Annotated in this window: 53 protein-coding genes, 1 tRNA gene and 3 pseudogenes; 25 read left to right on the top strand and 32 right to left on the bottom strand. The window is 59.4% G+C overall.

Translation table 11 applies throughout. The features are described from left to right. The first annotated feature begins 191 nt into the window (after positions 1-191). The 6 genes from gcvH (at position 192) to AC1DRN_RS14930 (ending at position 7,382) form a co-directional block, all read left to right on the top strand. Complete coding sequence (gene gcvH / locus AC1DRN_RS14955) at positions 192-575, top strand: glycine cleavage system protein GcvH (protein WP_223459469.1); 384 nt, start codon at positions 192-194, stop codon at positions 573-575. An 11-nt stretch (positions 576-586) separates the two neighbouring features. After that, a complete protein-coding gene (gcvP, locus tag AC1DRN_RS14950; protein ID WP_223459472.1) occupies positions 587-3,439 on the top strand; it encodes an aminomethyl-transferring glycine dehydrogenase in 2,853 nt (950 codons plus the stop codon). Between the two features lie 205 nt (positions 3,440-3,644). Next, positions 3,645-5,021 (top strand): L-serine ammonia-lyase, encoded by a 1,377-nt coding sequence (locus AC1DRN_RS14945; protein ID WP_223459474.1) that lies wholly within the window; start codon positions 3,645-3,647, stop codon positions 5,019-5,021. Positions 5,022-5,057: 36 nt separating this feature from the next. Beyond that, on the top strand, positions 5,058-6,182 hold the full coding sequence (gene gcvT, locus AC1DRN_RS14940; RefSeq protein WP_223459476.1) for a glycine cleavage system aminomethyltransferase GcvT: 1,125 nt from the start codon (positions 5,058-5,060) through the stop codon (positions 6,180-6,182). 404 nt (positions 6,183-6,586) lie between these two features. Then, complete coding sequence (locus AC1DRN_RS14935) at positions 6,587-6,799, top strand: cold-shock protein (protein ID WP_007931076.1); 213 nt, start codon at positions 6,587-6,589, stop codon at positions 6,797-6,799. 94 nt (positions 6,800-6,893) lie between these two features. Then, complete coding sequence (locus AC1DRN_RS14930) at positions 6,894-7,382, top strand: RDD family protein (protein ID WP_223459478.1); 489 nt, start codon at positions 6,894-6,896, stop codon at positions 7,380-7,382. Between the two features lie 136 nt (positions 7,383-7,518). On the opposite strand, the gene nadA is transcribed toward AC1DRN_RS14930, so the two are convergent. The 18 genes from nadA to AC1DRN_RS14840 all read right to left on the bottom strand — a co-directional run bounded on the left by nadA (position 7,519) and on the right by AC1DRN_RS14840 (position 21,957). Beyond that, positions 7,519-8,577 carry a quinolinate synthase NadA gene (gene nadA / locus AC1DRN_RS14925; protein WP_477786741.1) on the bottom strand — a complete coding sequence of 353 codons (1,059 nt, stop codon included), beginning with the start codon at positions 8,575-8,577 and terminating at the stop codon, positions 7,519-7,521. A 271-nt stretch (positions 8,578-8,848) separates the two neighbouring features. Further along, a tRNA-Lys gene (locus AC1DRN_RS14920) sits at positions 8,849-8,924 on the bottom strand. 63 nt (positions 8,925-8,987) lie between these two features. Continuing rightward, positions 8,988-9,680 carry a 7-cyano-7-deazaguanine synthase QueC gene (gene queC / locus AC1DRN_RS14915; protein ID WP_223459480.1) on the bottom strand — a complete coding sequence of 231 codons (693 nt, stop codon included), beginning with the start codon at positions 9,678-9,680 and terminating at the stop codon, positions 8,988-8,990. A gap of 1 nt (position 9,681) precedes the next feature. Then, a complete protein-coding gene (gene queE / locus AC1DRN_RS14910) occupies positions 9,682-10,329 on the bottom strand; it encodes a 7-carboxy-7-deazaguanine synthase QueE (RefSeq protein WP_008047363.1) in 648 nt (215 codons plus the stop codon). Positions 10,330-10,495: 166 nt separating this feature from the next. Then, positions 10,496-11,335, bottom strand: a complete 840-nt coding sequence (ybgF, locus tag AC1DRN_RS14905) for a tol-pal system protein YbgF (protein WP_223459482.1) — start codon at positions 11,333-11,335, stop codon at positions 10,496-10,498. 6 nt (positions 11,336-11,341) lie between these two features. Beyond that, entirely contained in the window at positions 11,342-11,839 is a 498-nt protein-coding gene (gene pal, locus AC1DRN_RS14900; RefSeq protein WP_003178634.1) for a peptidoglycan-associated lipoprotein Pal, read from the bottom strand. Positions 11,840-11,891: 52 nt separating this feature from the next. Continuing rightward, positions 11,892-13,172, bottom strand: coding sequence for a Tol-Pal system beta propeller repeat protein TolB (gene tolB, locus AC1DRN_RS14895; protein WP_223459528.1), 1,281 nt, complete (start codon positions 13,170-13,172; stop codon positions 11,892-11,894). A gap of 17 nt (positions 13,173-13,189) precedes the next feature. Further along, positions 13,190-14,269, bottom strand: a complete 1,080-nt coding sequence (tolA, locus tag AC1DRN_RS14890; protein WP_223459484.1) for a cell envelope integrity protein TolA — start codon at positions 14,267-14,269, stop codon at positions 13,190-13,192. Next, positions 14,269-14,721, bottom strand: coding sequence for a protein TolR (tolR, locus tag AC1DRN_RS14885; RefSeq protein ID WP_162135951.1), 453 nt, complete (start codon positions 14,719-14,721; stop codon positions 14,269-14,271). Before tolR ends, tolA begins: the two co-directional genes overlap by 1 nt. Positions 14,722-14,744: 23 nt before the next feature. Continuing rightward, positions 14,745-15,440, bottom strand: coding sequence for a protein TolQ (tolQ, locus tag AC1DRN_RS14880; RefSeq protein WP_007897030.1), 696 nt, complete (start codon positions 15,438-15,440; stop codon positions 14,745-14,747). Next, positions 15,430-15,897 carry a tol-pal system-associated acyl-CoA thioesterase gene (gene ybgC, locus AC1DRN_RS14875; protein ID WP_057713518.1) on the bottom strand — a complete coding sequence of 156 codons (468 nt, stop codon included), beginning with the start codon at positions 15,895-15,897 and terminating at the stop codon, positions 15,430-15,432. Before ybgC ends, tolQ begins: the two co-directional genes overlap by 11 nt. Positions 15,898-16,024: 127 nt before the next feature. After that, positions 16,025-17,086, bottom strand: coding sequence for a Holliday junction branch migration DNA helicase RuvB (ruvB, locus tag AC1DRN_RS14870; protein ID WP_223459487.1), 1,062 nt, complete (start codon positions 17,084-17,086; stop codon positions 16,025-16,027). Then, positions 17,087-17,695: a Holliday junction branch migration protein RuvA gene (gene ruvA / locus AC1DRN_RS14865; protein ID WP_056852661.1), complete on the bottom strand. Its 609-nt coding sequence runs from the start codon at positions 17,693-17,695 to the stop codon at positions 17,087-17,089. It lies immediately after the preceding gene. A 114-nt stretch (positions 17,696-17,809) separates the two neighbouring features. Beyond that, positions 17,810-18,334, bottom strand: coding sequence for a crossover junction endodeoxyribonuclease RuvC (ruvC, locus tag AC1DRN_RS14860; RefSeq protein ID WP_008015799.1), 525 nt, complete (start codon positions 18,332-18,334; stop codon positions 17,810-17,812). A gap of 158 nt (positions 18,335-18,492) precedes the next feature. Continuing rightward, the gene (locus AC1DRN_RS14855; protein WP_223459489.1) at positions 18,493-19,239 is read right to left on the bottom strand and encodes a YebC/PmpR family DNA-binding transcriptional regulator; all 747 of its coding nucleotides are present in this window, start codon (positions 19,237-19,239) and stop codon (positions 18,493-18,495) included. A 128-nt stretch (positions 19,240-19,367) separates the two neighbouring features. Then, on the bottom strand, positions 19,368-21,143 hold the full coding sequence (gene aspS, locus AC1DRN_RS14850) for an aspartate--tRNA ligase (protein WP_108215097.1): 1,776 nt from the start codon (positions 21,141-21,143) through the stop codon (positions 19,368-19,370). A 119-nt stretch (positions 21,144-21,262) separates the two neighbouring features. After that, positions 21,263-21,484 carry an FmdB family zinc ribbon protein gene (locus AC1DRN_RS14845; RefSeq protein ID WP_032829812.1) on the bottom strand — a complete coding sequence of 74 codons (222 nt, stop codon included), beginning with the start codon at positions 21,482-21,484 and terminating at the stop codon, positions 21,263-21,265. 137 nt (positions 21,485-21,621) lie between these two features. Then, positions 21,622-21,957 (bottom strand): ribbon-helix-helix domain-containing protein, encoded by a 336-nt coding sequence (locus tag AC1DRN_RS14840; RefSeq protein ID WP_223459491.1) that lies wholly within the window; start codon positions 21,955-21,957, stop codon positions 21,622-21,624. A gap of 594 nt (positions 21,958-22,551) precedes the next feature. Here AC1DRN_RS14840 and AC1DRN_RS14835 point away from each other — a divergent pair. Beyond that, positions 22,552-23,154 carry a cold-shock protein gene (locus tag AC1DRN_RS14835; protein WP_317851116.1) on the top strand — a complete coding sequence of 201 codons (603 nt, stop codon included), beginning with the start codon at positions 22,552-22,554 and terminating at the stop codon, positions 23,152-23,154. 64 nt (positions 23,155-23,218) lie between these two features. On the opposite strand, the gene AC1DRN_RS14830 is transcribed toward AC1DRN_RS14835, so the two are convergent. The 3 genes from AC1DRN_RS14830 to AC1DRN_RS14820 all read right to left on the bottom strand — a co-directional run bounded on the left by AC1DRN_RS14830 (position 23,219) and on the right by AC1DRN_RS14820 (position 24,688). Next, on the bottom strand, positions 23,219-23,425 hold the full coding sequence (locus AC1DRN_RS14830; protein WP_008052459.1) for a SlyX family protein: 207 nt from the start codon (positions 23,423-23,425) through the stop codon (positions 23,219-23,221). A 3-nt stretch (positions 23,426-23,428) separates the two neighbouring features. Beyond that, positions 23,429-23,854 carry an HIT domain-containing protein gene (locus AC1DRN_RS14825; RefSeq protein ID WP_223459530.1) on the bottom strand — a complete coding sequence of 142 codons (426 nt, stop codon included), beginning with the start codon at positions 23,852-23,854 and terminating at the stop codon, positions 23,429-23,431. A 492-nt stretch (positions 23,855-24,346) separates the two neighbouring features. Continuing rightward, complete coding sequence (locus AC1DRN_RS14820) at positions 24,347-24,688, bottom strand: hypothetical protein (RefSeq protein WP_223459493.1); 342 nt, start codon at positions 24,686-24,688, stop codon at positions 24,347-24,349. 75 nt (positions 24,689-24,763) lie between these two features. On the opposite strand from AC1DRN_RS14820, the gene AC1DRN_RS14815 reads away from it, so the two are divergent. After that, positions 24,764-26,092 carry an OprD family porin gene (locus AC1DRN_RS14815; protein WP_223459495.1) on the top strand — a complete coding sequence of 443 codons (1,329 nt, stop codon included), beginning with the start codon at positions 24,764-24,766 and terminating at the stop codon, positions 26,090-26,092. Positions 26,093-26,232: 140 nt separating this feature from the next. Here AC1DRN_RS14815 and AC1DRN_RS14810 read toward each other — a convergent pair whose 3' ends face one another. Then, positions 26,233-27,075, bottom strand: coding sequence for a mechanosensitive ion channel family protein (locus AC1DRN_RS14810; protein WP_223459497.1), 843 nt, complete (start codon positions 27,073-27,075; stop codon positions 26,233-26,235). Positions 27,076-27,211: 136 nt separating this feature from the next. Continuing rightward, positions 27,212-27,697 carry a YajQ family cyclic di-GMP-binding protein gene (locus AC1DRN_RS14805; protein ID WP_007977344.1) on the bottom strand — a complete coding sequence of 162 codons (486 nt, stop codon included), beginning with the start codon at positions 27,695-27,697 and terminating at the stop codon, positions 27,212-27,214. A 135-nt stretch (positions 27,698-27,832) separates the two neighbouring features. Between AC1DRN_RS14805 and AC1DRN_RS14800 the strand changes: the two genes are divergently transcribed. Genes AC1DRN_RS14800 through AC1DRN_RS14790 form a run of 3 tightly spaced genes read left to right on the top strand, consistent with a single transcriptional unit; the run spans position 27,833 to position 31,416 of the window. Next, positions 27,833-28,750, top strand: a complete 918-nt coding sequence (locus AC1DRN_RS14800) for a putative 2-dehydropantoate 2-reductase (protein WP_223459499.1) — start codon at positions 27,833-27,835, stop codon at positions 28,748-28,750. Between the two features lie 45 nt (positions 28,751-28,795). Next, positions 28,796-30,832: a sensor histidine kinase gene (locus AC1DRN_RS14795; RefSeq protein ID WP_477786740.1), complete on the top strand. Its 2,037-nt coding sequence runs from the start codon at positions 28,796-28,798 to the stop codon at positions 30,830-30,832. 2 nt (positions 30,833-30,834) lie between these two features. Then, positions 30,835-31,416: a cob(I)yrinic acid a,c-diamide adenosyltransferase gene (locus AC1DRN_RS14790; protein WP_223459503.1), complete on the top strand. Its 582-nt coding sequence runs from the start codon at positions 30,835-30,837 to the stop codon at positions 31,414-31,416. 117 nt (positions 31,417-31,533) lie between these two features. Here AC1DRN_RS14790 and AC1DRN_RS14785 read toward each other — a convergent pair whose 3' ends face one another. The 4 genes from AC1DRN_RS14785 to secA form a co-directional block, all read right to left on the bottom strand. Beyond that, entirely contained in the window at positions 31,534-32,478 is a 945-nt protein-coding gene (locus AC1DRN_RS14785; protein WP_223459505.1) for a Nudix family hydrolase, read from the bottom strand. Next, the gene (locus AC1DRN_RS14780; protein WP_223459507.1) at positions 32,475-33,107 is read right to left on the bottom strand and encodes a glutathione S-transferase family protein; all 633 of its coding nucleotides are present in this window, start codon (positions 33,105-33,107) and stop codon (positions 32,475-32,477) included. Before AC1DRN_RS14780 ends, AC1DRN_RS14785 begins: the two co-directional genes overlap by 4 nt. A gap of 173 nt (positions 33,108-33,280) precedes the next feature. After that, entirely contained in the window at positions 33,281-34,498 is a 1,218-nt protein-coding gene (gene argJ, locus AC1DRN_RS14775; protein ID WP_223459509.1) for a bifunctional glutamate N-acetyltransferase/amino-acid acetyltransferase ArgJ, read from the bottom strand. A gap of 120 nt (positions 34,499-34,618) precedes the next feature. After that, complete coding sequence (gene secA, locus AC1DRN_RS14770) at positions 34,619-37,354, bottom strand: preprotein translocase subunit SecA (RefSeq protein WP_223459511.1); 2,736 nt, start codon at positions 37,352-37,354, stop codon at positions 34,619-34,621. Between the two features lie 307 nt (positions 37,355-37,661). On the opposite strand from secA, the gene AC1DRN_RS14765 reads away from it, so the two are divergent. Then, positions 37,662-38,117 carry a DUF721 domain-containing protein gene (locus AC1DRN_RS14765; RefSeq protein ID WP_223459513.1) on the top strand — a complete coding sequence of 152 codons (456 nt, stop codon included), beginning with the start codon at positions 37,662-37,664 and terminating at the stop codon, positions 38,115-38,117. A gap of 121 nt (positions 38,118-38,238) precedes the next feature. Here the strand turns inward: AC1DRN_RS14765 and AC1DRN_RS14760 are convergent, their stop codons facing one another. Further along, the gene (locus AC1DRN_RS14760; RefSeq protein WP_223459515.1) at positions 38,239-39,726 is read right to left on the bottom strand and encodes a helicase HerA-like domain-containing protein; all 1,488 of its coding nucleotides are present in this window, start codon (positions 39,724-39,726) and stop codon (positions 38,239-38,241) included. Positions 39,727-39,914: 188 nt separating this feature from the next. Here AC1DRN_RS14760 and AC1DRN_RS14755 point away from each other — a divergent pair. The 4 genes and pseudogenes from AC1DRN_RS14755 to AC1DRN_RS14740 all read left to right on the top strand — a co-directional run. Further along, positions 39,915-40,946: pseudogene (locus AC1DRN_RS14755) on the top strand (HAMP domain-containing protein); the annotation flags it as partial. 93 nt (positions 40,947-41,039) lie between these two features. Continuing rightward, the gene (locus AC1DRN_RS14750) at positions 41,040-41,804 is read left to right on the top strand and encodes a methyl-accepting chemotaxis protein (RefSeq protein WP_457266095.1); all 765 of its coding nucleotides are present in this window, start codon (positions 41,040-41,042) and stop codon (positions 41,802-41,804) included. Between the two features lie 224 nt (positions 41,805-42,028). After that, entirely contained in the window at positions 42,029-43,141 is a 1,113-nt protein-coding gene (locus tag AC1DRN_RS14745) for a glycosyltransferase family 4 protein (protein WP_411740724.1), read from the top strand. Between the two features lie 4 nt (positions 43,142-43,145). Beyond that, positions 43,146-43,907 (top strand): annotated as a pseudogene (locus AC1DRN_RS14740) (DUF2334 domain-containing protein); the annotation flags it as partial. Between the two features lie 283 nt (positions 43,908-44,190). Here AC1DRN_RS14740 and purU read toward each other — a convergent pair. Continuing rightward, a complete protein-coding gene (gene purU / locus AC1DRN_RS14735) occupies positions 44,191-45,039 on the bottom strand; it encodes a formyltetrahydrofolate deformylase (RefSeq protein WP_223463876.1) in 849 nt (282 codons plus the stop codon). A 336-nt stretch (positions 45,040-45,375) separates the two neighbouring features. Between purU and mvaT the strand changes: the two genes are divergently transcribed. Next, on the top strand, positions 45,376-45,753 hold the full coding sequence (gene mvaT / locus AC1DRN_RS14730) for a histone-like nucleoid-structuring protein MvaT (protein ID WP_007933316.1): 378 nt from the start codon (positions 45,376-45,378) through the stop codon (positions 45,751-45,753). Between the two features lie 99 nt (positions 45,754-45,852). Here the strand turns inward: mvaT and sbcB are convergent, their stop codons facing one another. Continuing rightward, the gene (gene sbcB, locus AC1DRN_RS14725) at positions 45,853-47,283 is read right to left on the bottom strand and encodes an exodeoxyribonuclease I (protein ID WP_223463877.1); all 1,431 of its coding nucleotides are present in this window, start codon (positions 47,281-47,283) and stop codon (positions 45,853-45,855) included. Between the two features lie 187 nt (positions 47,284-47,470). Between sbcB and AC1DRN_RS14720 the strand changes: the two genes are divergently transcribed. The 6 genes from AC1DRN_RS14720 to AC1DRN_RS14695 are packed head-to-tail and all read left to right on the top strand — an operon-like array spanning position 47,471 to position 54,184. After that, positions 47,471-48,196, top strand: coding sequence for an RDD family protein (locus tag AC1DRN_RS14720; RefSeq protein WP_223463878.1), 726 nt, complete (start codon positions 47,471-47,473; stop codon positions 48,194-48,196). After that, positions 48,193-49,170, top strand: a complete 978-nt coding sequence (locus AC1DRN_RS14715) for a stage II sporulation protein M (protein WP_457266093.1) — start codon at positions 48,193-48,195, stop codon at positions 49,168-49,170. The genes AC1DRN_RS14720 and AC1DRN_RS14715 overlap by 4 nt, the downstream gene beginning before the upstream one ends. Then, on the top strand, positions 49,157-50,701 hold the full coding sequence (locus AC1DRN_RS14710; RefSeq protein ID WP_223463880.1) for a DUF4129 domain-containing protein: 1,545 nt from the start codon (positions 49,157-49,159) through the stop codon (positions 50,699-50,701). Before AC1DRN_RS14715 ends, AC1DRN_RS14710 begins: the two co-directional genes overlap by 14 nt. Continuing rightward, on the top strand, positions 50,698-51,861 hold the full coding sequence (locus AC1DRN_RS14705) for a DUF4350 domain-containing protein (RefSeq protein WP_223463881.1): 1,164 nt from the start codon (positions 50,698-50,700) through the stop codon (positions 51,859-51,861). Before AC1DRN_RS14710 ends, AC1DRN_RS14705 begins: the two co-directional genes overlap by 4 nt. Then, positions 51,858-52,859 (top strand): AAA family ATPase, encoded by a 1,002-nt coding sequence (locus AC1DRN_RS14700; protein WP_223463882.1) that lies wholly within the window; start codon positions 51,858-51,860, stop codon positions 52,857-52,859. Before AC1DRN_RS14705 ends, AC1DRN_RS14700 begins: the two co-directional genes overlap by 4 nt. Next, complete coding sequence (locus tag AC1DRN_RS14695; protein ID WP_223463883.1) at positions 52,856-54,184, top strand: DUF58 domain-containing protein; 1,329 nt, start codon at positions 52,856-52,858, stop codon at positions 54,182-54,184. Before AC1DRN_RS14700 ends, AC1DRN_RS14695 begins: the two co-directional genes overlap by 4 nt. Positions 54,185-54,221: 37 nt before the next feature. On the opposite strand, the gene AC1DRN_RS14690 is transcribed toward AC1DRN_RS14695, so the two are convergent. Then, positions 54,222-54,581, bottom strand: a complete 360-nt coding sequence (locus tag AC1DRN_RS14690; protein ID WP_223463884.1) for a PilZ domain-containing protein — start codon at positions 54,579-54,581, stop codon at positions 54,222-54,224. 236 nt (positions 54,582-54,817) lie between these two features. Then, positions 54,818-55,201, bottom strand: a complete 384-nt coding sequence (locus AC1DRN_RS14685; protein ID WP_223463885.1) for a tetratricopeptide repeat protein — start codon at positions 55,199-55,201, stop codon at positions 54,818-54,820. A 171-nt stretch (positions 55,202-55,372) separates the two neighbouring features. Here AC1DRN_RS14685 and pyk point away from each other — a divergent pair, with 171 nt between their 5' ends. Continuing rightward, positions 55,373-56,824, top strand: a complete 1,452-nt coding sequence (pyk, locus tag AC1DRN_RS14680; protein WP_223463886.1) for a pyruvate kinase — start codon at positions 55,373-55,375, stop codon at positions 56,822-56,824. 484 nt (positions 56,825-57,308) lie between these two features. Beyond that, a pseudogene (locus AC1DRN_RS14675) lies at positions 57,309-57,494 on the top strand (group II intron reverse transcriptase/maturase); the annotation flags it as partial.

Genomic DNA, 57,494 nt, shown 5'->3' with positions numbered 1-57,494 from the left:
CCTTGACATATGCCGTATCGATTTCGCTACAGCGATTGATTTTCAGCCTTTGTCTAAACCACCTAAATCATTGATCAATAACGATAAAAACAACGTTGGCCGCGTTCTTGCTATGTAGACCTCCACAACCAGGGCATCGCCCAAGCATTCAATCGCGTCCACCAGACGAGTCTGGCCCCTTAGGAGTTTCCATGAGCGAGTTGCGTTTTACTGAAGATCACGAATGGCTGCACACCGAAGCTGACGGCAGCGTCACGGTCGGCATCACCGCTTTCGCACAGAACGCCCTGGGCGACGTGGTTTTCGTTCAACTGCCTGAGCTGCAGTCCTACGACAAAGGCGCCGAAGCCGCCACCGTGGAATCGGTAAAGGCTGCCAGCGGCGTGTACATGCCGCTGGACGGCGAAGTGCTGGAAGTGAACCCGGCGCTGGACAGCAGCCCTGAGCTGGTCAACGAAGATCCGCTGGGCGAAGGCTGGTTCTTCCGCTTCCAGCCAAGCGACGCCTCGGCAGTCGCCCAACTGCTGGATCAAGACGCCTACGACCGCCTGATCAAAGCCCAAGCCGAAGCCTGAGGAGCGCTGACATGACTCAAATCAATTTGACCACCGCCAACGAATTCATCGCCCGTCATATCGGCCCGCGCGCCGGTGACGAGCAAGCCATGCTCAACAGCCTCGGCTTCGACTCCCTGGAAGCCCTGAGCGCCAGCGTGATTCCCGACAGCATCAAGGGCACCAGCGTCCTCGGCCTGGAAGACGGCCTGAGCGAAGCCGATGCCCTGGCCCTGATCAAGTCCATCGCGACTAAAAACCAGCTGTTCAAGACCTTCATCGGCCAGGGTTACTACGGCACCCACACGCCGTCGCCGATCCTGCGCAACCTGCTGGAAAACCCGGCCTGGTACACCGCCTACACCCCGTACCAGCCAGAAATTTCCCAGGGTCGTCTCGAAGCGCTGCTGAACTTCCAGACCCTGATCAGCGACCTTACCGGCCTGCCGATCGCCAACGCCTCCCTGCTGGACGAAGCCACCGCCGCTGCCGAAGCCATGACCTTCTGCAAACGCCTGAGCAAGAACAAGGGCAGCCACGCCTTCTTCGCTTCCGTGCATTGCCACCCGCAAACCCTCGACGTGCTGCGCACCCGTGCCGAGCCTTTGGGCATCGACGTGGTGGTTGGCGACGAGCGCGAGCTGACTGACGTGACGCCGTTCTTCGGCGCGCTGCTGCAATACCCGGCGAGCAACGGTGACGTGTTCGATTACCGCGAACTGACCGAACGCTTCCACGCCGCCAACGCCCTGGTAGCCGTGGCTGCCGACCTGTTGGCTCTGACCGTGCTGACCGCACCGGGCGAATTCGGTGCCGACGTGGCCATCGGCAGTGCACAACGCTTCGGCGTGCCGCTGGGCTTCGGTGGCCCGCACGCTGCGTACTTCTCCACCAAGGATGCGTTCAAGCGCGACATGCCGGGCCGTCTGGTCGGTGTCTCCGTAGACCGTTTCGGCAACCCGGCCCTGCGCCTGGCCATGCAGACCCGCGAACAACACATCCGTCGCGAGAAAGCCACCAGCAACATCTGCACCGCGCAAGTACTGCTGGCCAACATCGCCAGCATGTATGCCGTGTACCACGGTCCGAAAGGCCTGACGCAGATCGCCAATCGTGTGCATCACCTGACTGCAATCCTGGCCAAAGGCTTGAGCACATTGGGCCTGAACGTCGAGCAAGCGAGCTTCTTCGACACCCTGACCGTGAAGACCGGTGCTCAAACCGCCGCCCTGCACGACAAGGCGTACGCCCAGCGCATCAACCTGCGCGTGGTCGATGGCGAGCGCCTGGGCCTGTCCCTGGACGAAACCACCACTCAGGCCGACGTTGAAATCCTGTGGAGCCTGCTGTCCGACGGCAAGGCCCTGCCGGACTTCGCCGCTCTCGCCGCTTCGGTCACCAGCACCATCCCGGCCGCGCTGGTACGTCAGTCGCCGATCCTCAGCCACCCGGTATTCAACCGCTATCACTCGGAAACCGAGCTGATGCGTTACCTGCGCAAACTGGCGGACAAGGACCTGGCGCTGGACCGCACCATGATCCCGCTGGGTTCGTGCACCATGAAACTCAACGCCGCCAGCGAAATGATCCCGGTGACCTGGGCCGAGTTCGGCGCCCTGCACCCGTTCGCCCCGGCCGAGCAAAGCGCCGGTTATCAGCAATTGACCGACGAGCTGGAAGCCATGCTTTGCGCTGCGACTGGCTACGACTCGGTTTCGCTGCAACCGAACGCCGGCTCCCAGGGTGAATACGCAGGTCTGCTGGCGATCCGTGCCTACCACCAGAGCCGTGGCGAAGACCGTCGCGACATCTGCCTGATCCCGTCGTCGGCCCACGGCACCAATCCCGCCACCGCACAGATGGCCGGCATGCGTGTCGTCGTCACCGCCTGCGATGCCCGCGGCAACGTCGACATCGAAGACCTGCGCGCCAAGGCCATCGAGCACCGCGAACACCTCGCCGCGCTTATGATCACCTACCCGTCGACCCACGGCGTGTTCGAAGAAGGCATCCGCGAAATCTGTGGCATCGTTCATGACAACGGCGGCCAGGTGTACATCGACGGCGCCAACATGAACGCCATGGTCGGCCTCTGCGCCCCGGGCAAGTTCGGCGGCGACGTTTCGCACCTGAACCTGCACAAGACCTTCTGCATCCCCCACGGCGGTGGCGGCCCGGGCGTCGGCCCGATCGGTGTGAAATCGCACCTGGCGCCATTCCTGCCGGGCCACGCACAGATGGAGCGCAAGGAAGGCGCCGTTTGCGCGGCACCGTTCGGCAGCGCGAGCATTCTGCCGATCACCTGGATGTACATTCGCATGATGGGTGGCGCGGGTCTCAAGCGTGCATCGCAGCTGGCGATCCTCAACGCCAACTACATTTCCCGTCGCCTCGAAGAGCACTATCCAGTGTTGTACACCGGCAGCAATGGCCTGGTGGCGCACGAGTGCATCCTCGACCTGCGTCCGCTGAAAGACAGCAGCGGCATCAGTGTCGACGACGTGGCCAAGCGCCTGATCGACTTCGGTTTCCACGCGCCGACCATGTCGTTCCCGGTAGCCGGCACGTTGATGATCGAGCCGACCGAAAGCGAATCCAAGGAAGAGCTGGACCGCTTCTGCGACGCCATGATCCGCATCCGCGAAGAAATCCGCGCAGTGGAAAACGGCACCCTGGACAAGGACGACAACCCGCTGAAAAACGCGCCGCACACCGCCAAGGAACTGGTGGGCGAGTGGGCTCACCCGTACAGCCGCGAGCAAGCGGTTTACCCGGTTGCGTCGCTGATCGAAGGCAAGTACTGGCCACCGGTCGGTCGCGTCGACAACGTGTTTGGCGACCGCAACCTGGTCTGCGCCTGCCCGTCGATCGAAAGCTACGCTTAAACCAATGAGGGGGCGGTTGATCCCGCCCCCTTTTTGCAAAAACACCACAGTCCTCTGTGGGAGCGAGCTTGCTCGCGATAGCGGTCTTTCAGTCGACATCTATGGTGAATGTCAGACCATCATCGCGAGCAAGCTCGCTCCCACAGTGAATTGCGCCAACCTCCCGATTCCGTGAATTCCCATAACAAGAAACCGGAGAACCACCATGTCGTTAAGCGTGTTCGACCTGTTCAAGATTGGCATCGGCCCCTCCAGCTCTCACACCGTCGGCCCGATGCGCGCCGCTGCGCGTTTCGTCGAAGGCCTGCGCCGTGAAGGGCTGCTGCCGGCCACCACCTGCGTCAAAGTCGAGCTGTACGGCTCGCTCGGCGCCACCGGCAAAGGCCACGGCAGTGACAAGGCCGTGCTGCTGGGCCTGGAAGGCGAGCACCCGGACACCGTGGATACGGAAACCGTCGCCGCGCGCCTGCAAGAAATCCGCGGCAACGGACGYTTGAACCTGCTCGGTGAACACAGCATTGCGTTCAACGAGAAAGAACACCTGGCGATGATTCGCAAACCGTTGGCGTATCACCCCAACGGCATGATTTTTCGCGCCTTCGACACGGCGGGCCTGCAGATCCGCAGTCGCGAATACTACTCGGTCGGCGGCGGTTTTGTGGTCGATGAGGACGCCGCCGGCGCCGACCGCATCGTCGAAGACGCCACACCCCTGACCTTCCCGTTCAAAAGCGCCAAGGATCTTCTCGGTCATTGCGTCAAATATGGGCTGTCGATCAGCCAGGTGATGCTGACCAACGAAAGCGCCTGGCGTCCGGAAGCGGAAACCCGCGCCGGCCTGTTGAAAATCTGGCAAGTGATGCAGGACTGCGTCGCCGCCGGATGCCGCAATGAAGGCATCCTGCCTGGCGGGCTGAAGGTCAAACGCCGGGCCGCCGCGCTGCATCGGCAATTGTGCAAGAACCCGGAATCGTCTTTGCGCGACCCGTTGTCGGTGCTCGACTGGGTCAATCTCTACGCGCTGGCGGTCAACGAGGAGAACGCCAACGGCGGGCGCGTCGTAACCGCGCCCACCAACGGTGCAGCGGGGATCATTCCAGCGGTGTTGCACTACTACATGCGCTTTATCCAAGGCTCCAATGACGACGGCGTGGTGCGTTTTCTGCTCACTGCCGCAGCCATCGGCATTCTGTACAAGGAAAACGCCTCGATCTCCGGCGCCGAAGTCGGCTGCCAGGGCGAAGTCGGCGTCGCCTGCTCGATGGCCGCCGGTGCCTTGTGCGAAGTGCTTGGCGGCACCGTGCAACAAGTGGAGAACGCCGCGGAAATCGGCATGGAACACAACCTCGGGCTGACCTGCGACCCGATTGGCGGGCTGGTGCAAGTGCCTTGCATCGAGCGCAACGCCATGGGCTCGGTCAAGGCCATCAATGCCGTGCGCATGGCCATGCGCGGCGACGGGCAACACTTCGTCTCCCTCGACAAGGTCATCCGTACCATGCGCCAGACCGGCGCCGACATGAAAAGCAAATACAAGGAAACCGCCCGTGGCGGTTTGGCGGTCAACATTATCGAGTGCTGAAGCGCGCTCATCTGCACCCTTCTTCAGGAGCTGAATATGTCCACCGAACAACTGTTGAAAACCCCGCTGCACGCACTGCACATCGAACTCGGCGCGCGCATGGTGCCGTTCGCCGGCTACGACATGCCCGTGCAATACCCGCTGGGCGTGATGAAAGAACACCAGCACACCCGCGACCAGGCCGGGCTGTTCGATGTCTCGCACATGGGCCAGATCCGCCTGACCGGCGCCAATGCCGCCAAGGCCCTGGAAACCCTGGTGCCGGTGGACATCATCGACCTGCCGGTGGGTATGCAGCGCTACGCCATGTTCACCAATGCGACCGGCGGCATCCTTGACGACCTGATGGTCGCCAACCTGGGTAACGAAGAACTGTTCCTGGTGGTCAACGCCGCGTGCAAGGATCAGGACCTGGCCCACCTGCGCCAGCACATTGGCGACCAGTGCACGATCGAGCCGCTGTTCGAAGAGCGCGCCCTGCTCGCCCTGCAAGGCCCGGCGGCAGTTACTGTACTGGCACGTCTGGCCCCTTCGGTTGCGAAGATGACCTTCATGCAGTTCGCCCGCGTGAAACTGCTGGGCGTGGACTGCTTTGTCAGCCGCTCGGGTTACACCGGTGAAGACGGTTTCGAAATTTCCGTGCCGGCCGTCAACGCCGAAGCCCTGGCCCGTGCGCTGCTGGCTGAAGCGGAAGTGGCTGCCATCGGCCTTGGCGCTCGCGACTCCCTGCGCCTGGAAGCGGGTTTGTGCCTGTACGGCCACGACATGAACACCGACACCACCCCAATCGAAGCGAGCCTGCTGTGGGCGATCTCCAAGCCACGTCGTGCCGATGGTGCGCGGGCTGGTGGCTTCCCGGGCGCCGAAACCGTATTCACTCAGCAACAGGCCGGTGTGAACCGCAAACGCGTCGGCCTGTTACCGCAGGAACGCACGCCAGTGCGCGAAGGCGCCGAGATCGTCAACGAAGCCGGCGACATCATCGGTAGTGTCTGCAGCGGTGGTTTCGGACCGACCCTGGGCGCGCCGCTGGCCATGGGTTATGTCGACAGCGCTTATATCGCACTGGACACACCCGTTTGGGCGATCGTTCGTGGGAAAAAGGTGCCTTTGCTTGTAAGCAAAATGCCATTTGTTCCACAACGCTACTATCGCGGCTGATTGAATGTTCCTATAAGTAACGCGGTTGCGTTAACGGTGCACTAATGTGTAACGCAACCGCCATAAAATAGTGCATTGTTTGGCTCTAAGCTTCGATTATGAACTTTGCTTATAACGATCGAAAGCAATTGAACAACGCTAGCGTATAAGGCCCCACTAGTGGACTGACTAAATGCCATCAACCTGAGGAAATACGGGGCCTTCACGGGGCTTGTTTTTTCTCCCGTAGTTGGCGTAGAGTTTGTTCACTGTGTTTGCATGGGTCGCTTGGAATCGTGACCTGGGCAGTAGCCTACAAGTTAGCTACATCCCGTTCGACGTCTTCTTACTCTCCTGCAACCAGCCCCAGTACTCTTTCATGAGAAAGAGACTGTCATTAATTTTTGCGTCAAAGGAAATAAGAAATGTCCCAACGTCAGAGCGGTACCGTCAAGTGGTTTAACGACGAGAAAGGTTTTGGTTTTATCACTCCTGAAAGCGGTCCGGATCTGTTCGTGCATTTCCGCGCCATCCAGGGCAACGGCTTCAAGAGCCTGAAAGAAGGCCAGAAAGTGACTTTCATCGCTGTGCAGGGCCAGAAAGGCATGCAGGCTGACGAAGTACAAGCGGAAGGTTAATCTTCTGTAACGAAAAAGCCCCTGATGCTGACATCAGGGGCTTTTTTGTGCGCGCAAATCCGTAAAATGGCTTCTTTTTCGCCGAGAGCCTGTCATGTCGAAACACCTGCTTACCCCCCAGGGCGATTTTCCTGCCGCTGGTCTGGGTCGCCGTCTGGCAGCCATGTTCTATGATTTCCTGCTGTGTACCGCCCTGCTGATCGTCACAAGCGGCATCTACAAGATGATCCAGATGGCGATCATCGGCGAAGAAAGGATGCGCACCCTGACCGAAGCGGGTGCGCTGGACGGTGATCCTCTGCTCTCCACAGTGCTGCTGTTCGTATTGTTCGGCTTCTTCGCCAAATTCTGGACCTGGTCTGGTCAGACCCTCGGCATGCAAGTCTGGTGCATCCGCGTGCAGAACGCCGATGGCTCATCCATCAGCCTGTGGCAAGCGCTACTGCGCTTTGTGGTGTCGCTTGCTTCGTTGCTGTGTGTTGGTCTGGGATTCTTCTGGTCGTTGTTCGACAAACAGAAACGCAGCTGGCATGACATGTATTCCAATACCGAACTGGTGCGGGTTCCGAAGAAGACCAAATAATTTCCTGACGCAGAAACCACTGTRGGAGCGAGCCTGCTCGCGATGGCGTAGTGTCAGTCAACTTCAATGGTGACTGATACACCGCTATCGCGAGCAAGCTCGCTCCCACAGTTATTTTGGGCCTGATTGAAAGATCTCAGGCGTTACCGGCCAGCTTCATCCGCGCCGCCTGGGTGAAATCAAGCATGCGCTTGAGCGGCCGGATCGCCTGAGGGATCAGCGCCGGGTCGACAAAGATCTCGTTCGACCCTTCCTTCAACGCCTTGAGCGTGCGTTCAAGGGTGTTCATGGCCATCCACGGGCAATGCGCACAACTGCGGCACGCCGCGCCGTTACCTGCCGTCGGGGCTTCGATAAAGACCTTGTCCGGGCACAGCTGCTGCATCTTGTAGAAGATGCCGCGGTCGGTCGCCACGATCAGCGTCTTGTTCGGCAGGCTCTGTGCCGCCGCGATCAACTGACTGGTGGAACCCACGGCATCGGCCAGTTCAATCACCGATGTCGGCGACTCCGGGTGCACCAGAATCGCTGCATCCGGGTACAGCGCCTTCATGTCTTCAAGCTGCTTGGACTTGAACTCTTCGTGAACGATGCAGGCACCGTCCCATAGCAACATGTCGGCACCGGTCTGGCGCTGGATGTAGGTACCCAGGTGCTTGTCCGGGCCCCAGATGATGGTCTCGCCGTTGTCCATCAGGCTCTCGACGATTTCCAGCGCACAGCTTGAAGTCACGACCCAATCCGCTCGAGCCTTTACCGCAGCGGAGGTGTTGGCGTACACCACCACCGTACGCTCCGGGTGTTGATCGCAGAACGCGGAAAACTCGTCCACCGGGCAACCCAGGTCGAGCGAACAGGTCGCTTCGAGTGTCGGCATCAGCACGYGCTTTTCCGGGTTGAGGATCTTGGCGGTCTCGCCCATGAACTTCACGCCGGCGACGACCACGGTCTTGGCTGGATGGGCATTGCCGAAGCGGGCCATCTCCAGCGAATCGGAGACACAACCGCCCGTTTCTTCGGCCAGCGCCTGAATGACAGGGTCACAATAGAAGTGGGCCACCAGCACCGCGTCCTGAGCCTTGAGCTCGGCAGCGATGGCAGCACGGTAATAAGCCTCTTCATCGGCGGTCAGCGGTTTGGGCTGTTTGGCGTCGAGGTGGGCTTGAACCAGAAGGCGTTCGGAAATCTGCGTCATGTTCGCAAGACCTGCAGGCGCATTCGCGCGAAAGTCGAGTATACACCCGGCTCCGGACCCATCGGGGTACCGCCGGGAAAGTGGGTATTCATCAGGCACGGACAGCGTTGAAGCTGGGCAAGGCTACAGAATAACCGGCGGATGCAAAAGATGATTCTGACTTGTGTCACAGGACGTAGCCCGCAGCGAGGCAAGACTGAATCGCAGGCAAAAAAAAAACCCGGAAATCCTCACTTGCGTGGGCCTTCCGGATTTTCTAAACCGCCAAAAATGGTGGGTCGTGTGGGATTCGAACCTACGACCAATTGGTTAAAAGCCAACTGCTCTACCAACTGAGCTAACGACCCGCTGTGTGGTGGCGCGTATAATACTGATTTTTAAGGACTATTCAACACCTATTTTGAAATAAATCAAAAATAAGGGGTTGGATCGCTGATTCCGGCTGCCGCAAAGCCCTCTGCACGCAGTCGGCAGCTGTCGCACTTGCCGCACGCACGGCCTTCATCGTCGGCCTGATAGCAGGAAACGGTCAGCCCGTAGTTCACGCCAAGCTTCACGCCGGCCTGAACGATCTGCGCCTTGCTGAGGTTTTGCAGGGGTGCCTGAATGCGGAAGCCATTGCCTTCCACGCCAGCTTTGGTTGCCAGGTTGGCCATGCGTTCGAACGACTCAATGAACTCGGGACGGCAGTCCGGGTAACCGGAGTAGTCCACCGCATTGACGCCGATGAAGATGTCGCGTGCACCGAGCACTTCAGCCCAGCCCAGGGCCAGGGACAGGAACACCGTGTTACGCGCAGGCACGTAAGTCACCGGAATGCCCTCACCCGCCTCTTCCGGAATGTCGATGCTGCTGTCGGTCAGCGCCGAGCCGCCCATGCCGTTCAGGTTCAGACCGATCACCTTGTGCTCGACCACACCCTGGTCCTGCGCCACACGCTCGGCGGCGTACAGTTCAGCGTGAGACCGCTGACCGTAGTCGAAGCTCATGGTGTAGCAGCTGTAGCCTTCGGCACGCGCCATGGCCACGACGGTCGCCGAGTCCAGGCCACCGGACAGCAGGATGACCGCACGTTTTTCAGCAGTATTGAGTTGTTCAGTCATTTCAGCGCCCCGGCTCGTCATTCCATAGATATTTATGCAGCTGCAATTGCAAACGCACTGGCAGATTGTCCGCCACCACCCAGTCCGCCAGGTCCCGGGCATTGAGATCATGGTGACTTGGCGAGAACAGGACTTCGCCGGCACGCAGGTCAAGACCGTACTGGATCAGCTTGGAAACGGACCAGTCATAGTCCTCCCGCGAGCAGATGACAAACTTCACCTGATCGTTGGGCGTGAGCAGCTCGATGTTTTCGTAGCGGTTACGGTGCGCTTCCTTCGAACCCGGGGTTTTCAGGTCGACAACACGACTGACCCGGGAATCTACTGCCGAGATATCAATAGAACCACTGGTTTCCAGTGACACTTCGTAACCGGCGTCACACAGACGCTTGAGCAAGGGAATGGCGTTGGGTTGCGCCAGGGGCTCGCCGCCCGTGACACAGACGTATCGCGGACGAAAACCGGCGACCTGCTCGAGGATATCGTCGAGGGTGCGGATGGTCCCGCCGGTGAACGCGTAGGCGCTGTCGCAGTATTGGCAACGCAACGGACAACCGGTCAGGCGCACAAAAACAGTGGGCAGCCCGGCAGTCCGAGTTTCACCCTGCAACGAGTAGAAAACTTCGGTGATTCTCAATGTGTCTTGCATAGTCGCCACGGGCGTAACAGCTAAACAGGCTGTCCGCCTCCGTCAGGCACTTCAAGGAACCCCGGCAATGCGCAGATCCCAAAAAGCGTGTTTCAGAAAAAGGGTGTGAATTCTAACGAAAAAACCCGCGACAAGCGCGGGTTTCTTCAAAACGGGTCAAGCAGGCTTACATTTTCTGCAGATCGCGTTGGGCCAGTTGAGCGGCGGAAGTGCCCGGATATTGCGACACAACCTGCTGCAGAATACCTTTGACCCGGTCGGTATGACCCAGGCGGCGTTCCACATCAGCGAGCTTGTACAGCGAATCAGGCACTTTGGCGTGCTTCGGATACAGCTGCGAAACCTTGGCAAATGCCTGACCTGCACCTTGCAGATCGCCTTTGGCCAGGTTTACTTCGCCCAACCAGTACTGGGCATTGCCCGCGTATTGGCTATTCGGGTATTTGCGCAGGAATGCGGCGAAAGCCTGGCTGGCCTTGTCGAAATCCTTGGCCTTGATCAGGTCGAAAGCAGCATCGTAATAGAGCTTTTCCTTCGCCGGATCTGCCGGTTCGCTACTTGCGGCGGGTGCTTGAGCAGCGGCTGCGCCAGCTGCCGCACCTGCGGCTGCGCCGGGGGCATTCAAATCACCACCGGTGGAAGAATTTTGAGGACTCGCGGCTGGTGCAACGCCGGTTCCTATGCGCCGATCAAGATCCTGGTATCGCTCCAGGTTTTCCTGCTTCATGCGCGCTACATCATTTTGCAGTTCTTCGATCACACCCTGTTGGCGCGAGATCTGTTCCTGCATTTGTTGCAGTTGGTTGAACAGCTGGCCCTGTGCCGAGACAGGAGTCGAAACCCCTCCCCCGGCATAGGCGCCGTTCGTACCGTAACCCGCAGGCGGATAACTGCTCCCGCTATTGTTATAGCCGGAGTTGTCCTCGACCACAGGAACCGCAGCCCACACCGCAAGCGGTGCGAGGCTGAGAGCCAAAACAGTTACAGCACGACGGCACGTTCGCATGACGAATTACTTACGCAGTTCGACGCGACGGTTTTGAGCCCAGGACTGCTCGTCGTTGCCGGTAGCAACTGGACGCTCTTCGCCGTAGGAAACCAGTTCCAGCTGAGCTGGGGAAACGCCTTGCAGTACCAGGTAGCGCTGAACGGCTTTCGCACGACGCTCGCCCAGTGCCATGTTGTACTCACGAGTACCACGTTCGTCGGTGTTGCCTTCCAGAACAACGCGAGCGCCGTTTGCTTTCAGGTCTTTGGCGTGAACGTCCAGAGCGCGCATGGCTTCTGGCTTCAGGTCCGAACTGTCGTATTCGAAGTAGAAAGTGGTGATAGCGCGCAGTGCAGCTTCTTCGCTCAGGGAGCCGTCAACTGCACCAGTGTTTGCGCCGTAACCAGCGTTTGGATCTACCGCGCCTTCACCGGCATTGTCGCCGCCTTTGGACGAGCAACCTACAGCTACAGCCATGGCCAGTGCCAGCGCAGCAAATTTACCAAACTTCAGCATTTCCATCGTGAAACTCCTAATGAACCCCAGTGTGTTAAGTACAACGTATAGCGCCGCGTCAGTTCAGGAAAGGGGACCAGGAAGGTTCTCTGACTTCGCCTTGTGCGGTAGGAAGCGGGAGCCTTACGCGTCCATTGATGGACACGAGCATCAAGACTCCCCGGCCCTGCTGGCGGGTGGCGTAGATTACCATGGTGCCGTTGGGCGCGACAGTGGGCGACTCGTCCAGAGTGCTATCAGTGAGGATCTTTACACTACCGCGCTGCAAATCCTGGGCCGCCACCTTGAAATTGGTGAAGCCATCCTGACGGTGAATCATGACAAGCGTCTTTTCATCAGCCGACAGTTTAGGGTTGGCGTTGTAATTACCGACGAACGTCACACGCTCTGCACCGCCACCACCCGCGCTGGTCTTGTAGATCTGCGGCTTGCCGCCACGGTCGGAAGTGAAGTAGATGGTCGAGCCATCCTTGCCCCAGAACGGTTCGGTGTTGATACCTTGACCGTTGGTGACGCGACTGATCTGACGCGAACCCAGGTTCATCACATAGATGTCTGGGTTGCCGTCTTTCGACAGTACGAACGCCAGGCGCTGACCATCCGGCGACCAGGCCGGTGCACCGTTCAGGCCTTCGAAGTTGGTGATCTGCTCACGGCGACCGGTGTCGATGTTCTGCATGAAGATGCGTGGACGCTTCTGCTCGAAGGAGACATAAGCGATGCGCTTGCCATCCGGTGCGAAACGCGGCGACAGGATCGGCTCACGCGACTGCAGCAGGGTCACGGCGCGGGCACCGTCGTAGTCCGAACGTTGCAAGGTGTAGCGAGTGTTGTTCTCGGAGAAACGCTCGGCCGTTACATACAGCAGGCGAGTCGAGAAGGCACCCTTGATACCCGTGAGTTTCTCGAACGACTGGTCAGAGATGTAGTGCGCCATATCGCGCAACTGATCGACGCCGCCCGACACGCTGCCGGTCAGCACTTGCTGCTCGGTGGCCACGTTGAACAGTGCGTATTGCACCTGCAGGCGACCGCCCGCCGGCACAATGCTGCCGACCATGACGTACTGGGCACCCAGCGCCTTGAAGTCACGGAAGATGATTTCGCTGGCCTGGCTCGGCTGGCTGATCATGTTCTGTTTTGGAAGCGGCGAGTAGTAACCCGAGTTACGCAGGTCGTTACCGATGATTTCCGCCATGTCGTCCGGCAGCACGCTACCACCCTGGAAACCGAACGGCACAACGGCGATCGGGGTCGCCCGATCGCTGCCGCTGGTAACCAGAATGTTTTTCTCATCTGCCATCGCCATCCCTGCCATGCAGCAGATAACGACCAGCATTCCTCGTAGAAGGTTTCTCACAAGGCTAGATCCTCAGGTGTGAATGTCATCTTGAATGAACGATACGGAGCGAAATCACTCGGCTTCATTCCCTGCATTTCTGTCAAACGTCCAATATTCTTCACCGCTGCAACAGCCGAGGCGTCAAACGGACCGTCGCCACTGGACCTGGACACGCTGACCGAAGTCACCGTACCGTCCGGCAACATGCCGATTTGCAATACGACCGTCATGCCTTTGCGTGCCGAAGGTGGACGAGCCCAGCCTTCCGCTGCACGCGCACGAATCAGGTCATCGAAGCTGCCGGCGACTTCGTCGCCCTGCTCATCGGCCAAGGCCTGCTGACGCTGCGGCGTGTCGGAAAGCAAATCTGCCAAGGCCTGGGCCTTTTTGTCTTCGGCGGATTTACGCGCCGCGTCCTGCGATTTCTTCTTCGCAGCATCGGCAGCAGCTTTCTTCTTCGCTTCCTCGGCGACTTTCTTCTTCGCCTCTTCAGCTTCAGCTTTCTTCTTGGCGTCTTCCGCGGCTTTCTTCTTCGCGTCTTCGACAATCTTTTTCTTGGCTTCTTCAGCGGCCGCTTTCTTGGCCTCTTCTTCAGCAGCCTTCTTGGCTTCTTCTTCGGCTTTCTTCTTGGCTATATCAGCCAATTGTTTCTCTTCTGCCTTCTTGGCTTCCGCGGTTTTCTTCGCATCGTCGGCTTTCTTGGCTTCATCAGCCTTTTTCGCCTCGTCCGCTTTCTTCGCCTCGTCGGCCTTCTTGGCTTCTTCGGCCTTTTGAGCCGCCTCTTCTTTCTTTTGTTCCGCAGCCTTCACCGCTTCCTGCTCGACCTTTTTCTGCTCCATCTGCTCGACTTCGGTCTGACGCGCAGCAGATTTCTGCGCCTCACCGGCAATCTTCTGATTGGTCTGGGTGGTCGCCCGACTTTTCGATTTCAGCTGGTACAAGGTCGCCTGGACAATCGGCTTGGCCGGCGGCAGTTCCGGGGTAAAGGCAAAGCTGACGAACAGCATGCCGAACACCAGCACATGCAAGCCAATCGCCCAGACACTAGGCCAGAAGTAGCTTTCCGAGGCGGACGGCTCTCGCTGTTGCTGCATCAGGGCGCCTCGGTAATCAAGCCAACATTACCGACCCCGGCTTTCTGCAACCCGCCCATGGCGCCCATGACGGAGCCGTAATCGACACTCTTGTCGCCGCGAATGAAGACCTGGGTACGCTTGCCGCCTTCGTTGCCGACGCGAATGATCTTGGTCACCGCGTCAGTCATCTGCGGCAGGGTCATGGCCCGATCCTGCTGCTTTTCGGTGTCGACTTCGCTGCCAAGGTTCCAGTAGTAGGTCTTGTCGGATTTGATGGAAATGGTCAGGACCTGGGTGTTGTTGTCCTGCGGCAAGGCTTCGCTGGAAACCTTGGGCAGATCAACTTTCACGCCCTGATTGAGCATCGGCGCGGTCACCATGAAGATGACCAGCAGCACCAACATCACGTCGATGTAAGGCACCACGTTCATCTCGGCGACCGGCTTGCGCTTTTTGCGAGCTCGAGCGATTAAAGCCATTGGAAATTACCTGCTTATTCTTCGCTGGTGTGCACTTTGCGGTGCAGGATCGCCTGGAACTCGTCGGCGAAGGTGTAGTAGCGGCCCAGCAAGGTTTCGCTGCGAGCAGCAAAACGGTTGTAAGCGATAACGGCTGGAATGGCAGCGAACAGACCGATCGCCGTGGCGATCAGTGCTTCGGCGATACCCGGGGCCACAGTGGCCAGGGTCGCTTGCTGGGCAGTCGCCAGACCACGGAAGGAGTTCATGATCCCCCAGACGGTACCGAACAGACCGATGTACGGGCTGACGGAACCGACAGTGGCCAGGAAGGGCAGGCTCTGCTCGAGCTTTTCTTCTTCGCGGGAAATGGCGACGCGCATGGCACGGGCCACACCTTCCATGACTGCTTCCGGATCAACGCCCGACTGCTGGCGCAGACGGGAGAATTCCTTGAAACCGGCACGGAAGATTTGCTCGACGCCCGAGTCAGGGTCCGGGTTGCTGCCAGCCTGACGGTACAGCTTGGACAGGTCGATACCCGACCAGAAGCGCTCTTCAAAGCTCTCCAGGGCACGTCGACCGGCGCGCAGCAGGTTGCTGCGCTGAAAGATCATGATCCACGAGGTCACCGATGCGGCTACCAGGATCAGCATTACCAGTTGCACCACGATACTGGCATTGCTGACCAGGCTCCACATGGAGGAATGGTCGACGACGTTAGCTTCCACGCTTTATCTCCTGCTTTGAGTGTGTACCCGCGCCGCTCACGTCGGCAAAGGCCGCTCGTAGAGCTTCGGGAATGGCCCGGGGTTTCAAACTTTCAGTGCGCACACAGGCCACCAGAAACTGCCCTTCGCAGAGCAGTGCATTATCCGTTGCCCGCCTGACCTGCTGCTTGAAGCGCAGGCTGGCACGGTTCAATTCGATTACTTCAGCGCTTACCAGCAGTTCGTCATCCAGTCGCGCCGGCGCGTGGTAGCGCGCTTCGCTGGAATGCACGACGAACAACAGGTCCTCCCCTGCCAGCTGCGATTGGGCAAAGCCCAGATCTCGTAGCCGCTCGGTTCGAGCCCGTTCCATAAACTTGAGGTAATTAACGTAATACACGATGCCCCCCGCATCGGTGTCCTCGTAATAAACGCGACAGCGATGTGCGAAAGGCTCAAGCCCGTTTTGCGCGCGCATACTCTAGTGCTTACTCCTCAGGTTGCCAATCCGGCATGGCAACTGTTTTTCATTGTTCTGTGGCTTTCACGTGAAAGTACGGTCCTGGGACCCTACATTGCCCGAAAAAATCAGCACGCAATGTTAATTAATCGTCAGCAGCGTCGAGAAACTCGTCTGCCACGGGCATTTCGCCCAATCGTGACGGAATGTTTAAACCGAAATGCAGGTAGGCATGCCGCGTCACCACCCGCCCCCGAGGCGTGCGCATGATGTAACCCTGCTGGATCAGGTAAGGCTCCAGCACGTCTTCAATGGTGTGACGCTCTTCGCTGATGGCGGCGGCCAGGCTGTCGACCCCGACTGGCCCACCGTCGAACTTCTCGATCATGGTCAACAACAGACGCCGGTCCTGGTGATCGAAACCACGTTCGTCGACGTCCAGCAGATTCAGCGCCAGGTCGGCAATCGGCTTGGTGATATGCCCCTTGGCGCGAACTTCGGCGAAATCGCGCACCCGGCGCAGCAGCCTGTTGGCGATCCGCGGGGTGCCACGGGCACGGCGGGCGATTTCGAAGGCGCCTTCCGGGTCCAGCGGCAAACCGAGGATGCTCGCCGAACGACTGACAATCGTCGACAGGTCGGCGGTATTGTAGAACTCAAGACGCTGGACGATACCGAAACGGTCACGCAACGGATTGGTGAGCATCCCCGCCCGCGTTGTTGCGCCCACCAGGGTGAACGGCGGCAGATCCAGCTTGATCGAACGCGCGGCCGGGCCCTCACCAATCATGATGTCGAGCTGGAAATCCTCCATGGCCGGGTACAGCACTTCTTCAACGATGGGCGACAGGCGATGGATTTCGTCGATAAACAGCACATCGTGAGGCTCAAGGTTGGTCAACAGCGCCGCCAGGTCACCGGGGCGCTCCAGCACCGGCCCCGAGGTGCTCTTGATCGATACGCCCATTTCCTGGGCGATGATGTTGGCAAGGGTGGTCTTGCCCAAGCCCGGCGGCCCGAAGATCAGCGTGTGATCCAGGGATTCGTTACGACCGCGAGCGGCTTGAATGAACAACTCCATCTGCTCGCGAACGGTCGGCTGGCCAATGTATTCGGCCAGGCTGACTGGGCGAATCGCCCGGTCCTGGACTTCTTCGCGCTCACGCGGACTGTGCGCGGCAGCGATCAGACGATCAGCTTCAATCACTTAGATCATTCCCTTCAAGGCGCGGCGGATCATGTCTTCGCTGCTCAAACCTTTCTCTTTGATTGCAGAAATCGCCTTGCTGGCTTCCTGCGGCTTGTAGCCCAGGGAAATCAGCGCGCTGACCGCGTCGTTTTCAGCAGTGTTCACCGGGGCCGGCCCATCCGGCTGGTTCGGCACCAGGGCGAACATGGCCGGTACGGTTTCCCAGGCCTTGAAGCGATCCTTGAGCTCCACCAGCAAGCGTTCGGCGGTTTTCTTGCCGACACCCGGGACCTTGGTCAGCGCCGACGTGTCCTGGGACTGTACGCAACGAACCAGTTCGTCGACTTCCAGGCTCGACATCAAGGCCAGCGCCAGTTTCGGCCCGACACCATTGAGGCGGATCAACTCGCGAAAAAAGTCGCGCTCACGCTTGCCGACAAAACCATAGAGCAACTGTGCGTCTTCGCGCACGACCAAATGGGTGTGCAAGGTCAGCGGCTCACCGACCGACGGTAAGCGGTAAAGGGTCGTCATGGGCACTTCGAGTTCATAGCCCAGGCCATTTACATCCAGAATCAGATGCGGAGGCTGCTTCTCAGCCAGGGTGCCGCGCAAACGTCCAATCACGTTACAAATCCTTGAGCGTTGGCCAGCTCTGGGCCAGCGACTGATAGAGCGAGGGAATGCCGCCGACAACCCAGGCGAAACGCCCCCACTCCATAAAAATGATTGCTGATGCTATCAGAGACGCAGGCGCCCGCCACGACTGCGTGCAGCTCCCAGGCCATGGGGCAGCAGGCTGGAACGGGTATGAGCATGGCAGATGGCAATGGCCAGGGCGTCCGAGGCATCGATCTGCGGCTTGCTGGTGAGCTTGAGCATGTGCATGACCATCATTTGCACCTGCTCCTTGTTGGCCGCACCGGTGCCCACGACCGCCTGCTTGACCTGGGTTGCGGTGTATTCGGCAATTTCCAGGCTTTCCTCGGCACCTGCCACGATCGCGGCGCCACGGGCCTGCCCCAGTTTCAGGGCGGAATCGGCGTTACGGGCCATGAACACCTTTTCGATCCCCATGGTCACCGGATGGTAAGTCTGAATGATCTCCCGCACCCCGCGATAGACAATCTGCAGTCGCTCATGCAGCTCGCCGGCGCCGGTGCGGATACAACCGGAGGCGACGTACTCACAGCCACGGCCGGTATCACGAACCACACCGTAACCGGTGATGCGCGAACCGGGGTCGATACCAAGAATTAAAGTCATAACGCCTGCGGAGTCAGTAAAGGCACGAATTTCAATACAGCAAATAACCACTGTGRGAGCTGGCTTGCCAGCGACGACGGAGTGTCAGGCACCATCATTGTTCAATGTGCCGACGCCATCGCTGGCAAGCCAGCTCCCACAGTGGATCTTAGTTGCCCTTAACCGAGCTGTGCGGCCACCGACTCCGGAATCTCCGCGTTGGAATAGACGTTTTGCACGTCGTCCAGATCTTCGAGCATATCGATCAGCTTGAGGACTTTCTCGGCGCCTTCCAGATCGAGTTCGGCGCTGGTGGTCGGCAACATGACGATTTCCGCGTCATCACCTTTGAAACCCGCCGCTTCCAGTGCGTTACGCACGGAATAGAACCCGGCAAACGAGGTGAAAACGTCGATAGAACCGTCTTCGTTGGTCACCACGTCATCAGCGTCGGCTTCCATGGCCGCTTCCATCAGTGCATCTTCGTCAACGCCGGCCGTGAAGGAGATCTGCCCCTTGCGTTCGAACAGATAGGCTACCGAACCATCAGTCCCGAGGTTGCCACCGCACTTGCTGAACGCGTGACGAACGGCGGCTGCGGTGCGATTACGGTTGTCGGTCATGCATTCGACCATCACCGCCACGCCGCCCGGACCGTAACCTTCGTAGGTCAACTCGACCACGTCGTCCGTGTCGGCAGCGCCGGTACCGCGGGCGACAGCACGATCGATGATGTCGCGACTCATGTTGGCACCCAGGGCCTTGTCCAGAGCCAGGCGCAGACGCGGGTTGGAGCCAGGATCACCACCACCCTGACGGGCAGCGACGGTCAGCTCACGAATCCACTTGGTGAAGATCTTGCCCCTCTTGGCATCCTGACGTTCTTTGCGGTGCTTGATATTCGCCCACTTGGAATGACCTGCCATAACTCGCTCCGAATTCTCTTTGAAACATTGCCCGCTGCGCTGCATCGCGCCGGCCGACAAACAATAGTCTTGAACAGCTCTAACTATAAAGAAAGGGCGCATCCGCAGATGCGCCCTTCAGGTCAACCTTACTCGGCCTTAGGCGTTTCACGCAGACGAATGTGCAGCTCGCGCAATGCCTTGGCATCCACCTGGCCCGGCGCCTGGGTCATGACATCCGCCGCGCTCTGGGTTTTCGGGAAGGCGATCACTTCACGGATCGACTGGGCGCCGGTCATCAGCATCACCAGACGGTCCAGACCGAAGGCCAGGCCACCGTGCGGCGGCGCGCCGTATTTCAGGGCGTCGAGCAGGAAGCCGAATTTCTCTTCCTGTTCCGCTTCGTTGATGCCCAGCAGACGGAACACCGACTGTTGCATTTCTTTACGGTGGATACGGATCGAACCGCCACCCAGTTCGGTACCGTTCAACACCATGTCGTAGGCACGGGACAGAGCGCCAGCCGGGTTGGCTTCCAGCTCTTGCGGGGTGCACTTCGGTGCGGTGAACGGGTGGTGCAAGGCGGTGAAGCTGCCGTCATCGTTTTCTTCGAACATCGGGAAGTCGACGACCCACATTGGCGCCCACTTGCAGGTCAGCAGGTCCAGGTCGTGGCCCAGTTTGATCCGCAGCGCGCCCAGGGCTTCGCTGACGATCTTCGCCTTGTCGGCACCGAAGAACACGATGTCGCCGTCGACCGCACCGACGCGATCGAGGATCACGTTGAGGTTGGCCTCAGGGATGTTTTTCACGATCGGCGATTGCAGGCCTTCAACACCGGCAGCGCGCTCGTTGACCTTGATGTACGCCAGGCCCTTGGCACCGTAGATGCCGACGAATTTGGTGTAATCGTCGATCTGCTTGCGCGGCATGCTCGCCCCGCCAGGTACGCGCAAGGCGGCGATGCGGCATTTCGGGTCGTTGGCCGGGCCGCTGAACACCTTGAAGTCGACTTCCTTGAGCTGATCGGCCACGTCCACCAGTTCCAAAGGGTTACGCAGGTCTGGCTTGTCGGAACCGTAGCGGCGCATGGCTTCTTCGAAGGTCATGTGCGGGAAATCGCCGAATTCCAGATCCAGCACTTCCTTGAACAGGTTGCGGATCATTTGCTCGGTCAGACCCATGATCTCTTTTTCATCGAGGAAGCTGGTCTCGATGTCGATCTGGGTGAATTCCGGCTGACGGTCGGCCCGCAGGTCTTCGTCACGGAAGCACTTGGCGATCTGGTAGTAGCGGTCGAAGCCGGCCACCATCAGCAGTTGCTTGAACAGCTGCGGCGATTGCGGCAGGGCGAAGAACGAACCGGCATGAGTACGGCTCGGCACCAGGTAGTCGCGCGCGCCTTCCGGGGTGGCACGGGTCAGGATCGGCGTCTCGACGTCGAGGAAGCCGTTCTCGTCCAGGAAGCGGCGGATGCTGGTGGTCATGCGCGAACGCAGACGCAGCTTCTCGGCCATTTCCGGGCGACGCAGGTCGAGGAAGCGATAGCGCAGGCGGGTTTCTTCGCCGACGTCGGAGAACTCGTTCAACGGGAACGGCGGGGTTTCCGATTCGTTCAGCACTTCCAGCTCGTAACCCAAGACTTCGATCATGCCCGACGCCATGTTGGCGTTGGTCGCACCGGCCGGACGCAGGCGAACCTTGCCGGTGATCTTGACGACGTACTCGCTGCGCACGCGATCGGCTGCGGCGAAGGTTTCAGCGCGGTCCGGATCGAACACGACCTGGGCCAGACCATCACGATCACGGATATCGAGGAAAATCACCCCACCGTGGTCACGGCGACGATGGACCCATCCGCAAAGGGTAATTTCCTGGCCGTCCAGGCTTTCGTTCAGTTGGCCGCAATAATGGCTGCGCATCATGGTCGTGGTTTCACTTCTCGTAATTCGAAATTCGGTGGAGATCCTACAGCAGCCCCGCCTTTAAAAAAGTCGCCGGGTGATGCAAGAGCACGCGTGTCGTTCAACTCAGGTTCCAGACCTTAGTCAGCTTTGTCGCCGCCGGCCAGGTTCTTCTTGGAACCGGTCTTGAAATCGGTTTCGTACCAACCCGTGCCGCTGAGGCGGAAGCCAGGCATGGACAGTAACTTTTTAAGCTCCGGCGCCTGACAGGCAGGGCAGTCGACCAGCGGTGCATCGCTGATCTTTTGAATGGCTTCCAACTGATGACCACAGGAAGCACATTGATAATCGTACATCGGCATGGAGGTTGTCTCGGCGATCAGATTGCTACCGCATACGCAGGGTTTTGCGGCAAAGAGCGGGATTATATCCATTAAATGCGGCCTGTGCAGCCGTAAGACTGCACAGACCGACACTCTGCTGCTTTCGCCGCCCTGGGCTAGGCCGTGACGGTGCAACCCCCTTCCTTGAGACTGTGCACAACACAGACAACCCGCACCAATCCACTGAAGTTCTTTACCCCACCGTGACGCAAGTGAACTTCGCGATCCACGTGAGATAACAGACTACTGACCGAGCAACCATTGGCCCGGGCCATCTCTCCCAAAATATCCCAATAAACCTGTTCAAGCCGCAAACAGGTGGCGAAGCCATTCAATCGCACCGAGCGGGACAAGGGCTGGGCCAGCCCCATATCGAACTCACGAACAAACGGATCGACCCTTACATCCCTGTGCGAACCGTATCGCCCCTCTTCTTGCCGTTCATAAACCATAACGCTGACACTCCTTTGCCATCCTGGTTTCGTTAAAAGCAACTGTCTGTCGACATATAAAAACGCAGGCGCAGAGGCATAGCCAGACGAATTCCTGACCTTCGACGTAGGACAAGCCAACAACTCTTGGCAGATACTGGAGAACGTCCTACTCCGGACAATTTCCCACGCAGCGAAGTGACGCCCCCTTCAGAAGCACAGGATTGAATGGCGTAGGAAAGAAGAGCGCGAACACTAAGAAACACCCACTGAAAGATTTAGCCAATCGGTCGATGCGGCCGATTGAATCCCCCCCTAAAGGTGATGAGCTTCATCCAGCAGGCGCCCAACCGCTCTAGCAAGCCTGCCGCCGTATCGCAGCCTCTAACTTCGACCAATCTGCGGCAAATCGCCTCAAACGAGCCGCCGGACGCCCTGATTTGAGTAGCCTGCGGCTTTGCTGTTAAATAGACGGCGTGTCGCCAGTGTCTATTTTTTCCGGGCACGGCGCATAGGCTGATACCGGGTACGTGTCCAACGCCTCTTTATTATCTTGAAGCGAACCGTGCGCCATCAGCTCTTCCTTGTGAACTGTCTTAACGTGAGTTAATCAAAATGTTGAAAATCGTCCATCTGTTGATAGGCGCAGCGGCCTTGCTGCTGTCCTTCATCCCTAGCCTGCAATCCGAAGCCTTACCTTACCTGCAACAATCCGACGCACTGTACCTGGCCTTTTTCGGCCTGCTCAACCTTACACTTGCGCCTGTCATCCCTTACTGGAACAAAGGCCCGCGCCACCAACTGCAAAACCTGGTCAGCGCCTTGCTGGTTCTGAGCGTGGTCCTGCAAACCCTGACGCTGATCGCACCGATGCCCGTTATCGCCGGTCAACCCGCCGTACTGTTCAGCCTGGTCGCAGCCCTGATCGCTGTTGCCCTGCACTTGGGCATCTGCTTCTACAAATCGTCACCGGCCGCCGCCTCGCCAAGCTACGACATGAGCAACCGCGATACCGGCACCGTCAAGTGGTTCAACACATCCAAAGGCTTCGGCTTCATCTCCCGCGACTCCGGTGACGATATCTTCGTCCACTTCCGGGCCATTCGCGGTGAAGGCCACCGTGTCCTGGTCGAAGGCCAGCGCGTGGAGTTCTCCGTCATGAATCGTGACAAGGGCCTGCAAGCCGAAGATGTGATCGCCGCACTGCCGCGCCGCTGACTCAAGGCTAAAAAAAACCGCGCACAGCCGAGCTGTCCGCGGTTTTTTTATGCCTGCGCGTTGATTAATAGTGCGGCGGCGGCGCTTCCTCTTCGAACGACTCGAACTGGCCGACCATTTCCTCCTGCCGCTTGAGCAGCGCAGCCATTTGCAGCTGTAGACGCTCGACCACCCGCTGCTGCGCCACCAGCACATCATTCAATGCCTGGATGGTGTCATCCTGAAAGGCCAGGCGGCTTTCAAGCTCGGTAACGCGTTCTTCCAGGCTCATGGTTCAGCCCTCCAGAAACGTAAAATCATCGGTCAAAATCAGGCGCAAACGTTCGCGAATAGCGGCGATCTGCTCCGGGTTGTAGGGTTTTGCCGGATGCTTACCCCAAACCGGCGCTGGCCAGGCGGCATCTTCGCGCTTGCGCACAATCACATGCATATGCAACTGACTTACAACGTTGCCCAGCGCCGCAACATTCAATTTGTCCGCGTCGAACGAGTCCTTGAGCACTTGCGAAAGCACAGTTGTTTCCTGCCAAAGCTGTTGCTGATCTGCGACATCCAACTGAAATATCTCGCTGATAGCCTCGCGACGAGGTACCAGGATGAACCAGGGATAGTTCGAATCGTTGGACAGCAGCAACCGGCAGAGCGGAAAGTCCCCGATCGGTAACGTATCTTGTTGAAGTCGTGGATCTAAAGCGAACACTGTGCGCACTCCCGCCGGATCATCATTTTTCAGCTTAGCGCTCATCCTGACGGGACGGCGCGCCAAACGACCGGACGGCAGCATACCTGCGAACGGCGCATGCTTCACGACGAACCTTGCACAGAGGTCACGAGCGCCTGCGAAAAGCTGACACCCGCCCCCGAATGAGACATTTTTCGCCGCCGCGCACCACTACAGAACCGATCAGCCGGCAAAAAACGCCGAAATGACTGATTCGCAACGAAGAGTTCACGCCAGACAAGCGGTCAACAGGAATGAATTCAGCACAAGGCTAAAAATTTTTTGCACCAAAACCGCACAGTAGGTCTACGCTGAGTGCTTCGACATCCGCCATTTACTCACTGGTGGGGTGAACCGGTAACATTTTTGTTTGTAAGGCAGTCGACCAGAAGGGTGCAACAGGATGCCAGGCAAGGCGTCAAGCCCAAACCAAACGCGCTTGCCCCCCGGTTTTATGAGGTTTTTACAGCGTCAGACAGTCAAATTTAAAAAAACTGCAAAAAAATCAATTTTGTGCACGCTTGTTGCATTCATACCCAACATCACCTGATGTGACACCCGCTGGAAGTGGGGGTTTTCAGGCAAAAAATACAGTGGCAAGGTAGCCCGATGGAGATTCAAACGTTTCACCAGGACTCTTTTTACCGGCGCCAAGGCTCGGAAAACAGCATTAAAGTTGTCAGCCCGGTTGCGCTGGAGCTGGAAATTTGCGACATCTAGCACGCTATTTGCGACAGGGTCGTAAAGAAGGCGAAAGGTTAGATACGCAAGTATCGCCAACATTGTCGGCGTGATATAAGTTTGCGCCGACACAAAAAGAAAGAGCCGCCCAGATAATAAATCAGGTGGGACGGCAGTACTCTTCTAAAACCAAAGGAGCAAATCACGATGCGCGTGATGAAGTGGAGCATGATCGCACTGGCAGTTGCAGCAGCAGCCAGTACTCAGTTGGCAGTAGCCGCACCTTTCGTAAGCGACCAGGCCGAAGCCAAAGGTTTCGTTGAAGACAGCAAACTCGACTTGCTGGTTCGCAACTACTACTACAACCGTAACAAGAAAAACGGCCAAGTCGATGACAAAGACTGGACCCAGGGCATCCAGGGCATGTACAGCTCGGGCTACACCCAAGGTCTGATCGGTGTTGGCGTTGAAGCCTGGGGCCAACTGGCCATTAAGCTGGACGGTTCCGACAAATATGCAGGTTCCGGCAACATGTCCGTGGACTCTGACGGCGAAGTCAACAACAGCCAGGGCAAAGCCGGCGCTGCCGCCAAGTTCCGCATCTCCAAGACCGAGCTGAAAATCGGCGACATGCAGCCAAGCACTTCTCCGGTGTTCGCTGTAGGCGGTTCCCGTATCCTTCACCAAACTGCCAGCGGTATCCAACTGCAGAGCAGCGAAGTTACTGACCTCGACCTCGAAGCCGGTCACTTCTACTCGGCAACCAGCCAGGACCGCAACGCTCGTGACGGCGAACTGTTCGCTACTTACGCTGGCGTGACAGCTAACTCCATCGACTACTTCGGTGGCAAGTACGGCATTACCCCGGACCTGAGCGTATCGCTTTACGGTGCCAAGCTCGAAGACGTCTGGAACCAGTACTACGCCAACGCGAACTACACCCTCGCACTGGGCGGCGACAACTCGATCAACTTCGACGGTAACATCTACAACACCAAGGATACCGGTAACGCTAAAGCAGGCGACATCAGCAACACCGCCTACTCCCTGGCTGCTGCTTACTCGTTCCTGAAAGCGCACACACTGACCCTGGCCTTCCAGAAGGTCAACGGCGACACCCCGTTCGACTACATCGGTGTGGGTGACAACAACCGTGGTGGCGACTCGATTTTCCTCGCCAACTCCATTCAGTACTCTGACTTCAACGCCCCTGGCGAGAAGTCGGTACAAGCCCGTTACGACCTGAAAATGGCCGAGTACGGCGTACCTGGCCTGAGCTTCATGGTCCGTTACGTGAATGGTTGGAACATCGACGGTACCAACACTCCATCGAACAGCACCTACACCGGTCTGTACGGTGCAGACGGCAAACACCACGAAACCAACGTGGAAGCCAAGTACGTCATTCAATCCGGCCCAGCCAAGGATCTGTCGTTCCGCATCCGTCAAGCATGGCACACCGCCAATGCTGACGAAGGCGAAGGCGATATCTCTGAGTTCCGCCTGATCACCGACTACCCACTCAACATTCTGTAATCGCAGAAAGTTAGTTTGCGGTAATCAAAAAAAGGCCCATCTTCGGATGGGCCTTTTTCGTTGTCTGCTGTACAACATTTAACCAAACAGACTCTGCAGTACATGCCTGACCAAGAAGTCAGGCACTAACCGCACACCCCTTACTGCGCAGCAGATTCCTGAACCACGCGAATAACCCGCTGCGGAAATGGAATATCGATGCCGGCCTCTCTCAGACGATCACGGGACAGTTCGTTGAACATGAACATCACATCCCAATAATCCGCCGTCTTCACCCAGACACGCAGGGAAACAGTGATAGAACTGTCACCCAATGTCGATATGACTGCCTGAGGTGCCGGGTCAATCAATACACGCGGATCCTTGGCCAGTTCCAGCAACACTTCTCGGGCTTTCTGCAAGTCCGCTTCGTAATCAACGCCTACATCAAACACGACCTTACGGGTCGGCTGACGATTGGTGTTGGTGATAATGCCGTTCGACAGATTGCCGTTAGGCACGATGATGGTTTTGTTGTCGCCAGTACGCAGCACAGTGTGGAAAATCTGAATGCTGTCGACGGTACCAGCAACACCCTGTGCTTCAATCCAGTCACCGATGCGAAATGGACGGAACAACAGAATCAGCACGCCACCTGCGAAGTTCGCCAGGCTGCCCTGCAACGCCAGACCAATGGCCAGACCCGCCGCACCAATTGCCGCAACGAACGACGTGGTTTCCACCCCGATCATCGAGGCCACGCTGACGATCAGCAAGATCTTGAGGATGATGTTCGCCAGGCTGCTGATAAAGCCTTGCAGCGCCAGGTCGGCATTACGCAATGCAATCAGGCCGCCGAGCTTTTTCGTGACCTTGTTGATCAGCCACCAGCCAATGGCCAGGGTAATGACCGCCAGCAGTACACGGCTGCCGTATTCCATGATCATCGGGATCCAGGTTTGGGATACCTTGACCAGATTGTCTACCTCGGCATTTAAGTCCATCTACTCTCTCCTGTTTTCCGGCTACCCGGCATGCGTAAAAAAGCGGCAGAAAGATCGAACCGCGACGGGCTCAACCGTTTCTGCCGTTGCTTGGGCCTCCGACGTTGCAAACGCCAGGAGGTTCCCGCGTTCAAGATCAGTCGCGGAAGTTGTTGAACTGCAGCGGCATACCGAATTCCTTGGCCCGCAGCACTGCAATGGCTTCCTGCAGGTCATCACGCTTTTTGCCGGTAATACGAACCTGCTCGCCCTGAATGGCCGCCTGGACCTTGAGCTTGGCGTCTTTGACATGGGCGACGATTTTCTTCGCCAGTTCCTTGTCGATACCTTCCTTGAGGACGGCTTCCTGCTTCATCAGCTTGCCCGACGCGAACGCGTCCTTGACTTCAAGGCACTGCACGTCGATTTTGCGCTTGACCAGCGCCAGCTTGAGGATCTCAATCATCGCTTCGAGCTGAAAATCCGCTTCCGCGGTCAGGTTGACGGTCAGGTCTTTTTCCTTGAACTCGAAGCTGCCTTTGCCTTTCAGGTCATAACGACGATCGAGTTCCTTGACGGCGTTCTCGACCGCGTTGGTGACTTCGTGTTTGTCCAGTTCGGATACCACGTCGAACGACGGCATGTAATCTCTCCAAATTTAAAGGCGCACTGATGGAGCACGCCTGGCTTGCGGTTAAAATCCGCGCTGATTATAACGGGTCTTTCCCATCATTCACTGTGAGCTGCCGATGCACGCCTTAAACAGAGCAAAAAGCTGATGTCTACCACCTGGCATGTTCTGGGCGCCGGCAGCCTCGGCACTTTATGGGCGACACGTCTGGCGCGGGCTGGAGTGCCGGTCAGGCTGGTCCTGCGGGACGCCGCGAGGCTGCAGGCCTATGAGGCGGCCGGTGGATTGACACTGGTGGAACACGGCGAGGCGCGACACTATGCCGTGCCCGCCGAGACAGCCGGCAGCACCCAACCGATCAACCGCCTGCTGGTGGCGTGCAAGGCCTACGATACCGAAAGCGCGGTGGCCCGACTGGCGCCACGCCTGGCCCCGGGTGCCGAACTGATCCTGCTGCAAAATGGCCTGGGCAGTCAGGATGCAGTGGCGGCACAGGTACCTCAGGCACGCTGCATCTATGCGTCGAGCACCGAAGGCGCCTTCCGCGATGGCGATTGGCGCGTGGTGTTTGCCGGGCATGGTTTCACCTGGCTGGGGGATGCAAGCCATCCGGTTGCGCCGATCTGGCTCGATGACCTGAGCACTGCCGGCATCCCCCACGAGTGGAGCACCGAAATCCTGACCAGGTTGTGGCGCAAACTCGCCCTTAACTGTGCGATCAATCCGCTGACGGTGCTGCACGATTGCCGCAACGGCGGTTTGCAGCAACATCACTGCGAAGTCGCTACTCTGTGCGGCGAACTGGTGGAGTTGCTAGAGCGTTGTGGTCAGCCGGCAGCGGCCGAAAACCTGCAGCAGGAAGTCGAACGGGTGATTCACGCCACCGCAGCCAACTACTCCTCGATGCATCAGGACGTCACAAGCCAGCGCCGCACAGAAATCAGCTACCTGCTGGGCTACGCCTGCAAAGTGGCCGGGCGTCATCAATTGAACCTGCCTCATCTCAATCAGCTTGAGTCAAGGTTGATCGCTCGCCTGCAAAGCCTTGGATTGCCCAGCGACTGAGCAGCGGCTACGCTGGCCACTTGTTCCTTTTCAGCGATGAACCCGATGCCATTGCGCCAGCGTCTTGAAAACCTGCCTGTCGGCCAGAAACTGCTGGCCGCCCTGCTAGTCCTGTTGACCACCGTCCTGCTGGTCGCCAACCTGACCTTTATCAGCGCCGCGTACTACATTTCCCAGGAAAGCATGGCGCCTCAGGCCCTGCAGACCATCGGCCGGCTGGTATCCAACCCGAGCCTGACCTCCGAAGCCCTCGATTCGCCGCAAAGCGCTGAGCGCCTGCTAAACGAACTCAATAGCTATTCGCCGTTGCGCGCGGCAGTCCTGTATGACGGAAAAGGCGAGCAATTGGCGCAATTGCAGCATGGCGACAAACTGGAGTTGCCGAAACGGTTCCGGCATATCGAAGACTGGCAGGTTACCGAGTTCCGCAGCAACCAGGTCATTACCCTGCCCCGCCCCGGAGCTGCACCGGGGCATTTGCTGTTGGTCGCCAGCAGTGAACTGCCAGTGGCGTTCTATACCGGGACCCTGACGGCCAGTCTGGGGATTCTGATTTTCAGTGTGCTGCTCTGGCTGGTCATCGCCCGTCAAATCAAGCGCCTGATTACCCGGCCGATCCACCAACTCGAAGAGCTGTCCCGGCAKGTAACCCGTGAAGAAAACTACTCACTGCGTGCTTCACGAGGAAACCACGATGAAATCGGCAGCCTCGCCGAGGCGTTCAACACCATGCTTTCGCGAATCGAGGCCCGGGAGCAGCAACTCAAGCGGGCCCGGGACGACTCCCAGGCAGCCTACGACCAGGCCCAGGGGCTGGCGGAAGAAACCCGGCACACCAACCGCAAACTGGAGCTTGAAGTCCAGGTGCGCAGCAAGATCGAGAAAAAGCTTACCGGCTTCCAGAACTACCTCAACAGCATCATCGACTCCATGCCGTCGGCGCTGATCGCCCTCGACGAACAGCTCTACGTGACGCAGTGGAACCAGGAAGCCAGCGCACTTTCCGGCACGCGCCTCGACGAAGCCCTGAACCAGCCCATCTTCCTCGCCTTCGAACCGCTCAAGCCGTTCTTGCCACAACTCAAGCAAACGGTCGAGCAGCATACGGTGGCCAAAATCGAACGTGTCACCTGGCTCAAGGATGACGAGCCCCGCCACTATGCCCTGACCTTTTATCCATTGATGGGCGGCGCCGGGCGTGGCGTGGTGATCCGGATCGACGACATCACTCAGCGCCTGTCCCTGGAAGAGATGATGGTGCAGTCGGAGAAAATGCTTTCTGTGGGTGGTCTTGCCGCCGGCATGGCCCACGAAATCAACAACCCGCTGGGTGCGATCCTGCACAACGTGCAAAACATTCGCCGACGCCTGTCCCCCGATCTGCCGAAGAACCTTGAAGTGGCCGAACAGGCCGGCATCGAACTGACGGCGGTCAATCAGTATCTGCAACTTCGCGATGTGCCGAAGTTGCTCGACGGCATCCAGCAGGCCGGTGCCCGGGCCGCCAAAATCGTCACCCACATGCTCAGCTTCAGCCGTCGCAGCACCCGCCAGATGGCTCCGTGCGATTTGCCCGCCCTGATCGACCAGGCGGTGGAGATCGCCAGTAACGACTTCGATCTGGCGATCGGCTTCGATTTCAAGGGCCAGGCCATCATTCGCCAGTTCGATCCGGCGCTGGGCCCGGTCCCCGGCACCGCCAACGAACTGGAGCAGGTACTGCTCAACCTGTTGAAAAACGCCGCGCAAGCCATTCACCAGCGTGAAGACGGCAGCGAGCCGGGACGGATCATTTTGCGCACCAGGCTGAATCCGCCGTGGGCGGAAATTCAGGTCGAAGACAATGGCATCGGCATGAGCGAGAGCGTACGCAAACGGACCTTCGAACCGTTCTTCACCACCAAGGAGATCGGCCAGGGCACCGGACTTGGGCTGTCGGTGTCGTACTTCATCATCACCAACAACCACAAGGGGCAGATGGAAGTGCAATCGACCCCGGGCCAAGGCACGTGCTTCACCTTGCGCCTGCCCCTGGCGAGCACGCCACCTGTCTCGCAACAACTCAATCTGCTATCGAGGTAACCATGGGCTTTCGTTTGTCGAAGATTTACACCCGCACTGGCGACAAAGGCGAGACCGGGCTGGGCGATGGCCGTCGCGTACCCAAGGATCACCCGCGGATCGAGGCCATTGGCGAAGTCGATACGCTGAACAGTCAGGTGGGCGTGTTGCTGGCCGGATTGGCGGCGCAAACGCACGCCATTGCAGGCTTTCAGGAAGTGATCGATGTTTTGGCGCCTTGCCAGCACCGATTGTTCGACCTCGGTGGCGAACTGGCGATGCCGGTGTATCAGGCGTTGAATGCAGCGGAAATCGAACGCCTGGAAGCCGCGATCGATGTGTGGAATGAAGAGTTGGGACCGCTGGAAAACTTCATTTTGCCCGGCGGTTCGGCGCTGATTGCCCAGGCCCATGTCTGCCGCAGCCTGGCGCGCAGCGCAGAGCGGCGGTGTCAGCAACTCAATGCGATTGAGCCGTTGGCCGGGGTTGGCCTGGCGTATATCAATCGGTTGTCGGATCTGTTGTTTGTTGCGGCGCGGCTGATTGCCAAGCGTCAGGGAATTGCCGAGATTCTTTGGCAGCCTGCGGCGAAACCTGAGGTTTAGCCGGTGCCTGTCAGGCCCTCATCGCGAGCAAGCTCGCTCCCACAAGTTTTGTGAGCGCCACAAATCCACTGTGGGAGCGAGCTTGCTCGCGATGAGGCCAGTAGGCTCGCTAAAGAATTAACTCTCAGGCCAAAACGCCCGAATCCCCGCGACACCTTGCGCACCAGCTTCCCAGGCTTGCTGAAGCTGCGCCGGGCCAACACCTCCGAGCAGGAACACCGGCTTGCTGAAGCCATCGATCAAGCTCGACGCCTGCTCCCAACCCAACGGCCCGGCGCCTGGGTGAGTCAGGGTAGGTTGAACCGGCGACAGGGTCACAAAGTCCACCCCCATCTGTTCGGCCAGCGCCAGCTCTTCAGCGTTATGGCACGAGGCCGCCAGCCAGCGCGACGCTGGGAGCGGTCGGCCAGCCGCTGCGTATTTGCGCAGCTGCGCCGAGGTAATGTGCCAACCCGCGGACGGGAAGTCGCCCAGCCATTCGAACGGCCCTTTGATCATCAACTGCGCCTTGCCGGCACACAGGCCCACCGCATCGACAGCCAGGTCGCGATATTTCGGATCGTAACCGTTCGGTGCACGCAACTGGATCAGCTTGATGCCGCCGGCAATGGCCTTCTGAATACCACGCAGCAACGCGGGGGTTTCCAGGTCTTGCGGCGTGATCAGGTACTGAGCGGGTAATTTCGCGGCCGCGACGATCGGCTGATTGGCCTCCGGGAACTCGTAATTCGACAAATCACGAGGTGTAACCCAGGCCAGCGGTTGTCCCTCGGCACCGTGGGGCTCGCCGGTAAACGCCGAAACCTCCCAGACATCCAGCAACACCTGTTTGTCCGGGTAATCGTGCCGAATCTTGATCAGCGGGCGCGCCGCGCCGACCACGATGCCCAGCTCTTCATGGAGTTCGCGGGCCAGTGCGGTTTCGACCGACTCGCCGGCCTCGACCTTGCCCCCGGGAAACTCCCACAGGCCGCCCTGGTGCTGTGCGTCGGCACGACGGGCGATGAGGATTTGGCCACTGCCATCGCGGATGACGGCGGCGGCGACATGGACTCGTTTCACTTTTGCAACTCCTCCAGTCCGGCCTTCTGCCAGGCCTTGAACGCCGGCCATTGGTAGAGGGTTTCGACGTAGGCCTCGTCTATGGCAGACAGTTTCACCTGATAGGTGCGCAGGCGCACGGCAATCGGTGCAAAGAACACGTCAGCCAGACTGATATGACCAAACAGGTACGGCCCGGTTTCTGTCGCGGCGGCACGGCACTCGGCCCACAGCGCCGACATGCGTTCGATGTCGACCTGAACCTCAGCCGGAACCGGCGACAAAGGGGCGTCATGGCTCAGGTCAAATGGCATATTGCCGCGCATGGCGAAGAACCCGCTGTGCATCTGCGCACACGCCGAACGCGCCTGAGCACGGGCGGCGATGTCTTTCGGCCAGAGGCTTGCGGACGGGAACTGTTCTGCCAGGTATTCGGCAATCGCCAGGGAATCGGCGATGGTACCGTGTTCGGTTTTCAGCAGCGGGACCTTGCCAGTCGGCGAATGCTTGAGCAGACGCTCGCGGGTGTCCGGCTGGTTCAGCTTGATCAGTTCTTCGGTGTAGGCCGCGCCGGTCAGGTCGAGAGCCAGGGCGCCGCGCAGGGACCAGGAAGAAAGCAGTTTGTCGCCGATGATCAGGTGCAGGCTCATGTTCGGGACCTTTTGATGGGGGGACAGGCCAGTCTAGCTAGCGACTGACAGACCGCCATCGCGAGCAAGCTCGCTCCCACAGTGGTGAAGGTGAAACACAAAGAGTGTGAGCACCAAAAATCCCTGTGGGAGCGAGCTTGCTCGCGATAGCAGCGACTCGATCTAACGAGAGATCAAGTACGGTACTCGGCGTTGATCTTCACATATTCGTGGGACAGGTCGGTGGTCCAGATGGTTTCGCTGCAATCGCCACGACCCAACTCGATGCGGATGGTGATTTCTTCCTGCTGCATCACCGCCGCGCCCTGGGCTTCGGTGTAGGTCGCCGCGCGCGCGCCACGGCTGGCAATGCACACTTCGCCAAGGAATACGTCGATCTTGCTCACATCCAGGTTCGGAACGCCGGCACGGCCGACAGCGGCCAGGATACGTCCCCAGTTCGGGTCGGACGCAAACAATGCAGTCTTGATCAGCGGCGAGTGAGCCACGGTGTAACCGACGTCCAGGCACTCCTGGTGATTGCCGCCGCCATTGACTTCAACAGTCACGAACTTGGTCGCGCCTTCGCCGTCACGCACGATGGCCTGGGCCACGTCCATGCACACTTCGAACACCGCCTGCTTCAACTTGGCGAACAACTCGCCTTCGGCGCGGGTGATTTCCGGCAACGCCGCCTGACCCGTGGCGATCAGCATGCAGCAGTCATTGGTCGACGTATCACCATCGATGGTGATGCGGTTGAACGATTTGTTGGCGCCATCCAGCATCAGGTTTTGCAACACGTCGCGGGAAACCTTGGCGTCAGTGGCGATGTAGCCGAGCATGGTCGCCATGTTCGGGCGAATCATGCCGGCGCCTTTGCTGATACCGGTAACGGTGACGGTCACACCGTCGTGCTGGAACTGACGGCTGGCACCTTTTGGCAGGGTGTCAGTCGTCATGATGCCGGTGGCGGCAGCTTCCCAGTTGTGGATCGACAGATCATCAAGGGCAGCTTGCAGCGCACCTTCGATTTTCTCCACTGGCAACGGCTCGCCGATCACACCGGTGGAGTACGGCAGCACCTGGCTGGCATCGACGCCGGTCAATTCGGCCAGTTTCGCGCAAGTGCGCTCGGCCGCGGCCAGGCCTGGTTCGCCGGTGCCGGCGTTGGCATTGCCTGTGTTGGTCAGCAGGTAGCGCACAGGACCTTGTACGCGTTGCTTGGCCAGGATCACCGGCGCGGCGCAAAAGGCGTTCAAGGTGAACACGCCGGCAACCGTGGAGCCTTCAACACAGCGCATGACCACAACATCCTTGCGCCCCGGGCGCTTGATGCCGGCCGAGGCGATACCGAGTTCAAAACCGGCAACCGGGTGCAACGTTGGCAAAGGACCAAGACCAACAGCCATGAATGCGCTCCTTTATAAATGATGTCAGCACCGTTTCAGCAGAACGGTGGTTCGAATGGTAAAACGCCGCGACGGCAGAAGCCGGTCGCGGCGCGGGTATTTCAGCGTTTGAAACGGGTTTTACTGAATCTGCCCGTGACAATGCTTGAACTTCTTGCCCGAACCGCAATAGCACAGCTCGTTACGACCCAGCTTCTGCTCGTTGCGAACCGGTGCAGCAGCGAGAGCAACATCGATCTCTTCGCCCAACACTTCCGGCTGCTCAAGGCCTGGAGCTTCTTCATGCAGGAACTGCATGCGAGCGGCCAATGCCTCGGCTTCCTGACGCAGGCGCTGCTCTTCTTCGATCGGGTCTTCGCGGCGAACCTGAACATGGGACAGCACACGGATCGAGTCGCGCTTGATCGAATCCAGCAATTCGGAGAACAGGGTGAACGACTCGCGCTTGTATTCCTGCTTCGGATTCTTCTGGGCATAACCACGCAAGTGGATACCGTGACGCAGGTGGTCCATGGTCGACAGGTGGTCTTTCCACAGGTCGTCCAGTACGCGCAGAACGATTTGTTTCTCGAAGGAGCGCAGCGCTTCGGCGCCCGCCTGGTCTTCTTTCTCGTTGTACGCCGCGACGAGCTCGTTCATGAGCTTCTCGCGCAGGGTTTCTTCGTACAGGTGATCGTCTTCGTCGAGCCATTGCTGGATCGGCAGCGTCACACCGAAATCGCTCTGCAACGCAGCTTCCAGACCGGCCACGTCCCACTGTTCAGGCAGCGATTGCGGAGGAATGTGTGCGCTGACGGTGGCGTTGAGCACGTCCTGACGGAAGTCAGCGATGGTCTCACCGATGTTGTCGGCGGCCAGCAACGTGTTACGCATGTGATAGATCACTTTACGCTGTTCGTTGTTGACGTCGTCGAACTCGAGCAGTTGTTTACGAATGTCGAAGTTACGACCTTCGACCTTGCGCTGGGCCTTTTCGATGGCGTTGGTCACCATACGGTGTTCGATCGCTTCGCCAGGCTGCATGCCCAGGGCCTTCATGAAGTTCTTCACCCGGTCAGAGGCGAAGATGCGCATCAGGCTGTCTTCCAGCGACAGGTAGAAACGGCTGGAACCGGCGTCGCCCTGACGACCGGCACGACCACGTAGCTGGTTGTCGATACGGCGCGATTCGTGACGCTCGGATGCAATCACCTGCAAACCGCCCGATTCGAGCACTTGCTGGTGACGCTTCTGCCAGTCGGCCTTGATCTGGGCAATCTGCTCAGGGGTCGGGTTTTCCAGGGAAGCCACTTCCACTTCCCAGTTACCGCCCAAGAGGATGTCGGTACCACGACCGGCCATGTTGGTGGCGATGGTCAGTGCGCCCGGGCGACCGGCCTGGGCAATGATCTCGGCTTCCTTTTCGTGGAACTTGGCGTTCAGAACCTTGTGTTCGATGCCTTCCTTCACGAGCAGGCTGGACATGTGCTCGGAGGTTTCGATGGTGGCAGTACCCACCAGCACCGGACGACCAGCGGCCATGCTTTCCTTGATATCGGCCACGATTGCCGCGTATTTCTCGTCGGCGGTCAGGAACACCAGGTCGTTGTAGTCTTTACGGGCCAGCGGCTTGTTCGGTGGAATCACCATGACCTGCAGGCCATAGATCTGGTGGAACTCGAACGCTTCGGTGTCGGCCGTACCGGTCATGCCGGACAGCTTGTTGTACAGACGGAAGTAGTTCTGGAAGGTGGTCGACGCCAATGTCTGGCTTTCGGCCTGGATGTTCAGGTTTTCCTTGGCTTCGATGGCCTGGTGCAGGCCTTCGGACAAGCGGCGACCCGGCATGGTGCGGCCGGTGTGCTCGTCGACCAGTACGACCTGACCGTCCTGCACGATGTATTCGACGTTGCGATGGAACAGCTTGTGCGCGCGCAGGCCGGCGTAAACGTGAGTCAGCAGGCTCAGGTTATGCGCCGAGTACAGGCTCTCGCCTTCAGCCAGCAGGCCGATGCGGGTCAGCGTTTCTTCGACGAACTGGTGACCGGCTTCGTTGAGTTCGACCTGGCGGGTCTTCTCGTCAACGGTGTAGTGGCCGGCCTTGGTGACTTCGCCTTCGACTTCTTCGATGTGCAACTCAAGCGTCGGGATCAGTTTGTTGACCTCGATGTATAGCTTGGAGCTGTCCTCGGCCTGACCGGAGATGATCAGCGGCGTACGGGCTTCGTCGATGAGGATGGAGTCGACTTCGTCGATCACGGCAAAATTGAGTTCGCGCTGGAATTTTTCTTCCATGCTGAACGCCATGTTGTCGCGCAGGTAATCGAAACCGAATTCGTTGTTGGTGCCGTAGGTGATGTCGGCGGCGTAGGCAGCGCGCTTCTCTTCCGGCGGCTGGAACGGCGTGACCACGCCGACTGTCATGCCGAGGAATTCATACAGCGGGCGCATCCAGTTGGCGTCACGGCGGGCCAGGTAGTCGTTCACCGTCACAACGTGCACGCCGTTGCCGGACAGCGCGTTGAGGTAAACGCCCAGTGTTGCCACCAGGGTCTTGCCTTCACCGGTACGCATTTCCGCGATCATGCCTTCATGCAAGGTCATGCCGCCGATCAGCTGGACATCGAAGTGGCGCATGCCCATGACACGCTTGCCGGCTTCGCGGGCGACCGCAAAGGCTTCTGGCAGCAGTTTGTCGAGGGACTCCCCTTTGGCGATACGGGCCTTGAACTCGCTGGTCTTGGCACGCAATTGATCGTCCGAAAGGGCCACCATTTGCTCTTCGAAGGCATTGACGAGTTGCACCGTCTTGAGCATGCGTTTGACTTCACGCTCGTTCTTGCTTCCAAAAAGTTTCTTTAACAAAGGCGCAAACATATCGGCAGGATCTTCCACACTAAAGGGATGGAGGGCGGCCCCGTGAGTCGCCCGTGCAGCCCTCATGGCCGCATGCGAACGAGCATTCTACCCGGAAACGATGGAGAGGAAAGTGGCGATATTCCACGATGCTGGCACAGCGCTTTGACGGGGCTCACTTAAAATAAGGGCATTTTGCTCAACTTCAAGCCGTTCAAGGCAGAAGTTAGTTGTTGATTTAATGGGCAAAGCACCCACAAAAGCAATGGGCGGGTGCATCCGGTGCTTTCTGCTACCATGGCGCCTCTGTTACTTCAGGTGTCTGATCATGGCATTTCGCCCACTTACGGCCAAAGTACCTGCCGTTCTACTACGCGAAGCCAAGCCGCTGAAAGCCATTCTCGGCCACGCTCAACGCCTGGGTCATCTGCAGCGTTTACTCGAAAGCCAATTGCAACCCGCCGCTCGCGAGCATTGCCACGTGGCCTCCTGGCGCGAAGGCAGTTTGTTGCTGATTGTCACCGACGGTCATTGGGCAACCCGCCTGCGCTACCAGCAGAAGCGCCTGCAACGGCAACTGCAACTGTTCGACGAGTTTGCCAATCTGACCCGGATCCTGTTCAAAGTTCAACCGCCGACCGTTCAGCAAGGTGCGGCCGGGCATACCATGGATTTGTCCAACGACGCGGCAGCGACCATCCAGGCCACGGCCGATGGCATCAGCGACCCGAATTTGCGGGCCGCGCTGGAGCGACTGGCGGCGCACGCCAAATCCAAATCCTGACTTGAGACCCGTGTGGGAGCGAGCCTGCTCGCGATGGCGGTGTAACAGTCGGCATATACGTTGAATGTCACAGCGCTTTCGCGAGCAGGCTCGCTCCTACATTTAACTGTGTTCGCTCAATCTAGCGGCGTTTGCTGCCGCCTAGCAACGAGCCCATCAACCCGCGCACCAACTGTCGCCCAAGCTGATTGGCCGCCTGGCGCATCGCCGACTTCAAGGCCTGGCCGGCGGCCGTACCTAGGAACTCCCCGGCCTGCTCGGTGAAACTTGGCTCCTCAGGTGCCGGCTTATCCGGAGCTGCTTCGTCTTGCGGCGCCAGGCCTTTGCGTCCCATCAGCACCTCATAGGCCGATTCACGGTCAATCGGCTTGTCATAACGCCCCTGCAATGGCGAACCGGCTATCAGCGCCGTGCGTTCGGCATCGGTCAACGGCCCGATCCGCGATTGCGGCGGCGCGACCAGCACCCGCTGGACCATTTCCGGCGTGCCTTTTTCCTGCAAGGTGCCGACCAGCGCCTCGCCGATCCCGAGCTCGGTCAACACCGACAACGTATCGAACGCCGGATTCGGCCGGAAACCTTCGGCCACCGCGCGCAGGGACTTCTGCTCCTTGGCGGTGAACGCACGCAGACCGTGCTGGATGCGCAAGCCCAACTGCGCCAGCACATCATCCGGCAGGTCACCCGGCGATTGGGTGACGAAATACACGCCCACGCCTTTCGAACGAATCAGCCTCACGACTTGCTCCAGACGATCACGCAACGCCTGGGGCGTACCATTGAACAACAAGTGGGCCTCGTCGAAGAACAGCGCCAGCAACGGTTTGTCGGCATCGCCACGCTCCGGCAGTTGCTCGAACAGCTCGGCCAGCAGCCACAGCAGGAACGTTGCATAGACCTTCGGCGCTTCATGCACCAGACGGCTGGCATCCAGCAAATGAATGCGCCCACGCCCGTCCGCAGTGGGCTGGAGGATGTCTTCGAGTTGCAGCGCCGGCTCACCAAACAAAGCTTCGGCGCCCTGTTGCTCCAGGGTCGCCAGACGCCGCAGCAATGCCTGACTGGAGCCGGTGGTCATCAATGCCGCATCGTCGCCCAGCAACTGAGGGTTGTCGCGCAGGTGATTGAGTAACGCCTTCAGGTCCTTGAGGTCGAGCAACAACAGCCCCTCGCGGTCCGCTACCTTGAACGCGGCGTACAGCGCCGACTGCTGACTGTCGGTCAGTTCCAGCAGGCTGCCCAGCAACAACGGCCCCATTTCACTCAAGGTTGTGCGCAAAGGATGACCGGACTGACCGTGTACGTCCCACAACGTCACCGGATAAGCCTGAGGCTTATGGTTGAGCCAGGGCATCCCGGCAATTCGCTCGGCGATCTTGCCCTGGGGGTTGCCGGCGGCACCGAGGCCACACAGGTCACCCTTGATGTCAGCGGCGAACACCGCCACGCCAGCATCGCTGAAGGCTTCGGCCAATCGTTGCAAAGTGACGGTCTTGCCGGTGCCGGTCGCGCCTGCGATCAAACCGTGGCGGTTCGCCAGACGCATGGCCTGGGCAATCGGCTGCCCGTTGAGATCGGCGCCGATAACGAGTTGCAATGAGTCAGGCATTTGGTCACCCATGATTAATCTTTGGTCCTACACGGCCGATAGAGATAACGACAAAGCAGTCAGACACGATCTGGTCGGAAATTTCCCTAAGGAGAGTCGGAAAATTCACTTGCTTTCAACCTTGCCCGTCGTGCGTCCCTTTATAAAAGCACGCACTGGACATTAAGACCTTAGCGGAACCCCAAGCCATGAACAAAAATCTGCGTTTCAGCCATAAAATCCTGCTTGCCGCCGCCCTCATTGTTATTGCCGCCTTCGCCTCATTCACGCTGTACAACGACTATCTGCAGCGCAACGCCATCCGCGAAAACCTCAATAACTATCTGCAGGAAATGGGCGCAGTGACCGCCAACAATATCCAGACCTGGTTGAACGGGCGCAGCCTGCTGATTGAAAACCTGTCACAAACTGTCGCGCTCAACCCCGATGCCGACAACGTTTCCAGGCTGCTTGTACAAAAAGCCGTGACCTCGACCTTCATGGGCGCCTACCTCGGCAGCAAGGATGGCTCTTTCATCATTCGCCCGGACAGCAAGATGCCCGATGGCTATGACCCGCGAGCACGCCCTTGGTACAAGAGCGCGCAAGGCAGCAGCGGTTCGGCATTAACCGAGCCTTATATGGATCTGGCCTCCGGCCAACTGGTGATTTCGATTGTCGACAGCGTTATCAAGGACGGCCAGAACATCGGCGTGGTCGGTGGCGACCTGAGTTTGCAGGTGATCGCCGACAGCCTTGGCACGCTGGATTTCAATGGCATCGGTTATGCCTTCCTGGTCAGCTCCGACGGCAAAATCCTGGTACATCCCGACAAAGCGCTGGCGATGAAGATGCTCAAGGATGTCTACCCGCAAGACACACCGGCCATCAGCAGCACAATGAGCGAAATCCAGGTCGACGGCAAAACCCGCATCGTGACCTTCACCCCGATCAAAGGCTTGTCATCGGTCAACTGGTACATCGGCGTTTCGGTCGACAAGGAAAAAGCCTACTCGATGCTCAGCGAATTCCGCACCTCGGCTGTCGTTGCGACCATCATTGCCGTGGCCATCATCATCGCCCTGCTGGGCATGCTGATTCGCATCCTGATCCAGCCGTTGCACGTCATGACCCGTGCCATGGCCGACATCGCCGACGGCGAAGGCGACCTGACCAAACGCCTGACCATCCAGAACAACGACGAATTCGGCACCCTCGGCACCGCGTTCAACCGTTTCGTCGAGCGCATTCACGGCTCGATCCGCGAAGTGTCCTCAGCCACCGGGCAAGTCAATGAAGTGGCGTTGCGCGTGGTTGCGGCTTCCAACTCGTCGATGTTCAACTCCGACCAGCAAGCCTCGCGCACCAGCAGCGTCGCAGCCGCCATCAACCAGCTCGGCGCCGCCGCCCAGGAAATTGCCCGCAACGCAGCTCAGGCGTCGAGCCAGGCCAGCGATGCCCGCAGCCTGGCCGAAGATGGTCAACAAGTGGTGGACCGCAGTATCGTGGCGATGAATCAACTGTCGAGCATGCTCAGCACATCGAGCTCCAACATCGAATCGCTGAACAGCAAAACGGTGAACATCGGGCAGATTCTCGAAGTGATCACCAGCATTTCCCAGCAAACCAACTTGCTGGCGCTCAACGCCGCGATTGAAGCCGCCCGTGCCGGTGAAGCCGGTCGTGGTTTTGCTGTGGTGGCGGACGAAGTGCGCAACCTGGCACATCGCACCCAGGAATCGGCACAACAGGTGCAAACCATGATCGAGGAGCTGCAGGTCGGCGCCCGGGAATCGGTCAGCACCATGAGCGACAGTCAACGCCACAGCCAGGACAGCGTGGAAATCGCCAACCTCGCGGGCGAACGCCTGAACAGCGTGACGCTGCGTATTGGTGAAATCGACGGCATGAACCAGTCGGTGGCTACCGCGACCGAGGAACAGACCGCCGTGGTGGAGTCGATCAACGTCGACATCACCGAGATCAACACGCTGAATCAGGAAGGCGTGGAAAACCTGCAATCGACATTGCGCGCGTGCTCGGACCTTGAGCAGCAGGCGGCGCGGTTGAAGCAGCTGGTAGGCAGTTTCCGTATCTAGCGTCTGAATTGGCCCCATCGCGAGCAAGCTCGCTCCCACAGGGATCTTTGTCGCACTGGAGATTTACTGTGGGAGCAAGCCTGCTCCGGGCGGCGTTCCGACGATAGCGGCCTGCCAAACACTACAAAACCCCGCCGCCCCCCCCACCCGCACAAACCCCAACCGAACATCTATCCTTCATATAGGTCAACCAAGGGAGTACCGGGACTGGAGGATTGTTCATCGTGCATATCGCTGACATCACCATGTTCTACGCCCCTGCCAGCGGTGGCGTACGCACTTATCTGGATGCGAAGCACCGTCGTTTGGGCATCAAACCGGGCATTCGCCACAGTCTGTTGATTCCCGGATCTTCTTTTAGCGAACAGGATGGTATTTACACCGTTCCGGCCCCTGCCCTGCCCTTCGGCAAGGGCTATCGTTTCCCTCTGCGCCTCGCGCCCTGGCGCAATGTCTTGCAGGATTTGCAGCCCGACCTGATTGAAGTCGGCGATCCTTATCTCACGGCCTGGGCGGCGCTGGATGCGCGGCGCCAACTCGATGTGCCGGTCATCGGCTTTTATCACTCGGACCTGCCCCTGCTGGTCAGCAACCGCATGGGCCATTGGGTGACCAACAACGTCGAAGCCTATGTCAGCAAGCTCTACGGCAACTTTGACCGCGTACTGGCGCCCAGCCGGGTCATGGCCGACAAGCTCACCGGGCTTGGAGTCAAGAATGTGTTTGTGCAACCGCTCGGCGTCGACCTGCAAACCTTCAATCCCGATGCCAGAGACCCCGGGCTGCGAGCCGAGCTGGGCCTGGACGAAAACACCCGTCTGCTGATCTTCGCCGGGCGTGGTTCCAAGGAAAAAAACCTGCCGGTGCTGCTCGACTGCATGAAACGCCTGGGCCGACGCTATCACCTGCTGCTGGTTGGCTCGTCGATGCCCACGGCCGTGCCGTCCAACGTGACGGTGATCGACGAGTTCTGCCCGGCGCCGCAGGTGGCCCGCCTGATGGCCAGCGCCGATGCACTGTTACACGCAGGCGATCAGGAAACCTTCGGTCTGGTGTTACTCGAAGCCATGGCCAGCGGTATTCCGGTGGTGGCCGTGGCGGCCGGGGCTTTCGAGGAAATCGTCACCGAGGACTGCGGCCGGCTCTGCGCGCCGAACAATCCCGCCGCGATGGCCACCGCCGTTCGAGAATTGTTCGGGTCGGGCAACACAACGCTGGGCAAACAGGCGCGGTTGCATGTCGAACGGCATTACGCCTGGGACACCGTGGTCAACAGCTTGTTGCGCCACTACCACGCAGTGCTCGGCAGCCAATGGCCGCTGACAGCCAACGGTTGAGTCCATGAACAGTCCCGCTTTACTGCTGGTACTGCACGACGTGGCACCGCCAACCTGGGCCGATTACCAGCCGTTCGTCAAAGCCGTCGACACTTTGGATGGCGTGCCGATCACCTGGCTGGTGGTGCCGGACTTCCACAAACACAACAACCTGGACGCCCATCCGCAATTTTGCCGCCAGCTCAGTACCAGGCTCGCCCGGGGCGACGAACTGGCGCTGCATGGCTACTTCCACTGCGACGACGGGCCGATGGCCAGCAATCCCCGAGACTGGTTCATGCGTCGGGTCTACACCCACGAAGGCGAGTTTTACCGTTTGTCGCAGGACGCCGCCCTCGCCCGCCTGCGTTCGGGCATCGAAATGTTCCACCGCCATGACTGGCCGCTGGAGGGGTTCGTCGCCCCTGCCTGGTTGATGAGCCAAGGCACTCGCCAGGCATTGCGCCAATTGCCGTTGAGTTACACCAGCGACTCGCAGCACTTGTACCGGCTGCCGGATTTCACCGCGTTCGAGGCGCCGGGGCTGGTCTGGAGTGCGCGCGGTGCCTGGCGCCGGATCGTATCGAAGCTCGTCAGCGACCGCCGTGAACAACGCTGGCAGCAGGCCCCGGTGATTCGCCTGGGCCTGCACCCGGTGGACATGCGTCATGAGTTTTCGCGCCGATACTGGCTACAAACCCTCGAGCGCCTGCTCGACAACGGACGTGTTCCGATGACCAAGGCCCAGTGGCTGGCGCTGCAAACCGACCGTGTGGGTCGTGTCGCTGCCGATGAAGTTGATGAAACTCAGGCAGGCTTGGGTTTGTCCTCGGGCTCTTGTTGCAACTGCTCCCACAACTGCGCGGCATCAGGAAACTCCGTACCCGTTTCAGGCCCCATGTCATCCGGGTCGTAGCGGCTCAGGCAACCCTCGCCCAACGTGGCGGGAGCCTTGGATGTGGCTTTGTCCAGTGGATCGGCCATGGTCATGTCCTCGGTACAGAAACGGCGAAGGGCCTGAAGCGATTGAACGCCCAGACCCTTCGAATTTCAACTGTACCGCAGGTCTATCAGAAGACGACGGTTTTGTTGCCGTGCACCAGCACCCGGTCTTCCAGGTGATAACGCAGGCCACGGGCCAGCACCATCTTCTCGACATCGCGGCCGAAACGCACCATGTCTTCGATGCTGTCGCTGTGGCTGACGCGCACCACGTCCTGCTCGATGATCGGGCCGGCATCCAGCTCTTCGGTCACATAGTGGCAGGTCGCGCCGATCAGCTTCACGCCACGCAGGGAAGCCTGGTGATAGGGTTTGGCACCGACGAACGACGGCAGGAAGCTGTGGTGAATGTTGATGACCTTGTGCGCGTATTCGCTGCACAACTGCGGCGGCAGGATTTGCATGTAACGGGCAAGCACCACCACTTCGGCGTCGTGCTGTTTGACCAGGCGCGAAACCTCGGCGAAGGCCGGCTGCTTGTCCTGCGGATTGACCGGGACGTGGTAGTACGGAATGCCGTGCCACTCCACCATGCTGCGCAAGTCATCATGGTTGGAAATCACACAGGAAATTTCGCAGTCCAGTTCATCGCTGTGCCAGCGGTGCAGCAAGTCGGCCAGGCAGTGCGACTCGCGGCTGGCCATCAGGACCACGCGTTTCTTTTGTTCGGTATCGGTGATGCGCCAGTCCATCGAGAACTCTTCGGCGATCGGGGCAAAGGCTTCGCGAAACGCTTCGATACCAAATGGCAGGGAGTCGGCACGGATCTCGTGACGCATGAAGAACCAGCCACTGAGATTGTCCGAGTGATGGCTCGCTTCAGTGATCCAGCCATTGTGTGATGCCAGAAAGTTACTGACTTTGGCAACGATGCCAACACGGTCCGGGCAAGAAATCACCAGACGAAAAGTGCGCATGAGGGGGGAACTCCAGAACTTCGCAAAGGCCGCCATTCTAGCGATTGCGCAGCAAAACTGCAGTATTGTTGACGTTTCGCCCTGCCGGAAGGTCGGTGCGGCAGGACGGACAGCGCCAGTGCCGGTTCGCCCGGATGCTCTAGTGGTGCCGGCCAAATGTTAATTTATGTATATCCGGCAGACCTGGACCACACTAATAAATGCATTACCGACGCGCGCCAAAACCACAGCAAGTAAATTAAATAAAGTTGGCTTAAATGTTTACTTGATGAAACACCGTGACTATTATTGCCGCACTGTCACCTGCCATCCAGCGCACAACATAAGGTAGTCCACATGTCCTTGATCAACGAATATCGCGCCACCGAAGAAGCTATCAAAGAGCTGCAAGCCCGTTTGAAGAACCTGTCCCAAGACGACAAACTGCAAACCGAGCTGGAATTCGAAGGCAAACTGCGCACCCTGATGGGCGAGTACTCCAAGTCCCTGCGTGACATCATCGCGCTGTTGGATCCAGAATCCAAAACCAAGGCACCACGCGGCGGCGCAGTGAAAACTACCGGCACCAAGCGTGCTCGCAAAGTTAAACAATACAAAAACCCGCACAACGGTGAAGTCATCGAAACCAAAGGTGGCAACCACAAGACTCTGAAAGAGTGGAAAGCCAAGTGGGGCGGTGACGTGGTGGAAGGCTGGGCTACCCTGCTGGGCTAAGCTTCAGAGCTTGTCGCAGACGGATCCGTGACAAAAAATAACGCCAGCAAATGCTGGCGTTTTTTATGCCCGGTGTTTTAAGCCCTGGCATGTTCGATTTCAAAGATGCAAACGCTGACGCAATCCCTGGACATAATCCTGCCACTCACTGAGCACCCCCTGCTGAAACGCAGTAGCACTAACGCTCAATTGGGCCGCGGCTTCTACAAAACTTTCAAGGGTATTTGGCGCCCCCCACTCGGGTTCTGACAAACGTTTCTGACAGAATATTCGCCAGCGTTCTTGCTCCTCGGAATTCAACGTGTCGGAAAAGTTACGAGCGCGATATCGAAACAGCAATTCAGGCAAACGTTCGTCATCGAAAGGCCACTGCTCTTGTGCCAATTGCACCGGGTCAACGGTTCTGACTTGCTCACACAATCGCCGATCCCGATCACCGATAAATCCATCATATAACTGTTGCTCCGGATCCTGGCTCTGGGAAAAATCTTCGCGAGCATAGATCGCCAGGATTTTATCCAGCCAAACTTTCCGGGCGTCATTGAGCTGCAACACCCGCTGCTGATACAGCGCCATATCCAGCCCCAAACGCTGCTGATCTTCCTGGCGAAGTACCGACAACGGCGCCACCACCGGGCACTTGTTGATATGAATCAGCTTCAACGGCACCGGCAACTCGCCTTCGGCCAGTTCGTCGCGACGGGTATACAAGCGCTGGCGCAAGCTTTCGGCATCCAGGTCGAGCAGGCCCTGGGGATCGAGGTGCAGGTCACAGACAATCAGGGCGTTCTTGTTGCGCGGGTGCCAGGCCAGCGGCAACACCACCCCCACATAGCTGCGCGCGGCCGAAAATCGCCCGGAAACATGCACCAGCGGTTGCAACAGGCGTATCTGGTCCATGACTTTCTGCTTGCTGCGCAGTTGAAACAGCCAGTCGTACAGCTTTGGCTGTTTTTCCCGTATCAGGCGCGCCAGGGCGATCGTCGCACGAACGTCCGACAGCGCTTCGTGGGCATTGCCATGATCGATGCCATTAGCGGCGGTCAGGCGTTCAAGTTTGAGCGTGACCCGCCCCTCGTCATCGGTCGGCCAGACCATGCCATCGGGGCGCAAGGCATAAGCGGCGCGCACCACATCGATCAGGTCCCAGCGGCTGTTGCCGCCCTGCCACTCCCGCGCATAAGGGTCGAAAAAGTTTCGGTACAGGCTGTAGCGGGTCATCTCGTCGTCGAAACGCAAGGTGTTATACCCCGCGCCACAGGTACCGGGAGCGGCCAGTTGCGCATGCACCCGGGTCATGAAATCGGCTTCGCTCAAGCCTTGCGCCCGCAGTTGCCCGGGGGTGATTCCGGTGATCGCGCAGGCGGCCGGATGCGGCAGGATGTCGTCACTGGGCTGGCAGTAAAGATTGACCGGCGCGTCGATTTCATTGAGATCGAAGTCGGTGCGCAGGCCGGCCATTTGCAACGGACGGTCGCAACGGGGATTGATGCCAGTGGTTTCGTAGTCGTACCAGAAGATGGAGGTCACGGGCGATTCCTGAACTGAAGATCGGCAAAGTCTAGGCGTTCACCTCACACCCCGGCCAGTAGTCTTGTCATTCAAGCACCTTGCCCGGCTCACCATGCAATACATAGTTATGTCGTTTCCCCCCGTATAGGCTGCTAGCATCGGATGGACAAAGAATCCCGATCCAGGCCACATCATCAGGTTGCCCATGCTCGAGACCACAGCACTGCCAAGGAATGCGCCGCTGTCACCGCCACTGGATACGCGGTATCACGTCGAAACGCCGGAGGGCGTCGATCTGCCGCTGCGCCCGGCCGGTTTGATGGTCCGTGCGCTGGCATTTTCCATCGATCTTGGTTTGCGCGGCCTGGTCCTGGGCGTGCTGTTCATTGCACTGGCGATGCTCGGCAAACTGGGTGCCGGACTCGGCTCGATCCTGCTATTCGTAGTGAGTTGGTGGTACATGGTGCTGTTCGAGGTGCTTAACCACGGCCGCTCGCCAGGCAAGCAATGGATGGGACTGCGGGTGGTGCACGACGATGGCACCCCGGTCGGCTGGTCCGCTTCGCTGCTGCGCAACCTGCTGCGCGTTGTTGACCTGTTGCCCTTCGGTTACTTCCTCGGGGCCGTCAGTTGCCTGCAACATCCCCACTTCAAGCGCCTCGGCGATATCGCCGCCGGGACCCTGGTGATCTACCGCGAACAATTGCACACCCGCCCCGAACTCCCCGAAGCCCAACCCCGCCGCCCAGCCTTTGCCCTGACACTCACCGAGCAACAGGCGATTCTCGGGTTTGCCGAGCGCCAGGGCGAACTCTCCCAGGCGCGGGTCAATGAACTGGCCGCGATCCTTGCCCAACCATTGCAAGTCCAGCCTGCACAGGCGATGACCGAGCTCAATGGTATCGCCCGCGGCTTGCTGGGGCCGACATGAAGCAAAGCCTGTTTGAAAGCCGGCACAAGGCCGAATGGGACCGTTTCTCCCACCTGCTCGAGCAGTTGGAACGCGACGGCAAAGTCACCGACGCCGGCAGTTTCCCAAAGGATTACCGACGCCTCTGCCAACACTTGGCACTCGCACGAGAGCGCGGCTACAGCAGTTTTCTGATCGATGCCTTGCAGCAACAAGTGCTGCGCGGGCATCAACAGCTTTACCGACACCGCAGCCGTCTGGGGGCCAACATGCTGGCATTCATCCTGGCCGATTTCCCGCGGCTGGTGCGTGAACAGTGGCGCTTCGTCCTCGCCGCCAGCCTGCTGTTTTTTGGCAGCCTGGCCGGTTTTGCGCTGCTGGTGTACCTGTACCCGGACCTGGTCTACAACCTGATCCCCGCCGAGCAGGTCAGTGAAATGCAAAGCATGTACGACCCCGTTGCCGGTCACCTCGGGCGCACGGCGGAACGGGCCGCCAGTGAGGACTGGGCGATGTTCGGCTACTACATCATGCACAACATCGGCATCGCCTTTCAGACCTTCGCCAGTGGTTTGCTGTTCGGCCTGGGCAGCGTGTTTTTCCTGATGTTCAACGGTCTGATGATTGGTGCGGTGGCCGGGCACCTGACGTACGTCGGCTACGGGCAAACCTTTTGGTCATTCGTGATCGGCCATGGCGCTTTCGAACTCAGCGCCATCGCCCTGGCCGGTGCCGCTGGTCTGAAGCTGGGCTGGGCGTTGGTCGCCCCGGGGCGCTTGCCACGGACTGAGGCCTTGCGATTGGCAGCGCGCAAGAGTGTGCTGCTGGTCTGCGGGGTCATGCTGTTTCTGTTGATCGCAGCGTTTATCGAAGCCTATTGGTCGTCAATGACCGCCCCTTCACACCAGACCAAGTACCTGGTTGGCGCGGCGCTCTGGTTGCTGGTGGTGATTTATCTCGTGTTCGCCGGACGTCGCCGCCATGCGCCTGAGTGACGCCACGGTGGTGATTCGCCCGCGCTCGACCTGGGAAGCCATGGACCTCGGCGTGCTCCTGAGCCAGCGCCACCGACGCCTGTTGATGACCAGTTGGGCCATGGTCACCTTGCCCATTTTCGCGCTGCTCAGTTGGGGATTCCGGGATTCGCCCTCGCTCGCCGTGTTCATTTTCTGGTGGCTGAAGCCGGCGTTCGAACGCCTGCCCTTGTACATCCTGTCCCAGGCCATGTTCGGTGAAACGCCCACGCTCAAGCAGGCCTTGCACCAATGGCCGCGCCTGCTCAAGCCACAATTACTGGCCAGCCTGACCTGGCGACGCCTGAGTTTGTCCCGCAGTTTCGTAATGCCGGTGGTGCAACTCGAAGGCCTCGACGGACAACAACGCCAGCAGCGTCTACAGGTGCTGTTGCAGAGAGACGCCGGCGCGGCACGATGGCTGACGATCATCGGCGCGCACCTGGAAGGCGCGTTGTGGATCGGCTTGATGGTGCTGTTCTATCTACTCCTGCCACAGCAGGTCGCGCTCGACTGGAGCTGGCAGTCGCTGATCTCGGCGGCCACCCGGGACTGGCGTTGGCTGGAACACCTGACCAACGCCTTTTATGCACTGGTGCTGGTGGTCTGGGAGCCGATCTATGTCGCCTGCGGCTTCAGCCTTTACCTGAACCGGCGCATCGTACTGGAGGCCTGGGATATCGAACTGGTGTTCCGCCGAATGCGCCAGCGCCTCACCAGTGCAGGCGCTGTCCTGTTGATCGCCGTGACTCTGCTGATGCCGACCACACACAGCGCGTGGGCCGCCGAACCGGGCATTTCACCCGACAGCCCGCGCCTGCTGGACCAGCCCCTGACCAGCCAGGCCTCCAGGGACAGCATCAAGTCGATCCTCGAGCAGCCGCCCTTCAAGAACCGGGAAACGGTGACGCGCTACCGCTTTGGCGAAGAGCAACCGAATGCTGAAGCCGCGGACGATGGCAAGACACCGCAATGGTTGAAGGCCCTGCTGAAACTGTTCGAGGGGCAACGTTTCGGGGCATTGGCGACCCTGATTGAAATCGTGCTGTGGGGCATCGTCATGGGTGCCGTCGGCCTGTTGATCTGGCGCTATCGCGACTGGTTGCAGGCGTTCGTCAGTCTCCGACCGATCCCCGTCAACAAAGCCACGGGACCTTTACCGCAGCAGGCGTTCGGCCTGGACCTCAAGCCCGAATCCCTGCCCGCCGACATCGCCGCCCACGCCGAAAGTCTTTGGCAGACTCATCCACGCGAAGCACTTGGTTTGCTTTATCGCGCCCTGCTCAGCCGTCTGTTGCACGACTTCAACATCGCGCTCAAGTCCGCCGACACTGAAGGCCAAGTGCTTCAGCGTATCGAGCAATTACAGCAACCGGCCTTGCTGGCCTACAGCAAAAGCCTGACCGGGCACTGGCAAAACATGGCCTACGGTCATCGCCTGCCGCCCGCTCAGGTGCAGCAGGAACTGTGTGACGGCTGGCGCGTTCTGTTCGGCTCGCAGGTTGTCCGTTGAATCGGCGCTGGGGGTCGATAGCCGGGGTGTTGATCGCCGTGTTGCTGGCAGCGCTGAGTGTTTATCTGTACCTCAAGGCAACCCCCTACCAGACCGACATCGACCACGGCCCCTCCCCCGAAGCCAGGGCCAACCCATATCTGGCGGCTGAGCTGTTCCTGCGCAAGCAAGGCCTGAACGTCGGCCACGCCAACGGCCTCGACATCCTGCCCGGCCTCGACCCGCATCAACACAGCCTGCTGTTGCTCGCAGAGCGCTACAACATGACCCCACGACAGATCGACCAGGTGCTGAACTGGACCCGGGCCGGCGGGCGGCTTCTGTTCGTCGCCGAGTCGCTGTGGGATGAAAAACTCGGCCATAGCAATGACCTGCTGCTCGATCGGGTGCAACTGCGCCAGTCCCTGAGCAAAGACCTCAAGGACCCGCCGCCGGGTGTCGGTGACGATCCGTACCCGCAACTGACCAGGCTCTATCTGGAAAACGAAGACGCCCCGGCCTATGCCGGTTTCGATACCGCGTTCCATCTCGAAGACCCGAAAAACCTCGCCCAGGCCTGGGCCAACAGCGCCAGGGCCACACACATGATGCAGCTCGGTTACGGTCTCGGTTCGATCATCGTGGTCACCGATGCCGACTTGTGGAAAACCCCGGCCATCGACCGGTACGACAATGCCTGGCTGCTCTGGTACCTGACCGCCGACACCCGCGTGACACTGATCTTCAATACCGGTCACGACAGCCTGCCGACCTTGCTGCTGCGTTATTTTCCCCAGGCGCTGGTCGCGTTGTTCGCTTTGATCGGTCTGGGTTTCTGGCACTTCGGTGTGCGTCAGGGGCCATTGCTGGAACCGGCGCCGAAAGCACGCCGACAACTGCAGGAGCACCTGCGCGCCAGTGCCGACTTCCTGTTGCGCCGCAACGGTCAGGCCGGCCTGCTGCAAGCCTTGCAGCAAGACATTCTGCGGCGCGTGCGGCGTCGCCATCCCGGCTTTGAACAACTCGCCGTTACCGAACAATGGCTGGTGCTTGCGCGCCTGACCGGCCAACCCACACGCACTATCAGCCAGGCCATGAGCCCGCGACCGAAGCAACGACTTACCAGCGTTGAATTCAGCCGTCAGGTCGCCCACCTGCAATCCTTGAGGAACTCACTATGAGTCAACCGATCGAGCCCGACGTACCGGACCATGCCGCTCAACAACGTCAGCGTGCCAGCCACCTGGCCCAGGCCGTACGTAATGAATTGCAAAAAGCCCTGATCGGCCAGGACCGCGTGATCGACGACGTCCTGACGGCGCTGATCGCCGGCGGCCATGTGCTGCTCGAAGGCGTACCGGGCTTGGGCAAGACCCTGTTGGTGCGCGCCCTCGCCCGCTGCTTCGGCGGTGAGTTCGCGCGCATCCAGTTCACCCCGGACCTGATGCCCAGCGACGTCACCGGGCATGCCGTGTATGACTTGCAGACCGAGCAATTCAAACTGCGCAAGGGCCCGTTGTTCACCAACCTGCTACTGGCCGACGAGATCAACCGCGCCCCGGCGAAAACCCAGGCGGCGCTGCTCGAAGCCATGCAGGAGCGGCAAGTCACCCTCGAAGGCCGTGCTCTGCCCATCGCACAGCCGTTCATGGTGCTCGCCACGCAAAACCCCATCGAACAGGAAGGTACATATCCGCTACCGGAAGCCGAACTGGATCGCTTCATGCTCAAGGTACGCATGGATTACCCCGACGCCGACCAGGAGTTGAACATGGTCCGTCAGGTCAGCCGCTCGACCCGGGCCGACATGCTCGATGTCCAACCGATGCGCACGTTGTTGCAGGCCAGGGATGTACTGGCCCTGCAACGCATCGCCAGCGACCTGTCGCTGGACGATCAGGTGCTCGATTACGCCGTGCGCCTGGCCCGCTCCACCCGCAACTGGCCCGGCCTGATCCTCGGCGCCGGGCCTCGGGCGTCCATTGCGCTGGTGCGATGTGCCCGGGCCCGCGCGCTGCTGCGCGGTGGTGAGTTCGTGATTCCGGATGACATCAAGGGCTGCGCCCTGGCCGTGCTGCGCCATCGCGTACGCATCGCGCCGGAGCTGGACATCGAGGGCCTGGATGTCGATCAGGTGCTCCGACAGATGCTCGACCAAGTGCCGGCGCCGCGCCTGTGAAACCCTCGCGCCTGATGCTCGCCTGGCTGTTGATCCTGCTGGCCTGCACCATTGTGTCGGGCACTTTGCGGGCATTGGAGTTCGCAGTTGCGGCGAATCTCATGGCGATCAATTGGGGATTGCTCCTGGCGCTGCTGGCCCTGGCCCTGCTGGATGCGGTGCGCGTGAAGCGCCTGCCTTCGCCGCGGCTGAAACGCCAGATGCCCGGCAGCCTGGCGCTGGGTCGATGGAGCGAAGTGCAGCTGACTGTCGAACACGACTTTTCGCAACCGCTGAACATACAAGTCTTCGACCACGTGCCGCCGGGCCTGAGCTTCGAACACCTGCCCCTGACGGTCGAACTGCGACCTGGTCGGCACAGCCTGGCCGGTTATCGCCTGCGCCCGCTCAAGCGCGGTCACTTCACCTTCGAACGCTGCGAAATCAACCTGCCGAGCCCATTGGGGCTCTGGTCGGACGGGCGTTTGCTCGACCTGCCCGATGCCACCCGCGTCTACCCCGACTTCGCCCGCCTCTATGAAGGGCAACTACTGGCGGTGGACAACTGGCTCAGCCAGCTTGGCGTACGTCAGAAACAACGACGGGGCCTGGGTCTGGAATTCCATCAATTGCGCGAATTTCGCGAGGGCGACAGCCTGCGCCAGATCGACTGGAAAGCCACTGCCCGCCAGCGCATGCCGATTGCCCGGGAGTATCAGGACGAACGTGATCAACAGATCATGTTCATGCTCGACTGCGGCCGACACATGCGCAGCCAGGATGATGAGCTGTCGCACTTCGATCACGCCCTCAACGCCTGTCTGTTGCTCAGCTACGTCGCGCTGCGTCAGGGCGACGCGGTGGGCCTGAGTACCTTTGCCAGCGAACCGCCGCGCTACCTTGCACCGGTAAAAGGCACCAGCCATCTCAACACCCTGCTCAACAGCGTTTATGACTTGAACAGCAGCCAACGCAGCGCCGACTATCAAGCCGCGGCAACGCAACTGCTGGCACGGCAAAAACGCCGGGCACTGGTGGTGCTGGTAACCAGCCTGCGCGAAGAGGACGACGATGAGTTGCTCTCGGCGGTCAACCGCCTGAGCCAGCAACATCAGGTGCTGGTCGCGAGCCTGCGCGAAGACGTACTCGACACCCTGCGTCAGTCACCGGTGCAGACCTTGCCCGAGGCGCTGGCCTATTGCGGGACCGTGGACTACCTCAATACACGCGCCGAACTCCATGAGCGCTTGAACGCTCATGGAGTACTGGTGATGGATGCGCGACCCGGCGAGTTAGGGGCTGCGTTGGTGACGCGTTACCTGGGCTGGAAAAGAGCCGGAGTTTGAGCCTGAGCAATCACTCACAGCCGGTTTCCCGGTGATCTCAAGCCGAAGCCGGCAACGGCAGAAAACTGAAATACTGCTTCAACGCCTCGACCAAATGCCCATACTCCGGCGGCGCCCGTTGCAGGCTGAACCCGGTGTCGTAATGTTGGGGGGTTGCGTCTTCGTGGCACCACAGACAACAGGCTTGCAGATCGATGATCTGCTGGCCACCTTCGATACCGGGAATTTTCAGACGCAGGTTGAAGTCGGCGCCGATCATCATCGGCAACTGGCTGATCAGCATCAGCCCGTCTTCGCAGACATTGCCCAGATTGCCGATGGGTTTGCCGGTGATGCCGTTGAACACTTTCAGGAAGTACGGCAATTGATGCCGCTCGATTCGGCGGTCGGTGAACATGTGCAATTTCGCTATGCAAGGCTCTTAAGCAGAGCCGCACTACTGCTTCGGAACGGGTACGCATTAAATCTTTGCCCGCTCTCCCTGCTTCCGGTGCGCCATTCCTTGTAGCGCAGAGTCTTGCTTGTGCCGGTCACAGGTGTTGCCCCGGCTCATCAGAGGCAACGCTCTAAAACCGGTTCATTGGACTATAGCTCAGCACCGCCGGGGAGCCAGCGATCAGAGGGTTATCGACATCAGAACTGCGTCGGTTTAACGGCCGCCGCACTGCGCGTCGGATAGTGGCCCAGGCTCTGCAGGGTTTCAATGCGGGCATGGGCACGGTAGGCGTACTCGCTCTGTGGATAGGACGCCATGATGAACTGATAGGTCTTGGCCGCGTCGATAAACATCTTCTGTCGCTCCAGGCACAGGCCGCGCATCATCGACACTTCCGGCCACACGTAAGGCCGCGCGCGGCTGTCGCGTTCGACCTTGGACAGTTCGAGCATCACCTGCTCGCAATTGCCCCGGTCATAGGCGCTGTAGGCATTGTTCAAATGATGGTTCATCGACCAACGGGTGCAGCCCGTGGCGCTGAGGGCGCTAAGGGCAAGGGCGGCAATGAGCACGAATCGCATGGGGGATCTCCTGTCTTGTGCCCTGTATCGGCCCATGGTCGGAAATCTTCAGGCTGCCGGACGTAAAGTTGCAGGGTTCAATAAAGAAAGAAATAAGTAGTGCAAACGAACAATGACTACAACATCGGAGCATAGTAGCCTCACTCAGCGCTTGAACTCAGGAGTCTTTGCATGTCCGTCCGTCGTACCAAAATCGTCGCTACCCTTGGCCCGGCCAGTAACTCGCCGGAAGTTCTCGAACAGCTGATTCTGGCTGGCCTGGACGTCGCCCGCCTGAACTTCTCCCACGGCACCCCCGACGAGCACAAGGCTCGCGCGAAGCTGGTGCGTGACCTCGCCGCCAAACACGGCCGCTTCGTCGCCCTGCTGGGTGATCTGCAAGGCCCGAAAATCCGTATCGCCAAATTCGCCAACAAGAAGATCGAGCTGAAGATCGGTGATCAATTCACCTTCTCCACCAGCCATCCTCTGACCGAAGGCAACCAGCAAGTGGTCGGCATCGACTACCCGGACCTGGTCAAGGACTGCGGCGTGGGCGACGAGCTGCTGCTAGACGACGGCCGCGTGGTGATGCGCGTCGATACCGCCACCGCCACCGAACTGCACTGCACCGTGACCATCGGCGGTCCGCTGTCCGACCACAAAGGCATCAACCGTCGCGGTGGCGGCCTGACCGCTCCGGCCCTGACTGAAAAAGACAAGGCTGACATCAAGCTCGCTGCGGAAATGGAAGTCGACTACCTCGCGGTATCCTTCCCGCGTGACGCCGCCGACATGGAATACGCCCGTCAACTGCGCGACGAAGCCGGTGGCACTGCCTGGCTGGTGGCGAAGATCGAACGCGCCGAAGCCGTGGCCGACGACGAAACCCTCGACGGCCTGATCAAGGCGTCCGACGCGGTGATGGTTGCCCGTGGCGACCTGGGTGTGGAAATCGGCGACGCCGAGCTGGTGGGCATCCAGAAAAAGATCATTCTGCACGCACGCCGCCACAACAAGGCGGTGATCGTCGCGACCCAGATGATGGAGTCGATGATCCAGAACCCGATGCCGACCCGCGCTGAAGTGTCCGACGTAGCCAACGCCGTGCTCGACTACACCGATGCCGTGATGCTCTCGGCGGAAAGCGCCGCTGGCCTGTACCCGCTGGAAGCCGTTCAGGCCATGGCGCGCATCTGCATCGGTGCCGAAAAGCATCCGACCAGCAAGACCTCCAGCCACCGCATCGGCAAAGAGTTCGAGCGCTGCGACGAAAGCATCGCACTGGCGACCATGTACACCGCCAACCACTTCCCGGGCGTGAAGGCGATCATCGCCCTGACCGAAAGTGGCTACACCCCGCTGATCATGTCGCGCATCCGCTCCTCGGTGCCGATCTACGCGTTCACCCCACACCGCGAAGCCCAGGCTCGAGCGGCGATGTTCCGTGGCGTGTACACCATCCCGTTCGATCCGGCTTCGCTGGCGCCGAACGAAGTCAGCCAAAAGGCGATCGACGAGCTGGTCAAGCGCGGCGTAGTGGAAAAAGGCGACTGGGTCATCCTGACCAAGGGCGACAGCTACCACACCACCGGCGGCACCAACGGCATGAAGATCCTGCACGTTGGCGATCCGATGGTCTGAGTGACCGGTTGCTGAAAAACAAAAGCCCCGCCATGTGAATGGCGGGGCTTTTTGTTTGTGCGCCAGGCATGGCGCGTTGCGCGTAAGCGCAACCAGCTTGGCTGTGGTGGCCTCGCTGGTGACTTGGAGGTGAAAGTCCTCTACACACCCGGCAAGGGGAAGTGTTAGCCAGAGGCAAGGGTGTCGCGGGTGACTGCGAATCTGAAGGAAGCCCGAGGCAAAATGCTGGCCTGACGAACAGGAAGCGGATAGAGGCGGCGCAGCGGGGTAAGGAGGCAAGCATCTTCAAAGCCCGATACTTGCACAGAACGCTGTGACGTAGATCCGACAGGCATAAGCAGGAAGGTCGCGCGAATTACCCTGGGAGATCTGCACGTTTGCCATTGTGCTACCGAGCGTCGAGAGGCGACGGGATGAGCGTGCAGAAGTCAGCYGAAGCCGTAGTAAGTGGCGARTAACCCCGTCACCAAGGGCCGAACAGGTTATGCCGCCAGTAGGCGTCAGAGTCTCGTCGAATGTTGAAACGCAGAATATTCTCCCAGAGAAAACTGTTACCCCAAGTCCCGGACGGTATCCGAGGATGACGGCTGACAGGGCGCAAGCATCGACGGCGTCTGTGACGTGGACGAACGCGGAGCCGGACACGCTGATGGCGCGGGTGCTTGCACCG

The sequence above is a fragment of the Pseudomonas sp. P5_B3 genome (genome assembly GCF_056400405.1).
This window is presented reverse-complemented; position numbering and strand designations above follow the sequence as displayed.

Bases quoted from the DNA above. Each gene is read 5' to 3' on its own strand.
- gcvH (WP_223459469.1), top strand. From the start codon at position 192: ATGAGCGAGTTGCGTTTTACTGAAGATCACGAATGGCTGCACACCGAA.
- gcvP (WP_223459472.1), top strand. From the start codon at position 587: ATGACTCAAATCAATTTGACCACCGCCAACGAATTCATCGCCCGTCAT.
- gcvT (WP_223459476.1), top strand. From the start codon at position 5,058: ATGTCCACCGAACAACTGTTGAAAACCCCGCTGCACGCACTGCACATC.
- AC1DRN_RS14935 (WP_007931076.1), top strand. From the start codon at position 6,587: ATGTCCCAACGTCAGAGCGGTACCGTCAAGTGGTTTAACGACGAGAAA.
- AC1DRN_RS14930 (WP_223459478.1), top strand. From the start codon at position 6,894: ATGTCGAAACACCTGCTTACCCCCCAGGGCGATTTTCCTGCCGCTGGT.
- queC (WP_223459480.1), bottom strand. From the start codon at position 9,680: ATGACTGAACAACTCAATACTGCTGAAAAACGTGCGGTCATCCTGCTG.
- queE (WP_008047363.1), bottom strand. From the start codon at position 10,329: ATGCAAGACACATTGAGAATCACCGAAGTTTTCTACTCGTTGCAGGGT.
- ybgF (WP_223459482.1), bottom strand. From the start codon at position 11,335: ATGCGAACGTGCCGTCGTGCTGTAACTGTTTTGGCTCTCAGCCTCGCA.
- pal (WP_003178634.1), bottom strand. From the start codon at position 11,839: ATGGAAATGCTGAAGTTTGGTAAATTTGCTGCGCTGGCACTGGCCATG.
- tolB (WP_223459528.1), bottom strand. From the start codon at position 13,172: ATGCTGGTCGTTATCTGCTGCATGGCAGGGATGGCGATGGCAGATGAG.
- tolA (WP_223459484.1), bottom strand. From the start codon at position 14,269: ATGCAGCAACAGCGAGAGCCGTCCGCCTCGGAAAGCTACTTCTGGCCT.
- ybgC (WP_057713518.1), bottom strand. From the start codon at position 15,897: ATGCGCGCGCAAAACGGGCTTGAGCCTTTCGCACATCGCTGTCGCGTT.
- ruvC (WP_008015799.1), bottom strand. From the start codon at position 18,334: ATGACTTTAATTCTTGGTATCGACCCCGGTTCGCGCATCACCGGTTAC.
- AC1DRN_RS14855 (WP_223459489.1), bottom strand. From the start codon at position 19,239: ATGGCAGGTCATTCCAAGTGGGCGAATATCAAGCACCGCAAAGAACGT.
- aspS (WP_108215097.1), bottom strand. From the start codon at position 21,143: ATGATGCGCAGCCATTATTGCGGCCAACTGAACGAAAGCCTGGACGGC.
- AC1DRN_RS14845 (WP_032829812.1), bottom strand. From the start codon at position 21,484: ATGCCGATGTACGATTATCAATGTGCTTCCTGTGGTCATCAGTTGGAA.
- AC1DRN_RS14840 (WP_223459491.1), bottom strand. From the start codon at position 21,957: ATGGTTTATGAACGGCAAGAAGAGGGGCGATACGGTTCGCACAGGGAT.
- AC1DRN_RS14835 (WP_317851116.1), top strand. From the start codon at position 22,552: ATGTTGAAAATCGTCCATCTGTTGATAGGCGCAGCGGCCTTGCTGCTG.
- AC1DRN_RS14830 (WP_008052459.1), bottom strand. From the start codon at position 23,425: ATGAGCCTGGAAGAACGCGTTACCGAGCTTGAAAGCCGCCTGGCCTTT.
- AC1DRN_RS14815 (WP_223459495.1), top strand. From the start codon at position 24,764: ATGCGCGTGATGAAGTGGAGCATGATCGCACTGGCAGTTGCAGCAGCA.
- AC1DRN_RS14810 (WP_223459497.1), bottom strand. From the start codon at position 27,075: ATGGACTTAAATGCCGAGGTAGACAATCTGGTCAAGGTATCCCAAACC.
- AC1DRN_RS14805 (WP_007977344.1), bottom strand. From the start codon at position 27,697: ATGCCGTCGTTCGACGTGGTATCCGAACTGGACAAACACGAAGTCACC.
- AC1DRN_RS14800 (WP_223459499.1), top strand. From the start codon at position 27,833: ATGTCTACCACCTGGCATGTTCTGGGCGCCGGCAGCCTCGGCACTTTA.
- AC1DRN_RS14790 (WP_223459503.1), top strand. From the start codon at position 30,835: ATGGGCTTTCGTTTGTCGAAGATTTACACCCGCACTGGCGACAAAGGC.
- AC1DRN_RS14780 (WP_223459507.1), bottom strand. From the start codon at position 33,107: ATGAGCCTGCACCTGATCATCGGCGACAAACTGCTTTCTTCCTGGTCC.
- argJ (WP_223459509.1), bottom strand. From the start codon at position 34,498: ATGGCTGTTGGTCTTGGTCCTTTGCCAACGTTGCACCCGGTTGCCGGT.
- secA (WP_223459511.1), bottom strand. From the start codon at position 37,354: ATGTTTGCGCCTTTGTTAAAGAAACTTTTTGGAAGCAAGAACGAGCGT.
- AC1DRN_RS14765 (WP_223459513.1), top strand. From the start codon at position 37,662: ATGGCATTTCGCCCACTTACGGCCAAAGTACCTGCCGTTCTACTACGC.
- AC1DRN_RS14760 (WP_223459515.1), bottom strand. From the start codon at position 39,726: ATGCCTGACTCATTGCAACTCGTTATCGGCGCCGATCTCAACGGGCAG.
- AC1DRN_RS14750 (WP_457266095.1), top strand. From the start codon at position 41,040: ATGTTCAACTCCGACCAGCAAGCCTCGCGCACCAGCAGCGTCGCAGCC.
- purU (WP_223463876.1), bottom strand. From the start codon at position 45,039: ATGCGCACTTTTCGTCTGGTGATTTCTTGCCCGGACCGTGTTGGCATC.
- mvaT (WP_007933316.1), top strand. From the start codon at position 45,376: ATGTCCTTGATCAACGAATATCGCGCCACCGAAGAAGCTATCAAAGAG.
- AC1DRN_RS14720 (WP_223463878.1), top strand. From the start codon at position 47,471: ATGCTCGAGACCACAGCACTGCCAAGGAATGCGCCGCTGTCACCGCCA.
- AC1DRN_RS14715 (WP_457266093.1), top strand. From the start codon at position 48,193: ATGAAGCAAAGCCTGTTTGAAAGCCGGCACAAGGCCGAATGGGACCGT.
- AC1DRN_RS14710 (WP_223463880.1), top strand. From the start codon at position 49,157: ATGCGCCTGAGTGACGCCACGGTGGTGATTCGCCCGCGCTCGACCTGG.
- AC1DRN_RS14700 (WP_223463882.1), top strand. From the start codon at position 51,858: ATGAGTCAACCGATCGAGCCCGACGTACCGGACCATGCCGCTCAACAA.
- AC1DRN_RS14690 (WP_223463884.1), bottom strand. From the start codon at position 54,581: ATGTTCACCGACCGCCGAATCGAGCGGCATCAATTGCCGTACTTCCTG.
- AC1DRN_RS14685 (WP_223463885.1), bottom strand. From the start codon at position 55,201: ATGCGATTCGTGCTCATTGCCGCCCTTGCCCTTAGCGCCCTCAGCGCC.
- pyk (WP_223463886.1), top strand. From the start codon at position 55,373: ATGTCCGTCCGTCGTACCAAAATCGTCGCTACCCTTGGCCCGGCCAGT.